Source organism: Halorubrum sp. Eb13, from assembly GCF_002252895.1.
Lineage (GTDB): Archaea > Halobacteriota > Halobacteria > Halobacteriales > Haloferacaceae > Halorubrum.
The window spans coordinates 1-51615 of the sequence record NZ_NHPE01000062.1 but is presented as its reverse complement, the minus strand read 5'-3'; the positions used below and the strand labels follow the sequence as shown (position 1 = coordinate 51615).

46 protein-coding genes, 1 tRNA gene and 1 pseudogene are annotated in these 51615 nt (G+C 69.3%); 29 read left to right on the top strand and 19 right to left on the bottom strand.

Annotation, left to right across the window (positions count from 1 at the left end; all coding sequences use genetic code 11):
• The 7 genes from DJ75_RS07075 to DJ75_RS07045 all read left to right on the top strand — a co-directional run.
• Positions 1 to 1257, top strand: a 1257-nt coding sequence (locus DJ75_RS07075) for a FlaD/FlaE family flagellar protein (RefSeq protein WP_094523813.1), incomplete at its 5' end; no start/stop codon positions are given.
• Positions 1247 to 1720, top strand: coding sequence for a flagellin (locus DJ75_RS07070; RefSeq protein ID WP_094523812.1), 474 nt, complete (start codon positions 1247 to 1249; stop codon positions 1718 to 1720). The genes DJ75_RS07075 and DJ75_RS07070, both read left to right, overlap by 11 nt.
• Entirely contained in the window at positions 1721 to 2218 is a 498-nt protein-coding gene (locus tag DJ75_RS07065) for a flagellar protein G (RefSeq protein ID WP_094523811.1), read from the top strand.
• A 1-nt stretch (position 2219) separates the two neighbouring features.
• Positions 2220 to 2972, top strand: a complete 753-nt coding sequence (locus DJ75_RS07060) for an ATPase domain-containing protein (protein WP_094523810.1) — start codon at positions 2220 to 2222, stop codon at positions 2970 to 2972.
• 110 nt (positions 2973 to 3082) lie between these two features.
• The gene (locus DJ75_RS07055; RefSeq protein ID WP_094523809.1) at positions 3083 to 4756 is read left to right on the top strand and encodes a type II/IV secretion system ATPase subunit; all 1674 of its coding nucleotides are present in this window, start codon (positions 3083 to 3085) and stop codon (positions 4754 to 4756) included.
• A gap of 28 nt (positions 4757 to 4784) precedes the next feature.
• A complete protein-coding gene (gene flaJ, locus DJ75_RS07050; protein ID WP_094523808.1) occupies positions 4785 to 6521 on the top strand; it encodes an archaellar assembly protein FlaJ in 1737 nt (578 codons plus the stop codon).
• A 135-nt stretch (positions 6522 to 6656) separates the two neighbouring features.
• Positions 6657 to 6866: a molybdopterin-binding protein gene (locus DJ75_RS07045; RefSeq protein WP_094523807.1), complete on the top strand. Its 210-nt coding sequence runs from the start codon at positions 6657 to 6659 to the stop codon at positions 6864 to 6866.
• Between the two features lie 131 nt (positions 6867 to 6997).
• Here the strand turns inward: DJ75_RS07045 and DJ75_RS07040 are convergent, their stop codons facing one another.
• On the bottom strand, positions 6998 to 7936 hold the full coding sequence (locus tag DJ75_RS07040) for an NAD(P)-dependent oxidoreductase (protein ID WP_094523806.1): 939 nt from the start codon (positions 7934 to 7936) through the stop codon (positions 6998 to 7000).
• A 115-nt stretch (positions 7937 to 8051) separates the two neighbouring features.
• Here DJ75_RS07040 and htpX point away from each other — a divergent pair, with 115 nt between their 5' ends.
• Positions 8052 to 8921, top strand: a complete 870-nt coding sequence (gene htpX / locus DJ75_RS07035; protein WP_094523805.1) for a zinc metalloprotease HtpX — start codon at positions 8052 to 8054, stop codon at positions 8919 to 8921.
• Positions 8922 to 9684: 763 nt separating this feature from the next.
• Here htpX and DJ75_RS07030 read toward each other — a convergent pair.
• A complete protein-coding gene (locus DJ75_RS07030) occupies positions 9685 to 10470 on the bottom strand; it encodes an IclR family transcriptional regulator (protein ID WP_094523804.1) in 786 nt (261 codons plus the stop codon).
• A gap of 150 nt (positions 10471 to 10620) precedes the next feature.
• Here DJ75_RS07030 and DJ75_RS07025 point away from each other — a divergent pair, with 150 nt between their 5' ends.
• Positions 10621 to 11874, top strand: coding sequence for an MFS transporter (locus tag DJ75_RS07025; RefSeq protein ID WP_094523803.1), 1254 nt, complete (start codon positions 10621 to 10623; stop codon positions 11872 to 11874).
• An 86-nt stretch (positions 11875 to 11960) separates the two neighbouring features.
• Complete coding sequence (locus DJ75_RS07020) at positions 11961 to 12920, top strand: D-2-hydroxyacid dehydrogenase (protein WP_094523802.1); 960 nt, start codon at positions 11961 to 11963, stop codon at positions 12918 to 12920.
• Between the two features lie 33 nt (positions 12921 to 12953).
• Here the strand turns inward: DJ75_RS07020 and DJ75_RS07015 are convergent, their stop codons facing one another.
• The 3 genes from DJ75_RS07015 to DJ75_RS07005 all read right to left on the bottom strand — a co-directional run bounded on the left by DJ75_RS07015 (position 12954) and on the right by DJ75_RS07005 (position 16598).
• Complete coding sequence (locus DJ75_RS07015; RefSeq protein ID WP_094523801.1) at positions 12954 to 14114, bottom strand: acyl-CoA dehydrogenase family protein; 1161 nt, start codon at positions 14112 to 14114, stop codon at positions 12954 to 12956.
• Positions 14115 to 14242: 128 nt separating this feature from the next.
• Positions 14243 to 15460, bottom strand: a complete 1218-nt coding sequence (locus DJ75_RS07010) for a mandelate racemase/muconate lactonizing enzyme family protein (RefSeq protein WP_094523800.1) — start codon at positions 15458 to 15460, stop codon at positions 14243 to 14245.
• 28 nt (positions 15461 to 15488) lie between these two features.
• Positions 15489 to 16598 (bottom strand): mandelate racemase/muconate lactonizing enzyme family protein, encoded by a 1110-nt coding sequence (locus tag DJ75_RS07005; RefSeq protein WP_094523799.1) that lies wholly within the window; start codon positions 16596 to 16598, stop codon positions 15489 to 15491.
• Between the two features lie 123 nt (positions 16599 to 16721).
• Between DJ75_RS07005 and DJ75_RS07000 the strand changes: the two genes are divergently transcribed.
• The 8 genes from DJ75_RS07000 to DJ75_RS06965 all read left to right on the top strand — a co-directional run bounded on the left by DJ75_RS07000 (position 16722) and on the right by DJ75_RS06965 (position 24251).
• Complete coding sequence (locus DJ75_RS07000) at positions 16722 to 18041, top strand: DUF362 domain-containing protein (RefSeq protein WP_094523798.1); 1320 nt, start codon at positions 16722 to 16724, stop codon at positions 18039 to 18041.
• Positions 18042 to 18177: 136 nt separating this feature from the next.
• Positions 18178 to 18966, top strand: a complete 789-nt coding sequence (locus DJ75_RS06995; protein WP_094523797.1) for an SDR family oxidoreductase — start codon at positions 18178 to 18180, stop codon at positions 18964 to 18966.
• Positions 18963 to 19310 carry a cupin domain-containing protein gene (locus tag DJ75_RS06990; protein WP_094523796.1) on the top strand — a complete coding sequence of 116 codons (348 nt, stop codon included), beginning with the start codon at positions 18963 to 18965 and terminating at the stop codon, positions 19308 to 19310. The genes DJ75_RS06995 and DJ75_RS06990 overlap by 4 nt, the downstream gene beginning before the upstream one ends.
• Before the next feature lie 21 nt (positions 19311 to 19331).
• Positions 19332 to 20153, top strand: coding sequence for a fumarylacetoacetate hydrolase family protein (locus DJ75_RS06985; protein ID WP_094523795.1), 822 nt, complete (start codon positions 19332 to 19334; stop codon positions 20151 to 20153).
• 104 nt (positions 20154 to 20257) lie between these two features.
• Complete coding sequence (locus DJ75_RS06980) at positions 20258 to 20686, top strand: universal stress protein (protein ID WP_094523794.1); 429 nt, start codon at positions 20258 to 20260, stop codon at positions 20684 to 20686.
• Positions 20687 to 20797: 111 nt separating this feature from the next.
• Positions 20798 to 21943, top strand: coding sequence for a TAXI family TRAP transporter solute-binding subunit (locus DJ75_RS06975; protein ID WP_094523793.1), 1146 nt, complete (start codon positions 20798 to 20800; stop codon positions 21941 to 21943).
• 77 nt (positions 21944 to 22020) lie between these two features.
• Positions 22021 to 24012: a TRAP transporter fused permease subunit gene (locus tag DJ75_RS06970; RefSeq protein WP_094523792.1), complete on the top strand. Its 1992-nt coding sequence runs from the start codon at positions 22021 to 22023 to the stop codon at positions 24010 to 24012.
• Positions 24009 to 24251 (top strand): hypothetical protein, encoded by a 243-nt coding sequence (locus DJ75_RS06965; protein ID WP_094523791.1) that lies wholly within the window; start codon positions 24009 to 24011, stop codon positions 24249 to 24251. The genes DJ75_RS06970 and DJ75_RS06965 overlap by 4 nt, the downstream gene beginning before the upstream one ends.
• Before the next feature lie 85 nt (positions 24252 to 24336).
• Here the strand turns inward: DJ75_RS06965 and DJ75_RS06960 are convergent, their stop codons facing one another.
• Together DJ75_RS06960 and lhgO are read right to left on the bottom strand one after the other, a co-directional pair.
• Complete coding sequence (locus DJ75_RS06960) at positions 24337 to 25809, bottom strand: acetyl-CoA hydrolase/transferase C-terminal domain-containing protein (RefSeq protein WP_094523790.1); 1473 nt, start codon at positions 25807 to 25809, stop codon at positions 24337 to 24339.
• Positions 25810 to 26018: 209 nt separating this feature from the next.
• Positions 26019 to 27227: an L-2-hydroxyglutarate oxidase gene (gene lhgO, locus DJ75_RS06955; RefSeq protein ID WP_094523789.1), complete on the bottom strand. Its 1209-nt coding sequence runs from the start codon at positions 27225 to 27227 to the stop codon at positions 26019 to 26021.
• Between the two features lie 150 nt (positions 27228 to 27377).
• On the opposite strand from lhgO, the gene rdfA reads away from it, so the two are divergent.
• The gene (rdfA, locus tag DJ75_RS06950) at positions 27378 to 28001 is read left to right on the top strand and encodes a rod-determining factor RdfA (RefSeq protein WP_094523788.1); all 624 of its coding nucleotides are present in this window, start codon (positions 27378 to 27380) and stop codon (positions 27999 to 28001) included.
• A 38-nt stretch (positions 28002 to 28039) separates the two neighbouring features.
• On the opposite strand, the gene DJ75_RS06945 is transcribed toward rdfA, so the two are convergent.
• The 5 genes from DJ75_RS06945 to DJ75_RS06925 form a co-directional block, all read right to left on the bottom strand.
• Positions 28040 to 29347: an acetamidase/formamidase family protein gene (locus tag DJ75_RS06945; RefSeq protein WP_094523787.1), complete on the bottom strand. Its 1308-nt coding sequence runs from the start codon at positions 29345 to 29347 to the stop codon at positions 28040 to 28042.
• Between the two features lie 401 nt (positions 29348 to 29748).
• Positions 29749 to 30168, bottom strand: coding sequence for a CTP synthetase (locus DJ75_RS06940; protein ID WP_241881368.1), 420 nt, complete (start codon positions 30166 to 30168; stop codon positions 29749 to 29751).
• The gene (gene guaA / locus DJ75_RS06935; protein ID WP_094523786.1) at positions 30168 to 31085 is read right to left on the bottom strand and encodes a glutamine-hydrolyzing GMP synthase; all 918 of its coding nucleotides are present in this window, start codon (positions 31083 to 31085) and stop codon (positions 30168 to 30170) included. Before guaA ends, DJ75_RS06940 begins: the two co-directional genes overlap by 1 nt.
• The gene (locus tag DJ75_RS06930; RefSeq protein ID WP_094523785.1) at positions 31086 to 32741 is read right to left on the bottom strand and encodes a CTP synthase; all 1656 of its coding nucleotides are present in this window, start codon (positions 32739 to 32741) and stop codon (positions 31086 to 31088) included. It lies immediately after the preceding gene.
• A 168-nt stretch (positions 32742 to 32909) separates the two neighbouring features.
• Entirely contained in the window at positions 32910 to 34181 is a 1272-nt protein-coding gene (locus DJ75_RS06925; protein ID WP_094523784.1) for a PQQ-binding-like beta-propeller repeat protein, read from the bottom strand.
• Between the two features lie 123 nt (positions 34182 to 34304).
• Between DJ75_RS06925 and DJ75_RS06920 the strand changes: the two genes are divergently transcribed.
• Positions 34305 to 34739 carry a hypothetical protein gene (locus DJ75_RS06920; protein ID WP_094523783.1) on the top strand — a complete coding sequence of 145 codons (435 nt, stop codon included), beginning with the start codon at positions 34305 to 34307 and terminating at the stop codon, positions 34737 to 34739.
• A gap of 208 nt (positions 34740 to 34947) precedes the next feature.
• On the opposite strand, the gene DJ75_RS06915 is transcribed toward DJ75_RS06920, so the two are convergent.
• From DJ75_RS06915 to DJ75_RS06905, 3 genes are all read right to left on the bottom strand, one after another.
• Positions 34948 to 35031 (bottom strand) — tRNA-Leu (locus DJ75_RS06915).
• Positions 35032 to 35116: 85 nt separating this feature from the next.
• Positions 35117 to 36322 (bottom strand): endonuclease/exonuclease/phosphatase family protein, encoded by a 1206-nt coding sequence (locus DJ75_RS06910; protein WP_094523782.1) that lies wholly within the window; start codon positions 36320 to 36322, stop codon positions 35117 to 35119.
• Positions 36323 to 36422: 100 nt separating this feature from the next.
• Entirely contained in the window at positions 36423 to 37340 is a 918-nt protein-coding gene (locus DJ75_RS06905; RefSeq protein WP_094523781.1) for an EamA family transporter, read from the bottom strand.
• Positions 37341 to 37458: 118 nt separating this feature from the next.
• Between DJ75_RS06905 and DJ75_RS06900 the strand changes: the two genes are divergently transcribed.
• Both DJ75_RS06900 and DJ75_RS06895 read left to right on the top strand, forming a co-directional pair.
• A complete protein-coding gene (locus tag DJ75_RS06900; RefSeq protein ID WP_094523780.1) occupies positions 37459 to 38019 on the top strand; it encodes a DUF309 domain-containing protein in 561 nt (186 codons plus the stop codon).
• A gap of 105 nt (positions 38020 to 38124) precedes the next feature.
• Positions 38125 to 38928, top strand: coding sequence for a succinylglutamate desuccinylase/aspartoacylase family protein (locus tag DJ75_RS06895; RefSeq protein WP_094523779.1), 804 nt, complete (start codon positions 38125 to 38127; stop codon positions 38926 to 38928).
• A 19-nt stretch (positions 38929 to 38947) separates the two neighbouring features.
• Here DJ75_RS06895 and DJ75_RS06890 read toward each other — a convergent pair whose 3' ends face one another.
• Complete coding sequence (locus DJ75_RS06890; RefSeq protein ID WP_094523778.1) at positions 38948 to 39343, bottom strand: cupin domain-containing protein; 396 nt, start codon at positions 39341 to 39343, stop codon at positions 38948 to 38950.
• 135 nt (positions 39344 to 39478) lie between these two features.
• Between DJ75_RS06890 and DJ75_RS06885 the strand changes: the two genes are divergently transcribed.
• Together DJ75_RS06885 and DJ75_RS06880 are read left to right on the top strand one after the other, a co-directional pair.
• Complete coding sequence (locus DJ75_RS06885; RefSeq protein WP_094523777.1) at positions 39479 to 40660, top strand: M50 family metallopeptidase; 1182 nt, start codon at positions 39479 to 39481, stop codon at positions 40658 to 40660.
• A 91-nt stretch (positions 40661 to 40751) separates the two neighbouring features.
• A complete protein-coding gene (locus tag DJ75_RS06880; protein WP_094523776.1) occupies positions 40752 to 41018 on the top strand; it encodes a glutaredoxin family protein in 267 nt (88 codons plus the stop codon).
• Between the two features lie 54 nt (positions 41019 to 41072).
• Here the strand turns inward: DJ75_RS06880 and DJ75_RS06875 are convergent.
• Positions 41073 to 42191: pseudogene (locus DJ75_RS06875) on the bottom strand (DUF1508 domain-containing protein); the annotation flags it as partial.
• A 116-nt stretch (positions 42192 to 42307) separates the two neighbouring features.
• Here DJ75_RS06875 and DJ75_RS06870 point away from each other — a divergent pair.
• Both DJ75_RS06870 and ligA read left to right on the top strand, forming a co-directional pair.
• Positions 42308 to 43471, top strand: a complete 1164-nt coding sequence (locus DJ75_RS06870) for an amidohydrolase family protein (RefSeq protein ID WP_094523774.1) — start codon at positions 42308 to 42310, stop codon at positions 43469 to 43471.
• 93 nt (positions 43472 to 43564) lie between these two features.
• Positions 43565 to 45742: an NAD-dependent DNA ligase LigA gene (gene ligA / locus DJ75_RS06865; RefSeq protein ID WP_094523773.1), complete on the top strand. Its 2178-nt coding sequence runs from the start codon at positions 43565 to 43567 to the stop codon at positions 45740 to 45742.
• A 55-nt stretch (positions 45743 to 45797) separates the two neighbouring features.
• On the opposite strand, the gene DJ75_RS06860 is transcribed toward ligA, so the two are convergent.
• Positions 45798 to 47213 carry a GntP family permease gene (locus tag DJ75_RS06860; protein WP_094523772.1) on the bottom strand — a complete coding sequence of 472 codons (1416 nt, stop codon included), beginning with the start codon at positions 47211 to 47213 and terminating at the stop codon, positions 45798 to 45800.
• Between the two features lie 307 nt (positions 47214 to 47520).
• Between DJ75_RS06860 and DJ75_RS06855 the strand changes: the two genes are divergently transcribed.
• Positions 47521 to 48549 (top strand): ABC transporter ATP-binding protein, encoded by a 1029-nt coding sequence (locus tag DJ75_RS06855; RefSeq protein WP_254921635.1) that lies wholly within the window; start codon positions 47521 to 47523, stop codon positions 48547 to 48549.
• Positions 48546 to 49376 carry an ABC transporter permease gene (locus DJ75_RS06850; RefSeq protein ID WP_094523771.1) on the top strand — a complete coding sequence of 277 codons (831 nt, stop codon included), beginning with the start codon at positions 48546 to 48548 and terminating at the stop codon, positions 49374 to 49376. The genes DJ75_RS06855 and DJ75_RS06850 overlap by 4 nt, the downstream gene beginning before the upstream one ends.
• A gap of 25 nt (positions 49377 to 49401) precedes the next feature.
• On the opposite strand, the gene DJ75_RS06845 is transcribed toward DJ75_RS06850, so the two are convergent.
• On the bottom strand, positions 49402 to 50706 hold the full coding sequence (locus tag DJ75_RS06845) for an O-acetylhomoserine aminocarboxypropyltransferase/cysteine synthase family protein (RefSeq protein WP_094523770.1): 1305 nt from the start codon (positions 50704 to 50706) through the stop codon (positions 49402 to 49404).
• A 143-nt stretch (positions 50707 to 50849) separates the two neighbouring features.
• Between DJ75_RS06845 and DJ75_RS06840 the strand changes: the two genes are divergently transcribed.
• Positions 50850 to 51615 (top strand): SPFH domain-containing protein (locus tag DJ75_RS06840; RefSeq protein WP_254921891.1); only part of this gene is annotated, 766 nt, incomplete at its 3' end.

Below are 51615 nucleotides of genomic sequence, written 5' to 3'. Positions count from 1 at the left end.
GACGAGGACGTCGCGAACGCGGACGCCGACGGGTTCTTCGACGACGAGATGCTCGACGACGACTTCGACGACGGCGGCGACGAGTTCGGCGAGCTGGACGGGGAACCGGACGACGACCACACGGACGACGGCGACTCCGCCGACGCCTCGTCCGAGACCGCGGCGGCGGACGAGGGAGACGACATGAACGACGACGGAAAGAGCTTCAGCGAACTGAAAGAGGAGTACGACGCCGGGGAGGCCGACTGGGCCGACGAAGAGGGGGGAGACGGCGACGCGGCCGCCCCCGCGGACGAGGACCCGTTCGACGACGGGGACGCCTCGTTCGACGACGACCTCGGCGACGAGACGGATCCCTTCGACGACGACCTCGGTGACGAGACGGACCCGTTCGACGACGGGGACGACTCGTTCGACGGGGAGCCGGCGACCGACGCAGACCCCGCGACGAACGGCCACGAGCCGGACCCCGAACCGGAGCCGGACCCCGAACCGGAGCCGGCGGCCGACCGCACGCGCGGCCGACAGCCCGGCGGCGATCCGGCCGAGGCGAACGGCGGCGGCTTCGAGTACGTCGGTGAGGACGACCTCTCCGGGAGCCGCGGGAAGCCGTACCTCACGGAGCTCCCCGGCGACTACGTCGGCGACCTCCTCGTGATGGAGTGGCTGGAGTTCCTCGTCTCGGAGAGCGACGTCACCGATGCGGTGCGCGCGATCAACTACTACGAGCGCATCGAGTGGGTCGGCCCGGAGGCCGCCGCGCGGCTCCGCGACTTCCTCTCCGGCTTCGGCACGATCGACCGCAACCTCGTCGACCGACCGGGGACCGATCGACTGGTCCGGGAGCACCACACTCGTAGCCTCCGGTACGTGACGCAGCTCAACGGGACGAGCGGACACCTGCTGCTGCTCGACCGGTGGGACGACCTCGCCGGGGGCTCGCTGGTCGGCGGCGGCGCGCCGCGGGTCGGCGGGCGAGACCACGGGCGGGACCGACGCGAGGAACGCGGCGGCCGGCGTCGAGACGGCTCCGAGGGGCGCCGGCACGACGGCTCCGAGGGGCGACGCGCGAACGGCCACGGCGACGCTGAACGGCGGGACGAGCGGTCGGGACGCGCAGAGGGGCGGACGGACCGCGGCGGCGAGCGACCCGACGGACGCGAGCGGAACGGCGGCTCCCCGCGTCCGATGAACGACCCGAACCCGCGTTCCGACCGCGCCGACCCGGCCGACGGAGGGTGGGGAGATGGGCGTTAGCGTCTCCGCGTCGACGGCCATCATCGTCGCGGGGCTGTTCTTCGCGTTCACCGCGTTCTACCCCGTCGCGGCCAACGGCTTCGACCGCGTCACCGACGCGCAACAGGGGATCCAAGAGCGCTCGCTGGAGCGGCAGAACACCGAGTTCGCCGTGACGAACGCGACGTACGACGACGGCGCGGACGAACTGGTCGTCAACGCCACCAACGACGGCTCGGTCGGGCTGGTCGCGAGCGACGCGACGCTGGTCGTCGGCAACGAGTACGTCGACGTGGGCGGACCGAACGCGACCACGACCGTCGACGGCGACGGCGACACCGAGCTCTGGCTCGGCGGCGAGACGCTGACGGTGACGGTCGACACGACGACCGTCGACACCGCGATTACGACCGGGAGCGACCCCACTCGTGTCGTCCTCGTCGTCGAGTCCGGCGTCCGCGACGCGGCGGAGGTGAGCGCGTAGATGGCCAGCGTACCGGTCTCTCACCTCATCCTGTTCATCGCGAGCCTCGTGATCGCCGCGGGCGTCGTGGGCACGATCACGACCGGCGTCGACCGGGTGAGCGCGGCCGTCGAGGACGCCGGGATCGACGCGACCGAGCAGCTCCGGACCGACGTGACCGTCATCTCCGACGCGAGCGCCGGGGTGTACAACGAGAGCGGGAACGAGAACGTGACGCTGCTGATAAAGAACACCGGGACACAGCGCCTCAACCCGGACGGCTCCGGCGTCGACGTCGTCTTCGACGGCGCCTACGTCCCGCCGAGCGCGACGGAGGGCGAGCTCGCCTCCGCCGGAACGGGCGCGGCGTGGAGCCGCGGGGACGTCCTGCGGCTCACGATCGACACCAACCGGCTGGGCGAAACGAGCGACGGTCTTGACCCCGGAACGGACCACCGCGTGTACCTCACGGTGAACGGCGACGAGGAGCTGTTCCAGTTCCGCACGGAGGCCAACTGACATGCCTCGCACAGACAATCTGCTTTCCATCGGACTCGGCGAACGCGACCGCTTGAATAAGGAGCTCGGTGGGGGGATCCCCCGCGGCAGCATCGTCCTCATGGAGGGCGACTACGGGGCCGGGAAGAGCGCCATCTCGCAGCGGTTCGCGTACGGACTCGTCGAGGAGGGAGCGTCTGTCACGATGATGTCGACGGAGCTCACCGTCCGCGGGTTCATCGATCAGATGCACTCGCTGGAGTACGACATGGTGAAGCCGCTCCTCCAAGAGGAGCTGCTGTTCCTCCACGCCGACTTCGACTCGGGGGGCGCGTTCTCCGACGGCGACGGCGAGCGGAAGGAACTGCTCAAGCGGCTGATGAACGCGGAGGCGATGTGGAACTCCGACGTCATCTTCCTCGACACGTTCGACGCCATCTTCCGGAACGACCCGACGTTCGAGGCGCTCGTCCGGAAGAACGAGGAGCGGCAGGCCGCCCTGGAGATCATCTCCTTCTTCCGCGAGATCATCTCGCAGGGGAAGGTCGTCGTGCTCACTGTCGACCCGTCGGCGGTCGACGACGAGGCCATCGGCCCGTTCCGCTCGATCGCCGACGTGTTCCTCGAGCTGGAGATGATCGAGGTCGGCAACGACATCCGCCGGCAGATCAACGTGAAGCGCTTCGCGGGGATGGGCGAACAGGTCGGGGACACGATCGGGTTCTCTGTCCGGTCGGGTACCGGAATCGTCATCGAGAGCCGCAGCGTGGCGTGATGACGCCGCCCGCCCGCGACGGACCCGCCGTCCCGCGCGGGCGGGACGCGAACGACGGACCGCTCGCGACGGCGCGCGCGGTCAGGACCCGCGGAGGCGGCGAGTAGACCATGACCGAACACGGAACCGCGAAACCGTCGGAAGAGCTCCGCAAGGCCGCCATGCGGCGGCCCCACCTCCGGGAACACCTCCGGGAGTTCAAGCAGATCACGGGGGAGTTCCCGCAGTTCATCGAGGAGCCGAAAGGCGAGTACGAGTCGAACCGCCCGAACGTCATCTACCCGGTCGGGGGGCCGATCTACAGTCACATCTACGGCGACCTCGGACAGGACACGAAGTACTACGCCATCGAGCCGGAGATCACCGGTACCCAGGCGGAGGTCCTCACAGAGGTCAAGAACCGCCTCCTCAGGACGAGCGGTCAGCACACCGCTCCCGACAGCGAGGCCGAGTACGACGACCTCATCGAGGAGCTGTTAGAGGAGGTCACTCACATCGACGGGCAGAACGAGGGCATCCGAGGGAACCTCTCGAAGGTGCTGAACATGGGGAAGCTCTCCGTCACCGAGGAGACGTACGAGAACATTCGCTACCGGCTCAACCGCGACATCGTCGGACTCGGACCGCTCGAGCCGATAATGCGCGACCCGGCCAACGAGGACATCCACGTCATCGGCCCGAAGGAGTGCCACGTCGATCACGGCACCTACGGGATGTTGGAGACGACCGTCGACTTCGGGACGCCCCAGGAGTTCGACAACTGGCTCCGCAACATGGGCGAACGGATGGGCGACCCGCTCTCCGACTCCGACCCCATCGTCGACTCGACGCTGCCGGACGGGTCGCGTATCAACATCATCTACTCCGACGACGTGTCGCTAAAAGGCTCCTCGCTCACGATCCGGCAGGGCGACGAAGTGCCCCTGTCGATCAACCAAATCACCCACTGGGGAACGCTCTCGCCGCAGCTGTCGGCGTACCTCTGGCTCTGTCTGGAGAACGAACAGACCGTGTTCGTCGTCGGGGAAACGGCGTCGGGCAAGACGACGACACTGAACGCGATCCTGTCGTACATCCCGGACGACTCGAAGATATACACCGCGGAGGACACCGCCGAGGTCATTCCCCCGCACAACACCTGGCAGCAGCTGCTGACCCGCGAGGGCGGCGACGAGGGCTCCTCCGACGTGGACATGTTCGACCTCGTCGCCGCCGCGCTGCGGTCGCGGCCCGACTACATCATCGTGGGCGAGGTCCGTGGCGCCGAGGGTCGTATGGCGTTCCAGGCGGCTCAGACGGGTCACCCGGTCATGCTGACGTTCCACGCGTCGGATATCGTCTCGATGATCCAGCGGTTCACCTCCGAACCGATCAACGTCCCCGAGACGTTCATGGACAACGCCGACGTGGCGCTGTTCCAGAACCGCGTGAAACAGGGCGACGACGTCCTCCGCCGCGTGACGAGCGTTCAGGAGATCGAGGGGTACTCCAAGGAGATGGAGGGGGTCGTCACCCGGGAGGTGTTCAGCTGGGACCCCGTCGAAGACGACATCGTGTTCCAAGGGATGAACAACTCCTACGTCCTCGAAGAGCAGATCGCGACGCTGCTCGGCTACGCCGACACCCGCGACATCTACGACGACTTGGACTTCCGCGCGGAGCTGATCGAGCGGATGATCCAGGAGGGGATCATGGGGTACCACGAGGTGAACGAGGCGATCAACTCCTTCCAGCGCGACGGCGTCGAGGGGCTTCCCTTCGACATGCACCGGAACGTCGGGTGAACCGACCGATGAGCGAGGCTGACGTGTAATGGCGGTGAAACAGGTCGGAAACGGGCTCGCGACCGCGGCCGAGCTGACCTCGGCCGTCATGGAGTCGTACGATAAACTCGACATCTCGAAGCGGAAGTACGTCGGGCTCGTGTTGATCCCGGCGCTGCTCGTCTTCGCCGCGAGCGTCGTCGGCCTGTTCGCGCTCCCGCTCCCGTTGGCGGCGCGGGTTCCCGTCCCGATGTTCGGGGGGCTGGTGTTGGTGGCGGCGGTGATCTACCCGAAGATCTACCTCTCCAGCCTGGAGAACCAGATCGACAACCAGCTCCACCTCGTGATGACGCACATGACCGTGCTGTCGACGACGAACATCGACCGCATGGAGGTGTTTCGGACGCTCGCAAAGGAGGAGGAGTACGGGGTCGCCGCCGAGGAGATCGGCCGCGTCGTCCACCTCGTCGACACGTGGAACCAGAGCCTCGACGACGCCTGTCGCCGGCGCGCCGAGGAGGTGCCCTCAGACGCGATGGCCGACTTCTTCGACCGCCTCGGCTACACGATGGGGGCGGGCCAGTCGTTAGAGGAGTTCCTCGTCTCAGAGCAGGACGTCATGCTCGCGAAGTACGAGACGGTGTACGAGTCCTCGCTGGCGAACTTAGAGGTGATGAAGGACCTGTACATGTCGATGATCCTCTCGATGACATTCGCCCTCGTCTTCGCGATCGTCCTCCCGATCCTCACCGGGAACAATCCGACCGCGACGGTGGCGGCCGTCATCGTCTTGTTCGTCTTCGTCCAGCTCGGCTTCTACGCGATGATCCGGGCGACCTCGCCGTACGACCCGATCTGGTTCCACCCGGACGAGCGCGCCCCGGGCGACCTGAAGCTGTGGGCGTCGCTCGGGGTCGGCGGCGGGCTCTCCTTCCTGATCATCGGGATCACCGCGGCCGGGATGTTCGGCTACGGCTCCGGGCTCCCCGGGCTGCTCTTCTTCGTCGACGACGTCCGGCTGCCGCTGTACCTCGCGGTCCCCATCTCGCCGCTCATCATCACGGGCGTCGTCCTCAGGCGAGAGGAACAGCAGATCACGGCCCGCGACGGCGAGTTCCCCTCCTTCGTGCGCGCGCTCGGCGCCACCGAGAGCGCCAAGCAGTCGACGACGACCGACGTGTTGACCACGCTGCGCGACAAGAACTTCGGCGACCTCTCGCCGGCGATCGAGCGGCTCTACCGCCGGCTCAACATGCGTATCAGCACCGAGGGGGCGTGGGAGCAGTTCACGTACGACACGCGGTCGTACCTCATCCAGAAGTTCTCCGAAATGTACCTCGTCGGCCGGCAGATGGGGGGAGACCCGAAGATGCTCGGCGAGCTGATATCGAAGAACATGAACGCCGTGAATCAGCTGCGCGAGCAGCGGCGACAGGCGGCGATGACGTTCATCGGCCTCCTGTACGGGATCACGGCGGCGGCGACGTTCGCTTTCTTCATCGGGCTGGAGATCGTCGCGATCCTGGCCGAGCTCACGGCCGACTTCGGGCTCGAGGAGATGGACATCGGCCAGATCGTTTACCCGGGCGCGTACGACATCCCGCTGATCGAGTACCTCCTCCTGACGGTCGTCCTCTTCAACGCCGCCCTCTCCTCGCAGATGATCCGGCGGATCGACGGCGGCAACCCCGCGAACGGCTACATCCACTTCGTGCTGCTGACGTGGCTCGGCGCGGCGACGGCGATCGCGACCCGGACGCTGGTGAACGCGATCCTGACGATTTAGGAGACGGGGCGGGCTGTCGTATATATATATACGTCGTTCTCGGCGGTACAGCGTGCGGCTCCGAGATCGCGGCCGTTCGTAGAGAAAGTTCGTTCTACCAACAGGTATTTTATGTACTGGTGATCTGGGAGCGATATGGCACTCAGTGCTCGCAACAGACTCACGGGAACAGTCAAGTCCATAAAAACGAACGACGTCATGGCAGAAGTGGTCATCGAACTGCCCGACGGACAGGCGATAGCGTCTACTATCACTCGGTCATCCGCCGATCGGCTCGATCTCGCCGAGGGCGACGAGGTTCAGGCTGTTATCAAGGCCAGCGAAGTGATGGTCAATAAGGATTGAAGCCGCACCCTCCGACTGAGAACCGTTCGAACTGCGGGCACCCACCAGTCAGTACGCGCTCCTCAGTAACCGGGGTTTCAGCGTTATCTCTGAAGACGGATTTCAACAGCGTCCAAGACTCCGTTCGGCGTCTATCGCTCGAACAGGACCGGCTCGGGGACGCCCTCGTCGGCCGCCTCGCGCCACGACCGACTCGGCGTCCACCCGAACAGCCGCTCGGCCGTCGCGACCGCGTAGGCGCCCCGCTCGTCGCCCTCGGCGAGCGCGCTCTCGTCGACGGCGCAGTCGTTCGGAATCGCACCGTACGACTCCCGCAGGAGGCCGAGTAGGGGCCGACCGAGCGCGTTGTCGGCGGCGACGCAGTTGACCGCCTCGTGGGTCCCCGGAGCCACCGCCGGGTCGGGCCCCGCGGTCTCCGCGAGCGCCGCCGCGACGAGGTCGGCGACGTCGCGGGCGTCGACGTACGACCAGAAGTTGCCGGCGCCGGCGTCCAGATCCCCGACGTACTCGTCGCTCCGACAGGCGTACGCGCCGGGGTACTGGATCCACGACGGCCGGATGGAGACCGCCGGGACGCCCTCGCGGCGCGCGACCGCGCCGGCGGCCGCCTCCGCCGTCACCTTCGAGAGCCCGTACGGGTCCTCCGGGCGGAGCGGGTGGTCCTCGGTGATCGGCAACTCCTCCGGAAACGGCGTCGGATCGGCGAAGAAGAAGCCGTACGCGCCGTCGCTCGACGCCTGCACGATCCGGGCGTCGACGCGACCGGCGGCGTCGAGGACGTTCTTCGCGGCGCGGACGTTCGTCTCGAACACGCGACCGTCGGGGTGGGTGCCCGCGACCGGGATCGCCGCCCAGTGGACGACCGCGTCGGGGTCGACCGCGTGGACGACGTCGAGCGCCTCGCCGCGATCGGCGAGGTCGGCCGCGCGGAACGAGACGTTCGGGACCGGGTCGGCGTCGAGGCCCGGGTGGTCGTAGTCGACGACGACGACCTCGTAGTCGCCGGCGAGTCGGTCGACGACCCAGCGCCCCGAGGCGCCGCGGCCGCCGGTGACGAGGACGGTCTCCATGCGGGCGGGTCGGCGCGGCGGCGGAAAAACGCACCGTCGTCCGGCGACCGAGCGGCCGCGGCGTCGCTCCGGGAACCCCGGCAGGCTTTAATCCGACGAACGGTAAAACTCGGGTATGGAATGGAAGACCGACTGGGGACTCCGTGGGCGGATGGCGTTCACGATGTTCCTCCTCTTCGCCCTCTACGTCGTCTTCGTCGGCGTGCTCACCGTATACTTCGGCGACTTCCTGTTCCCGCTGGTCATGCTCGGCGGGTTCGCGATCGCCCAGTACTTCTTCAGCGACAAGCTCGCCCTGCGGAGCATGGGCGCCCGCGAAGTGAGCCCCGACGAGTACCCCGACCTCCACCGGCGGGTCGAGCGACTGAGCCAGCAGGCCGACCTCCCGAAGCCGACGATCGCGGTCGCGGACACGCAGGTGCCGAACGCGTTCGCGACCGGCCGGAACAAGAAGAACGCGACCGTCGCGGTGACGACCGGGCTGCTCCGATCGTTAGACGAGGACGAGCTCGACGGCGTGCTCGCCCACGAGCTCGCGCACGTGAAGAACCGCGACGTGATGGTGATGACCATCGCCTCGTTCCTCTCGACGATCGCCTTCTTCATCGTCCGGTGGGGATGGCTGCTTGGCGGGAACAACCGTCAGGGCGCGCCCGTCATCGTCGCGGTGCTCGTCTCCATCGTCGTCTGGATCGTCTCGTTCCTGTTGATCCGCGCGCTCTCGCGGTACCGCGAGTACTCCGCCGACCGGGGCGCCGCGCTGATCACGGGGAAGCCCGGTGCGCTCGCGTCGGCGCTGATGACGATCGACGGGCGGATGGACCGCGTGCCCGAGGAGGACCTCCGCCAGGAGGCGGAGATGAACGCGTTCTTCATCATCCCGATCAAGGCGGGGTTCGTCGGCAAGATCGCCTCGACGCACCCGTCGACCGAGAACCGCATCGAGCGGCTCCGGGACCTCGAGCGCGAGATGGAGACGGCCTGATTCGGGCCCGGTCGCTCACCGCGGGACGGCGAGCCGGAAGCGATCCCCAAGGCCGCGGGCCGGAAGCGACCCTCCGCCGTTATCACTCGTCCGTCGGTCGACGAGACAGTCGAAGAGCCGGAGTCGCAACGCCGCCGTCGCGGCCGGAAATCCCTCCCGTCTCAGTTCGTATATGACAGACATTGGTATATCATTGTACTATTATGCGTTCGAATTCGTTGGGGCGTAAGTGACGGCGAAACAAAAAGATAGATCGGACGTGAGCGACACAGCTCGGATCGGTCCGTCGCGTTTTATAGGCCCGATACACGGTACTGAGACACTCACGGTGCGAACGGAGGCCGACGAGAGACGACTGGTGATCGCCGCCGGTCGTCGCTCTCCGTAGCGTTGCGAAGAGTGTTGAAAAGCGGCCGTTGGCGGTGAAGTCGTCGTTTGAGGTCTCAGAGCAGATCGAGGGCGTAAACACCGTCGCGAGCGGAGCGATTAATTTCATCTCCATAATGTTCACCCGATCGTGACACACTTATGAATCACGTGCTGAGGACCCGATTCGGTGTCGGGGGTCCGGTTCGGACGGGGCGGATCGACTATCCGGAGCCGAGTTAAGATAACAAAAGTACTCCTGTTATTTTGAGCCGCGACAAGAGATCGGGCGGTTCACGGATGACCGATAACGGCGTTCTATCATATCGAACGAACGGACGCCGCGAACGGACGGACGCCGCGTACGGACGAGCACCGCGAACGGCCGGGCGCGGCGCTACGTGTGCGCGATGTTGAGTTCGAGTTCGTTCGCCGCGCCGAGCAGGAGGTCCGGGATCTCGGACTCGAGTCGATCCCCGTTCAGGCGGTGCGAGGGGCCGGTGACGCTGAGCCCGCCGATCACCTCGCCGTCCGGGTCGCAGATCGAGACGCCGACGGCGTGGGTGCCGCGGAGCGACTCCTCCCTGTTGAAGAAGTAGCCGCGCTCGCGTCCCGCCTCGATCTCCGCGCGGAGCTCGTCCGGGTCGGTGACGCTGTGTTCCGTCACCGGCTCGAACGACATGCGTTCGAACATGTCGGACAGTTCGGGCTCCGGAAGCTCGGCGAGGATCGCCTTCCCGGCCGACGCCGCGTACAGCGGAATGCGGCTGCCGATCCCGGGGTCGGTGCGGACCGCCCGGTCCCCGACGGCCCGCGCGAGGTACACCGCCTTCCCGTGTTCCTCGACGAAGAACTGGGCGCGCTCCCCGGTGACCTCCGCGATCTCCTCGACCTTCTGGCGCACGAGGTCGTACCCGCGGTAGCCGCTCCGTGCGGTGACGCCGATCTCGAGGAACCGGAGGCCGACGTGGTACCCCCCGTCGCGCCGGACGACGTAGCCGAGGTCCGCTAGGGTGTGGAGGTGTCGGTGCACCGTGCTCTTCGCGTAGTCGAGTTCGGCCGCCAACTCGGCCAGAGACGCGCCGTCGTTCTCGACGAGGCGTTGCACGACGTCGAACATCGTTTCGGCGGTCCGTACCGCGTCTTTTTCCGGCGTATCGGCGTCCTTCGGCCCTCCGTTCATACTCACGCGTCGGACTCCAAACATAAAAGCGTTCGATTGCGTCGAACGTTTTTGACGGTCGTTGCCGCCTCTCGGCGACGGAGCGGGACCGCCGCGCGACCGCCTGCCCCTACGCGTAGGTTTAATCCGGACGACCGTCTGCGGCCATGCGTGGTATCCCGCTCGTCGATCGCCGGAGCCGACTCGGGGATCGTCCGAGAGCGACCCTTCCAGCTGCTGCTTCTCATCAACGTCCTCCCGCCGCTCGGCACCGCGCTCCTCTCGCCCGTGCTCGGATCGCTCGTCGAGCCGCTCGGGGCGTCGACGGCGAACATCGGGCTCATGATGTCGGCGTTCACCGCGCCGTCGATCGTCGTCATCCCGATCGCGGGCGTGATCTCCGACCGATACGGGCGGCGGCCGGTATTGCTCTTCGGACTCGTCTGGTTCGGGCTCACCGGCACCGCCATCGCCTTCGTCTCCACCTTCGCCGCGGCGCTCGCCCTGCGCGCGCTCCAAGGGATCGGGTTCGCCGCGCTCACGCCGATCATCATCACCAGCCTCGGCGACCTGTACGCGGGCACGAAGGAGGCGACCGCGCAGGGGCTCCGGTTCACCGGCTCCGGGCTGTCGCAGACGGCGTTCCCGCTGGCCGCCGGGGTGCTCGTCGGGATGGCGTGGCAGTACCCGTTCCTGCTGTACGCCGTCGCCTTCCCGATCGCGGCGGTCGTCTACCTGTACTTCGAGGAGCCGCTCGATAGCGAGGCGGCGGACGATGGTTCGGAGGCGGGGATCCGGGCGCAGATCGGAGACATGCGCGCGCTCGTCGCGCACCGCCGGGCGTGGACGATGGTCGTGGCGCGCGGGAGCGCGAACGTCGCGTGGTTCGGCTTCCTCACGTACAACTCGATCCTCGTCGTCGACGTGCTCGGCTACACGCCGGCGGAGGCGGGGGTCCTCGCGGCGGTCGCGAGCCTCACGTACGCGCTCGCCGCGACGCAGGCCGGGCGGATCGCCTCCCTGTTCGACGACCGGCTCTACCCGCTCGTCGCCACGAACCTGTCGATGGGCGCCGGGCTCGCGCTCGCGTTCCTCGCGCGATCGTTCGCGGTCGCCGCCGTCGGCGTCGTGTTCATGGGGATCGGGTTCGGGCTCGTGCTCTCCATCTACCGGAGCGTCATCACGACGCTCCCGCCGCCGGACCTCCGGGGCGGTCTGGTCAGCCTCGGCGAGGGGAGCGGGCGCGCGGCGGCGACGGCGACCCCGGTGGTCATGGGCGTCGCCGTCGCGGTCGCGACCCGCCCGCTCGGGTTCGAGGCGGCGGTCCGCGCGGTCGGCGCCGGCACCGGCCTCGTCGGCGCGGGCGTCGGGATCGGCTGCCTGCTCCTGATGAGCGCGTCGCCGCCGATCCGGATGGGGGAGTAGCTCCGGGGGACCGCGACGACCGCGGGCCGACGCCGCCGACGACCGCGACCCCGGGTACTTTGTCGGCCGACCGCGACGCGTGGAGCATGTCCACTATCGACGTCGCGGTGCTCGACCACGACGCGCACGGAATCCCGGCGGCCGACTACGCGGAGATTCTCGACCGACGCCTCCCCGACCGGGAGGTGCGCCTCGCCGCGACGCCCGACGACCACCGGCGCTACCTGCGGGAGGCCACCGTCGTTGCCGGGAAGTACATCGACGCCGAGGAGGTGGCGGCCGCCGAGAACCTGCGGCTGTTCGCGTGCAACGCCGCCGGCGTCGACCACCTCCCGCTGGACGCGCTCGCCGATCGCGGCGTCGCGGTGACGAACGCGTCGGGCGTCCACGGCCCGAACGTCGCCGAGCACGTGCTCGGCTGGGTGCTGACGTTCGCGCGGCGGCTCGACGAGGGGCGCCGCCGCCAGCGGCGCCGGGAGTGGCGCCGCTTCCAGTCGTTCACGGAGCTCGCGGGGAGCACCGTGACCGTCGTCGGCCTGGGTTCAATCGGTGAGACCGTGGTCGAGCGGTTCGAGGGGTTCGACGTCGACACGGTCGGCGTCCGCCACACCGTCGAGGACGGGGGGCCGACGGACGACGTGGTCGGCTACGACGGTCTCGCGGACGTCCTGCCGGGGACCGACGTGCTCGTCCTCGCGTGTCCGCTCACGGAGACGACAGAGGGGCTGATCGGCGAACCCGAGCTCGACGCGCTGCCGGCGGACGCGATCGTCGTCAACGTCGCGCGCGGCGGCGTGATCGACACGCCGGCGCTCGTGGACGCGCTGCGGGCGAACGCGCTCCACGGCGCCGCGCTCGACGTCACCGACCCCGAGCCGCTCCCGAGCGACCACGACCTGTGGGGGTTCGAGAACGTCTTCCTGACGCCCCACGTCGCGGGCCACACGCCGAAGTACTGGGAGCGCTGCGCCGACGTCCTCGTCGGGAACCTCGAGCGGGTCGCCGAGACCGGCGAGTACGAGGGACTGAGAAATCAGGTCGTTTAAAAAGGCGCCGTCGGAGACGGAGCGAGCGCCGGACTACTGGTACGCCTGTATCCCCGTGATGTCCTCGCCGAGGATCAGCGTGTGGATGTCGTGGGTGCCCTCGTAGGTGTAGACGGTCTCCATGTTCGCCATGTGACGCATCGGCGAGTAGTCGGCGGTGATCCCGTTGCCGCCGAGCATCTCGCGGGCGATCCGCGACTGGTCGCGCGCCATCCGGACGTTGTTGCGCTTGGCCATCGAGACGTGTTGCGGGCGCATCTCGCCCGCCTCCTTGAGGTCGGCGAGCCGGTGGGCGAGCAGCTGCGCGAGCGTGATCTGCGTCGCCATCTCCGCGAGCTTCTGCTGTTGCATCTGGAAGCCGCCGATCGGCTTCCCGAACTGCTCGCGGTCGGTGGCGTACCCCTTGGCGACCTCGAAGCAGTCCTGCGCGGCGCCGACCGCGCCCCACGCGATGCCGTAGCGGGCCTGCGTCAGGCACGACAGCGGCCCCTTCATCCCCTCGACGCCGGGGAGGCGGTTCTCGGCGGGGACGCGGACGTCCTGGAGGCTGATCTCGCCAGTGATCGACGCGCGCAGGCTGAGCTTCTCGTCGATCTTGTTGGTGGTGACGCCGTCGCGGTCGGTCTCGACGAGGAACCCGCGCACGGGGTTCCCGTCCTCGGTGCGGTCCTTCGCCCAGACGACGGCGACGTCCGAGATCGGGGAGTTCGTGATCCACGTCTTCGACCCGTTGAGCACGTAGCCGTCACCGTCGGCCTCGGCGCGCGTCTCCATCGCGGAGGGGTTCGAGCCGTGCTCGGGCTCGGTGAGCCCGAAGCAGCCGACCGCCTCGCCGGTGCCGAGCTTCGGCAGCCACTCGTCTTTCTGCTCGTCGCTTCCGAAGGCGTGGACCGGGTACATCACCAGCGCGCCCTGCACGCTCGCCATCGAGCGGAGCCCGGAGTCGCACGCCTCCAGCTCGCGCATCAGCAGGCCGTACGCCGTCTCGCTGACGCCGGGGAGACCGTACCCCTCAAGATTCGGCGCGTAGAATCCCATCTCGCCCATCTTCGGGATGAGCTCTTCCGGGAACGTGCCGTCGATCCAGTGCTGGCCGATGTCGTCGACCTCGCCGTCGATGAACGACCGGGCGGAGTCGACGAGCATCCGCTCCTCCTCGGACAGAGTCGACTCCATGTCGAAGTAATCGAGCATACGATCGCTTGCGATCCCAAGGATAAATAAGTATACTCTTGGCCGGCGAGCGGCTGGGATCGCGGGTCGCTTCGCGTGTCGATTCGCGGGTCGGGGCGAGTCGAGAGCGCGCCTGCGACGGGCGCGGCTCAGAACCCGTCGGTCCCCTCGAGAAGGTGCGCCTCGACGACGTCCATATCGAGCTCGATCCCGAGCCCGGGGGCCTCCGGCACCGCGATTCGCCCGTCCTCGATCAGCGGCTCGTCGCGCGCCAGCAGGTCGTCCCACCAGTCGACCTCCAGGGCGTGGTACTCCAGCAGGTCGAAGTTCGGCGTGGCCGCGCCGAGGTGGACGCAGGCCATCGTCCCCACCGGGCTACAGACGTTGTGCGGGGACATCGGCATGTAGTTCTCCTCGGCGCGGTCGGCGATCCGCGTCGTCTCCGTGAGCCCGCCGACCGTCGCCGGGTCGGGGGTGACGACGTCGACGCCGTGCTCGTAGATCAGGTCCGACAGCTCGAAGACGCGGAACCGGTTCTCGCCGGTCGCGACCGGCGTCCGCGTCGCCTTCGTCACCTCCTTCTGGGCGTCTATGTTCTCCGGCGGGATCAGGTCCTCCAGCCACATCAGGTCGAACTCCTCTAACTCGTGGGCGAGCCGCTTCGCGCTCTCGACGGAGTAGTCCCAGTGGCAGTCGAACGCGAGGTCGACGTCGTAGCCGATCTCCTCGCGCACGGCCGCGACGATTTCCTTCTTCTCTCGGATCGCCGCGTTCGTCAGGCGCCCGTTGTACGGATCGTTCTCGTTGTCGGCCGGCAGGTCGAGGTCGAACTTCAGCGCCGAAAAGCCCATGTCGGTGACGCGGCCGGCCTCGGCGGCGTACGCCTCGGGGGAGTACGCCTCGGCGTCGGCGTAGGCGGTCGCGCCGTCCTCGACCGCGTACGCCTCGCCGGCGTGGCAGTCGCAGTAGAGCCGGACCTCGTCGCGGTACTTCGAGCCGAGCAGCTGGTAGACGGGGAGGCCGAGGATCTTCCCGGCGGCGTCCAACAGCGCGATCTCGATGCCGGAGGCCGCGGTGACGACCTTCCCGGTCGTGCCGCCGTGGCCCGACATCTCTTGGAAGATGTACCGAACCAGGCGCTCGACGTCGAGGGGGTTCTCGCCGACGAGGAACCGGTTCGTGTACTCGACGAGCTCCGGGACGCCGCCGCCGCGGTACGCCTCGCCGATGCCGGTGACGCCGGCGTCGGTCTCCACTCTGATCAGGTTCCACTCGAAGTTCCCCTCGACGACGCAGGCGTCGAGGCCGGTGATCTGTACGTCTCGGTCCGGGTCGCGGGTGTCGATCTGGTCTGAGTAGTCTCGCATGTGTCTGGTTGAGTGATATTTGTCGGGGTCAGTCGTCTCTGAATCGCTCCAGCGCGTCCTCGTCGAGCGGCACGCCGTGGCCGGGGCGGTCGGGGAGGTCGATCATCCCGTCGTCGCCGGGCGTCACGGGGTCGGCGACGACGTCGTCGAACGCCTTCACGTCCATGTCGCGGTAGAAGTACTCCACCCAGAGGCCGTTCTCGATGGCCCCGAGCAGCGACGCGTGGATGTTCCAGTTGTAGTGGGGCGCGATGGGGATGTCGTACGCCGAGGCGTGGTTCGCGATCTTCAGCCACTCCGTGACCCCGCCGCAGACGGTGACGTCGGGCTGGAGGATCGTCGCCGCGCCCGTGTCGGCGAGGCGGGCGAAGTTGTGCCGCGTCCCCTCCAGTTCGCCTGTGGCGACGGGGTAGTCGATCCCGTCGTTCACCTCGGCCATCGTGTCGACGCGGTCGATCATCACGGGCTCCTCGATGAAGTACGGGTCGTACGGCTCGAACGCCCGACAGTTGCGGAGCGCCTCTGTGCTGGAGCCCCAGACGCCGTTGGCGTCGAGCAGGAGGGTACGCTCGTCGCCGATCTCGTCGCGCACCGCGGCGACGCGCTCGGCCTCCTCGTCGGCCGACAGGCGCCCGACCTTCATCTTCACGACGTCGTGGCCCTCGTCGAGGTAGCGCCGCATCTCGTCGCGGAGCGCCTCGTGGCCCTTGTCGTCGCGGTAGTAGCCGCCGCTGGCGTACGACGGGACCGACTCCGAGTGCCCGCCGAGCAGCTTGTGGAGGGGCATGTCGGCCGCCTTCGCCTTCGCGTCCCAGAGCGCGATGTCGACCGTGGAGATGGCGCGCAAGAAGAGACCGGTCCGACCGATCTGGACGTTCCCCTCGTACATCTCGTGCCACAGGCGCTCGGTGTCGCGGGGGTCCTCGCCGACGAGGATCGGTTCGAGCAGCGACTCGACCGCGTCGGCGATGAGGCCGGCCCCCTCGTACCCCAGCGAGTAGCCGACCCCCTCGTGACCGGTGTCCGTTCGCACGTACGTGATCGCGTGGTCCCGGTAGGTGAGCGTCCGGTTGGAGAAGGAGACGGGCGACTCCAGCGGCAGCTTGATCGGGAACGACTCGACTTCGGTTATCTGCATACGTGCAGCGGCGTCACACGGGTACAAGTAGACCCCCGTATCGGCAACACTCTCAGGCGCGGTGCCGACCGCAGCCGCGCCGACCACCCGCAGTTTTTGTATCGTCGCCACGAGGGGGCCCACATGGAGTTCCCCGACCGATCCGACGTCGACGGGCTCATCGACCCGCAGCCGCTCCCGGGGTTCGCGCGGGTGCGGTACGAGCCGGAGACCGAACGCCTCGACGACCCCGTCGGGGCGGCGCGCGAGGCGCTCGGCTCGCTCGACCTCGACGGCCTCCCCGCGGGCGCGACCGTGGCCGTCGGGGTCGGCAGCCGCGGGATCGACCGGATCGACGAGGTCGCGGCGGCGGTCGTCGACGAGGTCGCCGAGCGCGGGTTCGACCCCGTGGTCGTCCCCGCGATGGGCAGCCACGGCGGCGCGACCCCCGAGGGGCAGCGCGAGGTGCTGGAGGCGCTCGGGATCACGGAGGAGACGGTCGGCGCCCCGATCGACGCGCGGATGGCCGCCGAAGCGCTGGCGACGGCGCCCGTTGGCGACGTCGACATGCCGGTGTACTTCTCTGAGGCGGCGCTCGCGGCCGACGCCGCCCTCGTCGTGAACCGCGTGAAGGCCCACACCAACTTCACCGGGCCGATCGAGAGCGGGCTCGCGAAGATGACCGTCGTCGGGCTCGGCAAGCAGCGCGGCGCCAAGTCGTTCCACTCGACGGCGATCGCCGAGGGGTACGTCGAGACGCTGACCGCCGCGCTCGACGTTATCGAGCGCGAGACGCCGCTGATCGGCGGGATCGCGCTCGTCGAGAACTTCGAGGAGGAGGTCGGGCACCTAGAGGCCGTCCCCGCGGGGTCGTTCCTCGACCGCGAACCGGAGCTGTTGGAGCGCGCGTACGAGGAGATGCCGACGCTCCCGATCGACGACGTCGACCTCCTCGTCATCGACGAGATCGGCAAGGAGATATCCGGCGCCGGGATGGACACGAACGTCATCGGGCGCTACCGCGTCCTCAACGCGCCCGACCCCGAGACCCCCGACATCGACCTCATCTACGTGCGGGGGCTGACCGAGGCGACGAAGGGGAACGGCAACGGGATCGGCCTCGCCGACCTCACCCGGCGGGCCGCGGTCGACCAGCTCGACCTGAAGAAGACGTACGCGAACGCGCTCACGAGCGGGTCGCTCTCGAAGTCGAAGCTCCCCGTGGTGGCGCCCGACGATGAGTTCGCGCTCCGGACCGCGCTGGCGGCGCTCGGGGGGTACGACCCCGAGACCGTCCGGATCGTCTGGGTCCAGAACACGCAGGACCTCGGGGAGCTCCTGGTCTCCGACGCCGCCGTCGACGACCTCCCGGAGGCCGCGACGGTGGTCGGCCGCGAGACGGTGGGGTTCGACGACGGGACCGCGGGGTTCGAGGCCGATCCGCCGGGCGGTCCGGACGCATAGCGCCCCGACCGCGGTCGCCTCGTCCGACGGATTCCCGTCGCCCCACCCAATAGGCTTCTGCCCCAGCCTGTAGGGAAGCTTCTGCCCCATTGCCTGTAGGGAAACGTTTTCACGCCGCACTCGGGATGGGTGAGGCATGGACCTACAGATCGACGGGAACGCGGCCCTCGTCACGGCGTCGTCCAGCGGACTCGGCAAGGCATCGGCGAAGGCGTTGGCCCGCGAGGGCGTCGACGTCGTCATCAACGGCCGCGACGAGGAGCGGCTGGCGGCCGCGAAAGAGGAGGTCGAGGCGGTCGCGACCGGCGAGGTCGTCGCGCAGTCTGCCGACCTGACCGACGCCGACGAGGTCGCGGCGCTCGTGGAGACGACCGTCGACGAGTTCGGCACGATCGACCACCTGGTGACGAGCGCGGGCGGCCCGCCCTCGGGCGCATTCCTCGACACCGACGACGAGGACTGGCAGCACGCCTACGACCTGCTCGTGATGAGCGTCGTCCGGCTGGCGCGGGAGTCGTACCCGCACCTCAAGGAGGGCGACGGCGGCACGATCGTCAACATCACCTCCCGGAGCGTGAAGGAGGCAATCGACAGCCTCGTGCTGTCGAACGCCGTCCGGATGAGCGTCATCGGGTTGGAGAAGACGCTCTCGAAGGAGTTCGCGCCGGAGGTGCGCGCGAACGCCGTCCTGCCCGGCCCCCACGAGACGAGCCGCATCCGCGACCTCGTCGAGGCCGCCGTCGAGCGCGGCGACTACGACTCCTACGAGGAGGGGCTCGACGACTGGGCCGGGAACCCGCTGGAACGCATCGGCGACCCGATGGAGCTCGGCAACACCGTCGCGTTCCTCTCGTCGCCGAAGTCCGGCTACGTCAACGGCACCGCGCTCCCGATCGACGGCGGCTCGACCGGGGCGAACTTATGAACCCGGTCCCGTTCGACGAGGCGGAAACGTACGAGCCCGAGGAGGGCTGGCGGCGCGTGGCGATGGCGGGCAGCGACCAGTTCTCCTTCGAGTGGTTCGAGAAGCCGCCGGGCCACAGCTCGCCGATGCACGACCACGAGAACGAGCAGGTGTGCCTCTGTCTGGAGGGCGAGCTCACGGTCGCGACCGAGGACGACTCGGTCACGCTCCAGAAGAACGACTCCGTCCTGCTGGAGTCCAACGAGGCCCACCGGGTCGAGAACACCGGGGACGAGCGCGCCGTCGGCCTCGACGTGTTCGCGCCCGGGCGCTCGTTCGACTTCTGGACGGACCGCGAGGAGTGAGATGAACGGAGCGACCCCCCGATGAAGTACCTCGCGCGCACGGCGACCGGCGACCCCCTGCTCGGCGGCGACGAGGGGTACGTCCCTCTCGGCGCCGTCGAACCGGATCTGGAGAGCGTCCGCGACGCGCTCCCCCGGGCGGCCGCGGGGACGCTCGGCGACGTCGCCGACGCGACCGCCGACCCCGTCCCGGCGGCGGACGTGACGTTCGGCGCCCCCCTGGCGTCGTTCGGGAAGCTGTGGGGGATCGGGCTGAACTACGAGGAGCACGCCGGCGACCTCGACGAGGAGCGCCCGACGGAGCCGGCGAGCTTCATGAAGCCGTCGTCGGTCCTGACGGGGCCCGGCGGTCCGATCCGACTGCCGCCGGAGGCGCAGAGCGAGCGGGTGACCGCCGAGGCGGAGCTGGCCGTCGTCATGGGCCGAACGTGCCGGAACGTCGACGATGGCGACGTCGACGACGTGATCGCGGGGTTCCTGCCCGTGATCGACATGACCGCCGAGGACGTGCTCCAGCGGAACCCGCGCTTCCTCACGCGGGCGAAGAGCTACGACACGTTCCTCGTGCCCGGCGCCGCGCTCGCGGTGCCGGAGGAGCCGCTCGACCTGGAGCCGCTCTCGGTGCGGACCGAGGTCAACGGCGAGGTGCGGGCGGAAAACGAGATCCGGAACATGCTGTTCCCGCCCGCGGAGATCGTCTCGTTCCACTCCGACGTGATGACGTTAGAGCCGGGCGACCTGTTCAGCACGGGGACGCCCGGCGCGGCGCCCATCGACCCCGGCGACGAGGTGCGGGCGGTCGTCGAGTCGATCGGCGCGGTCGACGCGCCGGTGACGCGGTAGGCGGTCGGCGCGGTAGGCGGTCGGCGTGTCGACCGGGGGGCGGCGTCCGCCGACCGCGCCGCCGGCAGCCATCTTTATTACCCGCTGTTCGGTTAGGTGTCCGTATGTACCGCGTACTGCTCCCCGTCGGGGGGGACGTCGAGCACGTACTGGCCGCGGCTGACGCCGTCGCGTCGCTGCCGAACGCCGCCGACGAGGTCGAGGCGGTGATACTCAACGTCTACGAGGGGTTCGAAGTCAGCGGCGAGGCCGGCCGCGTCGACTCCGAGGACGTGTGGGACGAGGAGAACTACCCCGAGAGCGTCGACGCCGTCGAGGACCGGCTGGCGGCGGCCGGCGTCGAGACGGCCAGGCGGCGCGAGCACGGCGACCCCGCCGACACGATCGTCGAGGTCGCCGCGGAGCTCGACGTCGACAACGTCACGATGAGCGGGCGGCGACGGAGCCCGACCGGCAAGATGTTGTTCGGGAGCACGACGCAGTCGGTGTTGCTCGCGGCCGACCGTCCGGTGACGGTGATCCTCGAGGACTAAGTCGGCGGCCGCGACGTGTTCGACAGGGTTCACGACGTGGAGTATTCTCTCCGTTTAAACTGAAACAAACAGGTACATTGTTATTGATCGACCGAATGTACACGGTTGAGCATGGCAGATAACTCAGTCAATCGGCGCAAGTTCCTGTACGGCACGGGCGCGGTAGGTATCACCGGACTCGCGGGTTGTGCCGGCGGCGACGGCTCCGACGGCTCCGACGGCTCCGACGGCTCCGACGGTTCTGACGGCTCCGACGGCTCCGACGGTTCTGACGGCTCCGACGGGTCGGACGGCTCCGATGGCGACGACAGCGCGGAGCTCTCGCTCCGAGTCGGGACGTCCGCTGGCGGGACGCAGGACGTCGGGCTCGCCGTCGAGCGCGCGGTGAGCCAGGAGAGCGACACGCTCGACTACTCGACCATCGAGAGCCCCGGCTACATCGGGACCATCTATCGGATGGCACAGAACCAGTTCAACGCCGGCATCACCGACAACAACTCGCTCAACAAGGCGCTCGACGACCGCGGCCGGTTCGCCGAGCAGTCGGTGTCCCGAATCCCCCAGTACGGGTTCGCCGCGTTCCCGTACAGCATCTACATCGTCGCCCGCGACGGCACGGGCATCGAGACGTTCGACGACCTCGCCGGCGCGAACGTCTACCCCGCCGAGCCGGGGTACTCGACGCGCGCGACGACCCTCGACGTCTGGTCGCAGGACCCGACCGCGGACGTCTACGACCAGATGAACATCCAGGACATGGGCGTCGGTGACGCGCCCGGCGCGATGGAGGAGGGCACCATCGACGCGTCCATCGCGTACGGCTCGCCGGGCGTTCGGTACACCGGCTTCGTTCAGGAGATGGCCTCCCGGGTCGACCTCCACTACGTCGAACCGACGGACGCGCTCATCGAGTCCGCGGAGTCGTACTCCGGCGCCGGCACGACCCGGACGTCCTACAGCGACTGGGAGATCGCGGGCACGGACATCGGCACCGACGAGGTGTTCACCTGGGACCTCGAGGTCAACTACACGTTCAACCCCGAGGCCAATCCCGACGCCGTCTACGAGCTGTGCCGCGTCGTCGACGAACACAACGACGTCGTCAACGACGGCGAAGCGCAGTTCAACGACTTCGGCGGCACCGCGGACATGCTCGCCTACGCGCAGGAGCGCATCCCGGTCCACGCCGGTGCCGTCCAGTACTACAAGGACAACGACGCCTGGGACGACAGCCTCCAAGAGGGCGACACGGCGTAACCCCTCCCGAGGCGTAGCTCCGACTGGCGAACCGGGATCCAACTAATATTTTACTACAAACAAACGCATACCCAAACATGGCTACACAATCCGAACGGCAGACCGGTCCCGCGGGGTGGCTACGAGGCCTCGACATCGGCGTCACGCTCACGGCCGTCCTGTTCTGGGCGGTCGTCCTCTGGTGGGCGTCCACCCAGCAGTGGTCGCCGGTCAAGTACGCCGTGCTGTTCGTCGGCGGCATCATGACGGTGTACGCGCTCAACGAGACCCGCGAATCGATCGAAGAAGGCAGCCGGATAGACGCCTTGGTGTTGCTACCGGCGGCCGGCGTGCTCATCACGGCGTCGTTCTACTTCTTCCTGAACTTCGAGATGGTGTATCTCCTGCGTCAGGGGTTCGCCAGCGAACACGAGTACATGCTCGCGCGACTCATCATCATCTCGCTGCTGTACCTCACGTGGCGCGAGTTCGGGAACCTCTTCCTCGGGCTCGTTATCAGCGTGATGCTGTACGCGATGTTCGGCGACGCCGTTCCGGGCGTCCTCGGACACGCCGGGATGAACCAGCTGACGCTCCTCCAGGCGACGGTCACGGACCTGTACGGGTTCTACGGCTCGCTGACGCAGCTGACCGCGTCCTGGATCGCGCCGTTCCTCCTGTACGCCGGGCTGTTGTTCGCGTACGGCGCGTTCGACCTGATCCTCCGACTCGCCATCGTCGCGGCCGGCCGCATCCGCTCGGGCGTGGCCCAGACGGCCGTGCTCTCCTCGGCGGTCATCGGCTCTATCAACGGCTCGTACACGGCGAACGCCGCCATGACGGGGTCGTTCACGATCCCGACGATGAAAGAGAGCGGGATGTCCGGCCACCGCGCGGCCGGCATCGAGGCCGTCGCCTCGACTGCAGGACAGGTGCTCCCGCCGGTCATGGGCGCCTCCGCGTTCGTGATGGCGTCGTACCTCGGCGTGGCGTACCTCAACATCGTCGTCGCGGGGCTGGTCCCCGCGGCGATCCTGGTCACGTCGATCGCCATCGCGGTCCACTACACCGCGATCAGCGACTCCAGCGACCAAGACATGGAGTTCTCGGAGTTCTTCGACGAGACGCTATCGCGCAACGAGAAGATCGCCGAGGCGCTGCGGTTCGGCATCCCGTTCGGCGTCCTGATCTACTACCTCGGCTTCGCCCAGTACACGGTGATGACGTCGGCGATGTACACCGTGTTCGCGATGATGCTCACGGGCGTTCTGATGCCGCCGCTCCAGCGGCTCGTCGACAGCTCGGATGTCTCGCCGGTCTCGGAGTTCGTCACGCAGATCAAGAACACGATTCACGGCTTCCGGCGAGGGGCCATCATCCTCGCGCCCATCGCCATCATCCTCGTGGTCATCAGCGGCGTCGTGAACCTGTTCTCGACGACCGGCGTTCCCGCGAAGATCGCGCTGCTGATGATCAACCTCTCCGGCGGGGTCCTGCTGTTCGCGGTGCTGCTCGGGATGGCCGTCGCCATCGTGATGGGCGTCGGGATGCCGACGGTGGCCGCCTACGTCATCGTGGCTATCCTCATCGTCCCGACGTTCGTCTCCGAGTTCGGCGTCGCGGAGATCACCGCTCACTACACGATGTTCTACGCGGCCATCTTAGCGGGCATCACGCCGCCGGTGGCGACGGCGGCCGTCGTCGCGGCGGGCATCGCGGAGGCGAACTTCTGGCGGACCTGCGGGGCGGCGCTGAAGATCGCCGCGCCGCTGTTCGTCCTCCCCATCGCGTTCGTCTACAACCCCGCCCTGATCTCGATGTCGCCGGGCGTCAACACGCTCTTGACCGGCCTCCTCGTCGTGATGGGCGCCATCTCCATCATCTACGGGCTGAACTACCCGTTCGAGATGTCCGTCGGGCGCGTAGTCCTCACCCGGGGCGCGCTCGCGGTGCTCGGCGTCCTCGTCATGACGTACCCGATGATGCTCGCGAAGGTCGCGGGCATCGCCGTCTTCGTCGCCGTCTTCGTCGCGGAGAAGGTGATGGTCCGCGGTCTCAAGAGCCCGTTCACCAGGGAGGTGAAACAATGAGCCCGAGCAGAGAGGCCCCCGAAGACCAAGTCGACACGTCCGATGTGGGCGGCCTCGCGGAAGTCGTTCCGGATCCGCTGATGCCGGTCTGGCGGCGCATCGAGCTGATTCAGGAGTTCCGGAGAACCCACGGCGACACCTACGTCACGGGCTTAGAGATACTGACGGCGATCGCGCTGGCGGTCGGCTACGGCTGGTGGGTGTTACTTTACTTCACCGGCGGCGGCGTCAGCCTGTAGCCGCCGTCCGACCGGTCGACCGTTCGCCGCTCGCTCGCGGCGCTTCTCGCTGCGGGCTCGCCCGTAGAAACGGGCGAGGCCGCGCTCACTCGAACCACTCCGCGGCGCGCTCGACGTCCTGCGGGATGTGATACTCCCGCTCGCAGACGTCGTCGAGGTACGAGCGCAGCTCGGGCGCGAACTCGGGGTGCGCGCAGCGGTCGACGATCAGCTCCGCGCGCTCGACCGGCGAGAGCCCGCGCACGTCGGCGACGCCCTGCTCGGTGACGAAGACGTCGACGTCGTGTTCCGTGTGGTCGACGTGGAAGGTCTGCGGGACGACCCGCGAGACCGCGCCGTCGTTCAGCGCGGAGGGGAGCGCACACACCGTGATCAGCGAGTTCCGGTTGAAGTCGGCCGAGCCGCCGACGCCGTTTATCATGCGTTCGCCGCGGACGTGCGTGGAGTTAACGTTGCCGTAGAGGTCGAACTCGATGGCGCTGTTCACGCCGATCACGCCGAACTGGTCGATGAGCCCCGGGTGGTTGGAGACGTCGGCCGGCCGGAGCACCACGTCCTCGGCGTAGCGCTCGACGTCCTCGAAGAGCCGCGCCTGCCCCTCGTCGGTGAGCGCGAGCGACGTGGCGCTCGCGGCCGCCAGCCCGCCTTCGTCGAGCATGTCGAAGAGCCCGTCCTGGATGAGCTCGCCGAAGTAGACGACCTCGCGGTCGCCGAAGTCGAGCGCCTGGAGCTCGCCCATCAGGGCGTTGCCGAGCGATCCGACGCCGAACTGGAGGTGGACCGCGTCGTCGAAGACGGGGGAGCGATCCAGCTCCTCGCGGAGGAACGAACCGAGGTTGGCGGCGATCGCGAGGTCGTCGTCCGTCGGGTCCCGGAAGGTGTACGTCGAGTCGGGAATCTCCGTCTCGACGACGCCCGCGAGCTTCTCGGGGTCGAAGCCGACGTGTACGGTGCCGATTCGCTCGCCGGGGTCGGAGAGGGGGATCGGTCCGCGGTCCGGCGGCGCGTCGGGGCGGTAGACGTCGTGGAGCGCCTGCAGTTCGAGCGGCTGGTGGCGGTTCAGCTCGACGTACAGCTCGTCGGCGGCCTCGACGAAGGCGGGCACCTGCCCGAGCGACGTGGAGGGGACGAACCAGTCCTCGCCGACCGCGACCGCCTCGACGACGGCGACGTCGGGGTCGACGAGCCCGCCGTACTGGACCTCGTCGCCGATCGAGGAGGCGTTACGGTCGCTGAAAGCGATCTCGCGGGCGTCGGTCTTCTCGCGGGCGACCCGCGACGACTGGTAGGAGAACCGGCGCTCGACCTGCCCGGAGCCGACGAGGTCGACGTCGATCTCGTCCCCGACCTTCCCGCTGGCGACCAGCGTGAGCGACAGGTCGCGGGGCGACGACGCCAGCGCGAGCGGGATCGCCTTCGGGTAGCCGACGCTGCCGAAGCCGCTCGTGAGCACCGTCGCGTCGGCGTCGACCGCGGCGGCCGCCGCCTCGGCGTCGACGATCGGCACGTCGCCGTGGAGCCGGCGCTCGATCGGCCCCCGGTCGGGACCGCGGCTCATCGGTCCCCTCGGTCCGGACGCGTGGAGCGCTCGCGAGTGGCGTGGGGCTCGCGAGGAGCGGTGCGACCGTCGACGGCGGCCCGGGCGGGGCCGCCGCGAGTCGGGATGGGCGTGTGTGGTGTCATGGGTCCGACGCGGGGCGTGCGGTGGGGAGCCCGGGCTCCGGCGCCGCCCCGTGAGTGGCGGTCGCAACGTCGGCCGGCCGGGACTTAAACGGTCACCTTCGCCGCGAGCCGCTCCGCGATGTGCTCGCCGAACGGCAGCGAGGAGGTCAGTCCGGGGGAGACGGCGTTGAGGACGTGGACGGCGTCCTCGCGCTCGACGAACAGCGGCTCTTTCACCAGCTCGCCGTCGGCGCTCACGAGCTGCGCGCGGATCCCGGCGTAGCTCTTCCGGAGGTCCTCGGCGCGCACGTCGGGGACGAGCTTCTGGGAGGCCGCCGCGAACTTCTCCTTCCGGTACGACTTGTTCAGCTCCGCCCACGCGACCGAGAGCATCAGCGGCGAGGCGAGCAGCCGCCGGAAGCCGCCGTAGGTGAGCGTCTCCAGCAGTTCGCGGGGGTCGACGTCGGTGTTGTCGTACGCCTCGCGGCCGAACGCGAGGACCGCGTTCGGGCCGACGATCACCTTCCCGTCCGTGCGGCGGGTGTAGTGGACGCCGAGGAAAGGGAGCTCGGGGTTCGGCGTCGGGTAGATCATCGTCTCGCAGAGCTCGGCGCGCTCGGGCCGCACCTCGTAGTACTCGCCGCGGAACGGGACCACTTGGTACTCCTCGCCGACGCCGACCTGGTGGGCCAGCGTGTCGGCGTGGAGCCCGGCGGCGTTGACGAGGGAGGAGACCTCGAAACGGCCGTTGCTCGTGTCGAGCCGGTACCCCTCGGCCGCCTCCTCGATCCGCGAGACCTCGTAGCCCGTATAAATGGTAACCCCGAGGTCACGGGCCTCGCGGGCGAGCGCGTAGACGTACTGCTCGGAGTCGACGGAGGCGGCCTCCGGGGCGTGGAACGCGGCCTGGCCCTCCGCGTGCGGCTCGTGCTCGCGGATCGCCTCGCGGGAGTCGAGCAGCTCGTAGGCGACGCCGTTGGCCTCGGCCCGCTCGGCGAGGTCGTCAAGCCGCGCCTCCTCCTCGTCGTCCGTCGCGACGACGAGGACGCCCAGCTCCTCGCAGGGGACGTCGTGCTCCTCGCAGTACGCCTTCATCCGGGCGGTGCCCTCGGTGGCGAACCGCGCCTTCTTCGAGCCCGGCGGGTAGTTGAACCCGGGATGGAGCACGCCGGAGTTCCGACCGCTCTGGTGGGCGGCGAGGTGGTGTTCCTTCTCTAGGACGGCGACGTCGAGGTCGGTTCGCTCGGCGAGGTGTTTGGCGACCGACAGGCCGACGCAGCCGCCGCCGACGATGGCGACGTCGTGGCGCATCATTGCGTGTCCGACGGATCCGGGAGCGGTGGCATATAGGTGCCGTTCGGCGCGGGCCGGCGGGGGGTCGCGGCGCCGTCTCCGAGCGGTCCCGCCGCCGCCCCTCGGGGCCACGGTAACGCCTATATCGCTGCCCGACTGTGGTACTAACGAATGACCGATACGAGCGGCGGGCGCCGGAACAAGGTGGCGCGCCTCGTCGACGAGTACGACTTAGACGGCGTCGGCGACGAGCTGGAAGCGCGGTGGACGGCGACCGGCGACGACCACACGAGCCTGCGCGACCTCGCGTACGAGTTCAACCGCGCGCTCGTCGAGTCGCGGCTCGACGAGACCGGGGTGCGCCTGTCGGCGCGGGAGCTGGACGCGGTGGTGCGCTCGCTGACGGGCGACGACGTCGCCGCCGCCGACCGGACGCAGCTCCGCCGGCGGCTCGAACGCGAGGGGGTCGACGTCGACGCCCTCGACTGCGACGTGGTCACGTACCAAGCCGTCCGGAGCTACCTCCAAGACCACCGCGGCGCGGAGTACGAGCCCGACGACGGCGACCGCGCGACGACCGCGGCCCGGGCCATCGGGAAGCTCCGCGGTCGGCTGGTCTCGGTCGCGGAGTCGAAGCTCCGGGGACTCCGGAAGACCCCGGCGCTCACGCTCGGGGAGTTCCGGGTGCTGGTGGACGTGAGCGTGCTCTGTACGGACTGCGGCTCGCGGTACGGCGTCGCCGACCTGCTCTCGTCGGGGGGCTGTGACTGCGAGGCGACGGAACCGGAGGAGTAGGCCGACGGGGAAGACGGACGCGTAGCCCGACGGCGGCGTTACAGGTCGTACTGGTCGCGGACCGGCCCGTCGAGGCCGCGGTCTTCGAGGACGGCGAGCGGCGCCAGCATGTCAAGCTGGACGACGCCCGGGAGCCGCCCGACCTGGACGCCCCCGGTGAACGTGCAGCGCCCGCGGACCTCGCCCTCGCTCATGTCCAAGAGCTTCGTCGCGCGGTCGAAGGCGTTCTGCGTGGCGTCGTTGACGGTGGCGCCGGAGCCGACGACCTGAATCGGCGCCATCTCCGTCTCCGTCTCGACGCCGTGCTCGGCGCCGAGCTCGCGGCCCGCCTCGCGCTCGGCGTCGGTGTACGGCGCGCTGATGAACGGGAGGTCCTCCTCGTTCGGGAGCAGCACGGGGCCGTCGAGTTCGAGCCCCTCGATCACCTCCACGTCCATGGTGACGGTGCCGCTCACGTCGGTGGTGTGGAGGGAGAGCTCGCCGTCCCCCTGGTTCGCGTGGAGGTCGCCGACGTAGATCCCGGCGCCGTCGACGTCGACGGGGCAGATCAGCGTGGCGCCCGGCCGGACCTCCGGGATGTCCATGTGGCCGTCGGTGCGCTTCTCGAGGTCCGCCTCGGTCTCGACGCCGTAGTCGTGGTCGGCGCCGATGAGGCTCTGCCCGAAGTCGCCCGCGTTGTGCGAGTCGGGCATCGTCACCGACGGCGTCGTCCCGATGTTGCCGATAAACGGCCGGAGGCGACCGAGCGTGCCGGGCATGCCGTCCGGCTCGTACAGCAGGATCGGGTGTTGCCGGGAGTTCTCGGGGATGTCCATCACCTCGTCGGCGTCGAGCGCGAGCTCGTGGGCCCCCTCCTCGTCGAGCGTGACGCCGACCGCGTTCTCGTGGTCGAACGCGACGGTGTAGCCGTACTCGAAGCCGAACGACGAGGCGTTGGCGCCGCACTCGGCGCAACGGATCGCGTCCTCGCCGGTCCCCTCGACGTAGGAGTCGGGCCACGTCGTCCCGCACTCCGGACAGCGGTGGTCGACGAACGGGTCGTCGCGGAACGCCGCCTCGCGTTCGGCCATCGACCCCGTGCTCGTCGCCATGCTCGTCACCTCCACGTCGCGGATGCGGATCGCGACGGCGTCGCCCACCTCGGCGCCCTCGACGCGGATCGGTCGCGTCACCTCGTGACCGCCCCGGAACGAGGGGGTGACCATCGGCCCCCAACAGCCCGGCGGCGTGTACGTCGTCACCGTGCCGCCGTCGGCGACGGTGCCGGCCCACTCTTGATCGGGACCCACCAGCCCGAGCGTGTACTGGTCGACGTACAGCTCCTCTTCGATCTCTTGCTGTGACATAACACACCATAGTACGGTGCACACCGAAATAATGCTACTGCTCGCGGAACCGCGGCGGCGGTCGCGCAGAGAGAGGATGTTTCAAAACAAATAGTAAATGAGATACCAGTCATTTCGAGGTACAAAACGTCGACGAGCCGGGAACTGAACGCAGATCTGGGACTTATCGTCCGCTAAACGCCGTTTAAATGGATTTCAGAGGACTATTCTCGGTGAGTTCGACGGTGACCGGCGTGAGTCGGAGACACGAGCGTACGCGGGCAAAAACCCGCAGAAACGGCGTTCTCGCCGGACCGGCGACGACGACTGAAATTTCGATGTCGAACAACAGTCCAATTCGAAGAATACTCGCGTTTCTTATAAATGTCGGCTTCGGGGCCGGGGTCGGCGTGGTGACCCGACTACGCCGCGCGGTCGGCGGCGCCGTCGACCAGCTCCTCGGCGACGGTCGCGGCGTCCATCAGGGCCGGGTCGATCGCGAGGTCGGCGACGCCCGCGACGAACTCCGGCAGGGACCGCTCGGCATACGTCACGGCGAGGACGCCCGGGTGCAGCTCCTTAGCGATCGGGATCCCGGTCGCCTCCTCGACGTCGGTGAGGACGAAGTAGGCGGCGTCGGCGATGCCGGCGTCGGTGAGCGCGTCGGCGGTGACGAGCCCGTCGATCCGGCGGATTTCGACGCCGAGCGCGGCCAGCTCCTCGCCGAGGCCGTGCTCGTCGGGGCCGGCGACGACGGCGAGCGCGCCGCCGTCAGGGCCCGTCTCGCCGGCGCGGTCGCCCTCGGCCCGACCGCCGTCGGGGCGAGCGGATTCGCCCGCCATCACTCGTACTCGATCGTCGCGGGCGGCTTGTGAGTCACGTCGTAGACGACGCGGGCGACGCTCTCGTTCTCGCCGGTGATCCGGCTCTGGATCCGCTGGAGCGTGCTCCAGTCGAGCTCCTGCGCGCGGGCGGTCATCCCGTCGCGGCTCTCGACCGAGCGCACGGCGACGACCCAGCCGTGGACGCGGTTGTCGCCTTTCACCCCGGTCGCCTTCCCGAGGACCGCGGCGAACGCCTGCCACGGGTCGTACTCCTCCAGCTCCTCCTCGACGACGTGCGTCGCCTCGCGGGCGACCGCGGCCTTCTCCGGGGTCACCTCGCCGACGATGCGGACGGCGAGCCCGGGGCCGGGGAACGGCATGCGCTCGGAGATGATCTCCTCCAAGCCGAGTTCGCGGGCGACCTCGCGGACCTCGTCTTTGTACAGGTCGCGGACCGGTTCGACTATGCCCTCGAAGTCGACGACCTCGGGGAGCCCGCCGACGTTGTGGTGCGACTTGATGTTCCCCTCGGACTCGATGCGGTCGGGGTAGATCGTCCCCTGCACGAGGTAGTCGGCGTCGGCGTCGCGGGCGACGCTCTCGAACTCGTCGATGAACCCCTCGCCGATGACGTGGCGCTTCTCCTCGGGGTCGGTGACGCCCGCCAGCCGCTCGAAGAAGCGGTCCTGCGCCTCGATCACCCGCAGCGACTCCATGAACGAGAACGTGTCGCGGATCTCCGCCGTCTCGCCCTTCCGCATCAGCCCCGTGTCGACGTAGACGGGGGTGAGCTGGTCGCCGACCGCCTCGTACGCGAGCGTCGCCGCGACCGAGGAGTCGACCCCGCCGGAGAGGGCGATCACGGCGTTCGCGTCGCCGATCGCCTCCCGGATCTCGGTTATCGCCTCGTCGATGAATGCCTCCGTCTCGACCATCTATAGCCTCACGTCCGCGTTCCGCTCGGTTGTGTCCGTCGATCCCAGCGCCGCCTCGACGAGGGCGACGAACGGCGGGCTCGCGCGGTCCGGCCGCGACCGGAACTCGGGGTGCGCCTGCGTCCCGAAGAAGAACGGGTGGTCCGGGCGCTCTAAGATCTCCATCCGGTTGTCGGCGCGCCCGGAGAAGGTCAGCCCGTCGGCCTCCAGCTCCTCGATGTACTCGGGGTTCACCTCGTAGCGGTGGCGGTGACGCTCCGTGCAGGAGTCGGCGTCGTACACCCGCGCCGCGAGCGTGCCGGGCTCGATGGCGGTCTCGTGGGCCCCGAGCCGCATCGTCCCGCCCATGTCCTCCGTCTCGTACTGTTCCGGCAGCAGGTCGATGACCGGATAGGGCGTGTCCGGGTCGATCTCGGCGGAGTGCGCGCCCTCCAGCCCGAGCACGTGGCGCGCGTGCTCGACGACCGCCATCTGGAAGCCCAAGCAGAGCCCGAGGAAGGGGACGTCGTTCTCGCGGGCGTACCGCACGGCCTCGATCTTCCCGTCCGTGCCGCGGGAGCCGAACCCGCCGGGGACGACGACCGCGTCGGCGGACGCGAGCCGCTCCTCGTGGCGCTCGGTGGTCTCGTCGGCGTCGACCCAGAGCACGTTCACCTCGGTCCCGGTCTGGATCCCGGCGTGTTTCAGCGCCTCGTGGATCGACATGTACGCGTCTTCGAGGGCGTACTTGCCGACGAGGGCGACGTCGAGCTCCTCGTCGCGGTCGCGGGTGACCAGCTCGCGCCACTCCGTCGAGCGCTCCGCCTTCGGGAGCGCCTCCTCGGCGAGGCCGAGCCGCTCCATCACGTGCTCGTCTAACCCCTCGTCTTCCACCATCAGCGGGACGTGGTAGATGTCCTCGACGTCCGGGTTCGAGAAGACGGCGTCCGTGGGCACGTCGCAGAACAGGGCGATCTTCTCTTTCGTCTCCCGGTCCAGCCGGTCCTCGGAGCGGCCGACCAGGATGTCGGGCTGGAGCCCGATCGAGCGCAGCTCCTTCACCGAGTGCTGGGTCGGCTTCGTCTTCTGTTCGCCGTTCTTCGAGTAGGGGACGAGCGTGACGTGGGTGAAGAGGATGTCCTCGTCGTCCTCCTCGTGGGCGAACTGCCGGAGCGCCTCGAGGAAGGGCATCGACTCGATGTCGCCGACCGTGCCGCCGATCTCGACGAGACAGACGTCGGACCCCTCGGCGGCCTCCCGGATGCGGCGCTTGATGTCGTCGGTGACGTGCGGGATGATCTGGACGGTCTTGCCGAGGTAGTCGCCGGCGCGCTCGCGCTCGATGACGTGCTGGTACGTCTTCCCCGTGGTGACGTTGTGGTCGAACGTCATGTCGGTGCCGAGGAAGCGCTCGTAGTTGCCCAAGTCGAGGTCGACCTCGCCGCCGTCCTTGAGCACGTACACCTCGCCGTGCTCGTAGGGGTTCATCGTCCCGGCGTCGACGTTGAGATAGGGGTCCACCTTCACCGCGGTGACGTCGAAGCCCGCGTTCGCGAGGAGCCGCCCGGTGCTGGCGGCGGTGATCCCCTTCCCCAGCCCGGACATGACGCCGCCGGTGACGAACACGAACTTCCGACCCAGCGACGGGTCGTACCCTGTGTCGGGATCCGTTGGCATATCGACCGTCCGTCAGGGGCCGGCAAAACCGTTTCGGACCCTCCGTTTCAAGTGGACGTTCGTGACGTTACGCGGCACACCGCCGGTCGCCGTCGGAAGTCGGCGGCGAGTCCCAGACGGGTCGCCGTCGGAAGTCGACCGTGGAGCCGAGGCGGGGCGCCGACCGCGCTACTCCGGCGCGGCGAGCTTGTAGCACATCCCGGCCTCGTCGGAGTCCTCCGGGGCGCGCTCGGCGTAGTAGACCGCGTCGTCAGTGACGAGCGGTGCGCTGGTGACGTCGCCCTTCCCCTCGACGGCCCACGTCACCGAGCCGTCCGCGCGGTCGAGCGCGTAGAGGTGCGCGTCGTAGGAGCCGGCGAGCACGTGTTCGTTCGTCGCGGTCACGCTGCCCGTCGCCCAGCCGTTCACCGGGCTGGACCACTCCTCCTCGCCGGTCGCGAGGTCGATCGCGTACACGTTGCCGTCGTGGCTCCCCACGTAGACCGTCCCGTCGTGAACCGCGGGCGCGCACATGACCATGTCGTCGGTCTCGAACTCCCAGAGCCCCGTGCCGTCGGCGACGTCGACGGCGGTGACCGTCTCCGCCCACGACGGGACCACCGCGATCCCGCGACTGACCGCGATCGGCGCCTTGACGTCGCCGCCGGTGTCGTAGGTCCAGGCCCGCTCCCGGTCGGAGACCGACCACGCGTAGACGTGACCGTCGTTCGAGCCGAAGAGGAAGCGGTCGCGCTCCAAGTCGACGGCGACCGTCGAGTGCGGGTGGTCTGTCGGCCGGTCGTCGCGCCACTCCACGTCGCCGGTCTCGGCGTCCATGACGACGACCGTCCCGCTCGGCGTCGCGTACTCGACGGCGACGTACAGCCGCCCCTCGTGGTAGGTCGGGCTGGCGGCGGCCGCGTCGCCGACGTCGGTCTGCCACAGGATCTCGCCGTCCGCGACCGACACCGCGGAGACGACGCCGTCGTAGGTCCCCACGTACGCCGTGCCGTCCGCGATCGCGGGAGTGCCGTGGCTCCCGCGGGCGTCGTCGGAGATCGAGGTCGACCAGTTCGGCTCCCCGTCGGTCGCGATCGACTGGACGCGGCCCGTGTCGTCGGCGACGAGGACGTCGCCCGGCGGCGCCAGCATCGGGCTTCCCTTCGAGGCGGTGTGGTCGCCGCGGTTCGCCGGCACCGCCCACCGCACCTCCACGGTCTCCGGAACCGTCGCGTCGATGTGGCCGTGGTTCCGGAGCCCCTGTCGGAACTGCGAGGCGAGCCCGTCGGGCGACTGCCGCCGGTCGTCGAGGGCCAGCGGGAGGTCGACGCCCTCGAAGTCGGAGTCCCCGTCGTCGCCGTCGCCCGACGGGTCGCCGCCGAGCGCGCTACACCCCGCGAGGCCCGCGACGCCGACGCCGCCGGCGACGCGGAGCCAGTCGCGTCGCGTCCGTTCGGTCATGGGGTCCGGTTCGCGGGTGAGGATAAAAAGGCATGGCGCTCGGACGCGGGCGGCAGGGCGGCGCGCGGGAACCGATCCCGCGGCGAAAAGCACTCGTGGCTCGCGGCCGCACCGCTCGCCGTCATGAGCTTGTCCCCGATACCCCCCGCGGTCGCGGCGGTCGCCGCGGTCGCGACCGCCGTGACGCGTCGCCTCCCGCCCCTGCTCGTCGGGTCGTCGATACCGAGTCCGTCGGCGGAGCGCATCGCGCTGTACACGCTCGGCGGGCGCTTCGTCTCGTTCCTCTTGATCTACGGCCTCCTGCTCGGCGTCGCCGTCGCGGTCGGGAGTCGCCGGGCGTCGACCGACGGCGACGGGGCGACCGCGCTGGCGACGGGCGTCGTCGCCGCGGTCGCGTACCTCGTCGCGAGCGCCGCCCTGCTGGTCGTCCTCGATCCGAACCGCGTCCTCACGAACGCGGTCGCCGGGGTCGGCTCCGCCGTCGGCGTCGGCGTCCAGCTGGCCGTCGTCGTCTTCGCCGGGCTCGCGCTGGCGGACCGTCGGCAAACCGGTGCGTAAAGGGCATAAGACGACGAAGTGACCTTCCCGCGGCTCGTCGGTTCGAGTGTGAGATTTTGCGAGGGAAGAGCGCTCCGAGAGCGTCTTCCGCATCACGGGGGTGGACCCCGGCGATGCGGGGGGAGGGATTTGAACCACGGTCGCGCCAGAGGCGCTCCCTGATTCAAATCTTCCCCCCTTGTGCATTCGCGCGTTGTGGACGCGCTCATGCGAGGGGAGGGATTTGAACCCACGGACCTCTACAGGAGCGGATCTTGAGTCCGCCGCCGTTTCCGGGCTTGGCTACCCTCGCACGCAGGCGGACCGACGCCCCCGCGGAGATTTAAACCACCGATTTCCGCGCCGGCGACCCGCGGGGGACGCGCTCGCGGGACCCGTTACTCCGGAGCGACGTCCGCCCACACGAGACGGTGGTCGGAGGCGGCGGTCACGTCGTCCGAGAGCCCGCGCTTGTTCGCGTTCGCGCTCGGCCAGACGACAGAAGACGAACGCAGGGAGAGATCCGGCGAGGGAAGCACCCAGTCGACGTGGGCGATGCCGAACTCGCCGAAGTCCGCCGTCGCGTCCGGGTCGCCCTTCTGTGCCCCGCCGGGGCTGGTGGGAAGGCTGCGGCTGTCGAAGTCGTCGTTCTCGATGAAGTACTTCGTCGCCGGGTCGAGCGGCTCGTCGCCGGGGCCGGCGTTCATGTCGCCGAGGAGAACGTATGAGGCGTCGTCGCTAAGCCCGCCCTCCGTTCCGGAGTCGTCGTAGATGTAGTCCGCGCCGGAGACGTAGTCCGCCCAGAACCGGTTCTCGTCGTGGTTCCAGCGACCGTTGAAGTTGTTGGCTCCGTCGAAGCCGGTCGGCGTCGGGTGTGAGAACAGGCCGTGGACGGTGTCGCCGTCGACGTCGAACGGCACGTCGATGTGCGTCTTCGAGGAGAGCCGGAAGGCGCCAAGCTCCGCCTCGGTCAGGTAGATATTCCCTTCCGAGGTGTCGACACCGTCGTCGTCCGCGAGCGGGATCAGGTTGTCGGGCATGTCCGCCCACAGGAACTCCTGGAACGACCGGATCGCGTCCTCGTCGAACGGGTACCTGCTCGCGATGCCGAACGCGTACTGGCCGGGATAGACCCCGAATCCGAAGGCGTCGCCGGGACGCTCGCCGGCGACGCCGTCCTTGTTGAAGTCGTAGTCGTCCTCCGAGAGGAGTCCGGTGTTGCTCTCGGGCTGAAGGGTGTACTCGTACTTGATCCCCTCCAGGTTCTTCCTCTGCGGCTCGCTGAGGTAGTTGTCGACGAACGCCTCGACGTTGGTCTGATCCGTGGGGACGGAGTCGTCGACCGTCGCCTCCTGAACGTTGTTCGCGAGCTCGTTGACGACGAGCACGTCCGGGTCGATCTCCTGTATCACGCGGGCGGCGGCCGCCGCCTGTTCGTCGCCCTTCTCCTGTACCTGGCCCGTCTCGAAGTTTTCGACGTTGAACGCGGCGAACCGCGGGATGGGCGCGTTGCCCCGCCCCGCGGCGGTGCCGACGATGCCGAGCACGGTCGCGGCCCCCCCGATCGCTTTGAGCACGCTCCGCCGTGAGGTATCGTGTGGCATGCGACCGCTTATTTTATTTATCAGATATTAAATTTTTAAATATACCCCAATTATCTAATGATAATATATTCGGCGTCGGACGGGCGGACTCGCCGCGCCCTCACAGCGCGATCATCGAGACGCCGACGACCGCGAGGAGTGCGGCGACGAGGCGGACGCGGAAGTAACGCTCGCCGAGGAGGATCCCGCCGAGCACGACGGCGATAATCGCCTGCGTGTTGATCACGGGCGAGGCGACGCTCGCGGGGAGCGACGCGAACGCGACGGTGGTCAGGTGCTCGCCGAGCGCGACGAGCGCGCCGGCCGCGAGGAACTTCGGCGCGTCGCGGCGGGTCACGGCGGGCGGATTCCGGATCGCGGCGGGGAGCAGCACTAGCCCGGCCCCCGCGAGGAGCAGCGGCACCCACAGCGTCCCGGGGATCGCGAGCTCCTGGAGGGCCACGCGCTTCCCGAGGTCGGCGAGGGCGTAACACGCCGCGCTCACCAGGGCGAGCTGAGCGGGCCGAGAGTGGACGGCGCCGACCAGCGGCGCGAGCAGGCTCCCGGGCTCGTAGTTCGCCACGTAGACGGCCGCCGTGGCGACGACGACGCCCGCGACCTGGATCGGCGCGAGCACCTCGCCGAGCAGCAGCACCTCCAGCGGGAGCACGAACATCGGGACGACCTTGTTGATCGGGGTCACGTAGGAGACGTCGCCGAGAGCGATCGCCCGGAGGAAGAGCACGAACGCGGCCGCGGTCGCCGCCGCGGTCCCGGCGACGACGGCGACCGCCGCTGGGTCGACCGCCGCCATCGACCGGGCGATCCGCCCGGGCGCGGCGGGCGGGTCGCTCGCGATCGCCGCCCCGCCGAGGTCGTTCGTCGCGACGGTCACCGGGAGGAACCACGCGATCGCCGCCGCGTTTATCAGCACCGTGAGCCCGGCGGGCGGATACCCCGAAAACGAGCGCTTCAACACGAATATGTAGCTCCCCCACACGAATGCGGCCCCGATCGCGGAGAGGAGCCCGAAGTCCATCGACCGGTTCGACGTCGGCCGCAGGAAAGAGGCGTTCGATCCCGGCCGCGTCGCGCGCGCGGTCGGGCGCGGCCCGGGCCGCGAAACGGTTACGTCGTTGGGCCCGAGAGGCGTTCGCATGGACGAACACACCCGGGACCCCGGCGTCGCTCCGCCGCTCGGGAACCCGACCGGGTGGCACGCGGGCGGCGACGAGGCGGACCGGTCGGGCGACGGCGACGCGGACGCCGACCCCGCCGGCGACGCCCGGGTCGCCGGCGGCCACTGGGAGCATGCCACGCTCCGCCGGGCGACCGAACACGGCGTCAGACTGTTCAACGCCGGCGCGTACCACGAGTCGCACGACTGCTTCGAGGACGAGTGGTACAACTACGGGAGCGGGACGACGGAGAGCGCCTTCCTCCACGGGATGGTGCAGGTCGCCGCGGGCGCGTACAAGCACGTCGACTTCGAGAACGACGACGGGATGCGGTCGCTGTTCGAGACCGCCCTGCAGTACCTCCGCGGCGTCCCGGACGACTTCTACGGCGTCGACGTCGCCGAGGTGCGCGCGACGCTCCGGGCCGCGCTCGACGATCCGGCCGCGCTCGACGGCTGGAAGATCTCGCTGGACGACGCCCGCCCGGAGGCGTACCCGGCGGACTACGAGTACGCCGAGCGGGTCGACGAGGCGCACTGAGGGGCGCCGACGAGGGAGGCTGAGGGGCGTCGACGAGGGGTGACGAGCCGTCCGAGCGCGGCGGCGATCCGAACGCGACTTACCCGCCGAGCGCGTCCGACGGGTATGGACGTGTACGAACTGGGCGAGGGCGAGCCCGAGGTCGCGGTCGTCGGCGCGATCCACGGCGACGAGCCCTGCGGCGCCCGCGCGGTCCGACGGCTCCTCGACAGCGACGTCGACGTCGAGCGCCCCGTGCGCCTGATCGTCGCCAACGAGGCGGCGCTCGACGCCGGTGTGCGCTACCTCGACGCCGACCTCAACCGGGCGTTCCCCGGCGACCCGGAGTCGGCCGCCCACGAGGAGCGACTGGCCGCCGAGCTCCTCCCCGAGGTCGAGGGGTGTACCACCCTCGCGATCCACTCGACGCAGTCGTCCGCGGAGCCGTTCGCGGTGATCGACTCGATGGACGAGGTCACCCGCGCGGTCGCTCCGCACCTCCCTGTCGACGTCGTCATCGAGACCGACGCCTTCACCGAGGGCCGGCTCATCGAGCACCCGCACACGCTCGAGGTGGAGGCCGGCCTGCAGGGGTCCGACGGGGCCGCGGACAACGCCTACTGGCTGACGCGGGCGTTCCTGGCCGCCACCGGGGCGCTCCCGGCGCCGGGGGCCGAAGACGTGGTCGACGCGGGCGGCCGCGACGACGTCGAGGTGTTCCGGCTCCGCGACCGGATCCCGAAGCCGGACGCCGAGCGGTACGAGGTGTTCGCGCGCAACTTCGAGCGCGTCGAGGTCGGCGAGGCCTTCGCGGCCGCCGGCGACGAGCAGCTCCGCGCCGACGAGCCCTTCTATCCCGTGTTGCTGTCGCCGTACGGCTACCGCGACCAGTTCGGCTACGTCGCCGACCGGGTCGGGACGATCGAGTGAGCGGCGAGGGAGCGACGGGTCACTCGACGAGTTCGATCGCGTCGTCGCCGTTCGGCACCGCGCAGATGAACGCCCCCGTCTCGTCGCCGTCGTTCCGGTACCAGTGCTCGACGCCGGCCGGGATGAGGAGCGCGTCACCCGGAGAAACGGCGTGCTCCGTCTCGCCGATCCCGACCACGTACTCGCCGGCGAGCACGTACTGCTCGTGTTCGACCGCGTTCGTGTGACGCGGGACCGCGGCGCCGGGCGCGATCTCGAACCGCCGCATCGCGAAGTGCGGGGCGCCGTCCGACTCGTCTAAGAGCACGCCCTTCCGGAGCCCGTCCGCGGCGTCGACCGCCTCGTACCCGACCTCGTCGCCGCGTTTCAGGACCGCGTCCGATGCGCTCGCCGCTGCGTCAGTGGAGTCTCCCATACCGACCGATCGGCGGCAAGGTGTTTATAAACGACGGCGGCGCGCGTCGGCGTCGGTCGGGCCGAGTCACCGTCGCGGGTTCTCGGGAGCGTCGGCGTCAGGACGTTTAACCTCCCACCCGACGTATTCGGAGGCATGCGTGGACTCAAGATCGGGACGGCGCTGGGGATCCCGGTCAGGCTCAACTGGACGTTCCTGATCGTGTTGCCGCTGTTCGCCTACCTCATCGGCTCGCAGATCGAGATGATCGCCGACGTGATGAACGAGTCGCTCGGCGCCGGCATCGACCCGGCCGCGCTCGCCGGGGGGCTCACGCCGTGGGCCCTCGGGCTGGCGGCGGCGGTCGGGCTGTTCGCCGGCGTCCTCCTCCACGAGTTCGGCCACTCGATCGTCGCCATGCGGTACGGCTACGAGATCGAATCGATCACGCTGTGGCTGCTCGGCGGGCTCGCCAGCTTCAGCGAGTTCCCCGAGGACTGGAAACACGAGTTCTGGATCGCGATCGCGGGGCCGGTCGTCAGCATCGCGGTCGGCGCCGGCTGTTACGCCGTGTTCGTCCTGGCGCCGGTCGGGTCGAACGCGGTGTTGTTCGTGTTCGGCTACCTCGCGCTGTTGAACGTGGTGCTCGCCGTCTTCAACATGCTTCCGGCGTTCCCGATGGACGGCGGGCGCGTCCTCCGCGCGCTCCTGGCCCGGAACCAGCCGCACGCGCAGGCGACCCAGCGCGCCGCCGCGGTCGGAAAGGCGTTCGCGTTCGTCATGGGGCTCATCGGGCTGTTCAACTTCCAGCTGCTGTTGATCGTCCTCGCCTTCTTCATCTACATCGCCGCCTCCGGCGAGGCCCAGCAGACCACGCTGAAGGCCGCCTTCGAGGACGTCACCGTCGGCGACGTGATGACCGGCCGCGAGGACCTCCACACCGTGCGCGAGAACACCTCGGTCGCCGAGCTGATGAGCCGGATGTTCGAGGAGCGGCACACGGGGTACCCCGTGCTCCGCGGCGAGAGCCTCGTCGGGATGGTGACCCTGGAAGACGCGCGGTCGGTCCGGGAGGTGGAGCGCGACGCGTACACCGTCGGCGACGTGATGGCGACGAACGTCGTCGCCGTCGGCCCGGAGACCGACGCGATGACCGCCCTCCAGACGATGCAGGAGAACGGCGTCGGCCGTCTGCCCGTCGTCGACCGCCAGGAGCGGCTCGTCGGGATCATCTCCCGCTCGGACCTGATGACCGCGTTCAACATCATCCAGACGGGCGGCACCCCGAGCATCATCAGCGGGCGGCGACAGATCGGCGACGACCCCGACGTGTTCTGAGGCGGACCGAGTCCGCGTCGCGTCCACCGACGCGCGGCGGCGCCGATCGGCGACCGAAAGCGACTCGTCGTCGACGACACTACCGGCTCGCATGAGCGATACGGACGCGTCGGTCCCGGTCACGGTGTACACCCGCGAGGACTGCGCCCTTTGTGACGCCGCGCGGGAGACGATCGAGGAGACCGCCGCCGGGCTCGACGTGGCGATCGACCTCGAGATGGTCGACGTCGACGAGGACCCCGAACTCGCCGACGAGTACGGCGAACGCGTCCCCTACGTGATGGTCGACGGGCACCCGGCGTTCAAGTACGAAGTCGACGAGCGCGAGCTGCGGCTGAAGCTGCTCGCGGCGTCCTGAACGGCTGAAAAAAAACGGCTCGGCCGGCGACCGCTACGCGACCGTCTCCTCGCCGGCGCCCGGAGCGTTCGTCTTCAGGTTCGTGACGGCCTCGACCGCGTTCGACCGGGAGGCGTACCCCTGGCCGGAGTCGGCCACGATGTTCCCGTTGCGGTGCCGGAGCCGCCAGCGCCACTCCCCGCCCGCGTCCTCGAACAGCTCGAACGTCGCCGCGCTCTCGATCCCCTCGTCCTCGCTCGGAACCGCCACGGCCGGCTCGTCGGCGTCCTCGGGTTCCGGCCCGTCGTCGGCCGCGACGGCCTCCGCCTCCTCGACCGGCGTCTCGATCCGGAGGAGCCCGGCGCCGCGCGCGTTCCGCCGGACGCTGTGGAGCCCCTGCTGTGCCTTCCCGCGGCTGCTGTACCCCTGGCCCGACGTCGCGATCACGTTCCCGTTGCGGTGTCGGAGCCGCCAGCGCGGCTTCCCGCCCGCGTCCGTGAACAGCTCGAAGCGGGCCTTGCTCTCGCGGAGCGACGCCGCCTCGTCGCGCGCGACCGCGACCTCCGCGTCGAGGTCCTCCGCGCGCTCCTCGGCGGCGGCCAACTCCTCTCGCGTCGACGCCAGTTCGTCGCGGACCGACGCCAAGTCAGCCTCCGTCGACGAGAGCTCCTCGCGGGTGGCCTCCAGTTCGGCGCTCGTCTCGTCGCGCTCCGCCGTCGCGGCGGCCGTCTCGTCGCGCATCTGCTCGTAGTCCTCGTACACCGGATCGGAGAGCAGCGGGACGACCGTCCCCGCGAGCCCGATGAGGAGCAGCCCGACCCCGTACAGCGTGATCACGGTCGAATCGCCGGAGGCGGTGAACCACCCATCGGGGAAGATGTTCACGAACCACACGACGCCGAGGACGCTCACCGCCGTCCCGAGGTAGCCGAGGTACGTTCCGGTCCGGCGTAGCGGGAAGCGTATCACCGCCCCGAGCATGACGAACGGCGGCGCCAGCGCGGTCAGCGCGTACGCGATGCCGCGGGTCGTCGTCGCCGACTCGGTGACGAAGAACAGCGCGACGCCGGCGAGCCCGAGCAGCACGCCGACCCCGAACAGCCAGTAACCGTTCACCTCGTCGCTCGTGGTCGGCTCGCCGATCCGTCGCGCGTACAGTCCGCCGCCACGGTCCGGGTTGTCAGGAGTTGGCATGGGTGCGGAGACTTTGACCGTCGGTTTATTACTGATGGTGTGTGACACGATAACAAGTGTAAATTCCGGACTACCGCGACCCGAGCGTTTACCCGTCGAACGGTCCCCCATATGGTATGTACGTACTCCGAGGCGGACGGGTCGCCGACGCGGCGGGGAGTCGCGAGGCAGACGTGGCAATCGCGGACGGCGAGATCGTCGCGGTCGGCGACGACGTCGACGACGCGGGTGACGTCGACGAGGAGATCGACGCCGCCCGGAAGACCGTCGCGCCCGGGCTGATCGACGCGCACGTCCACGTGATGATGGACGGCCGCCCGGACGTCTCGACCGCGGTGTCGGAGAGCGACTACGCCGCGAGCTACCGCGCCGCGAGCAACCTGCGGGCGGCGGTCGAGGCCGGAGTCACGACGGTCCGCGACCTCGGGAGCAGAGGAACGCTCGCGCTCGACGCGGGCGAGGCGGTCGCCGAGGGCGAACTCGACGGCGCGCGGGTGCTCGCGTGCGGTCGCAACGTGATCATGACGGGCGGCCACGGCAACTGGTTCGGGCGCGAGGCCGACGGGCCGGCGGAGGTCCGGAAGGCGGCCCGCGAGCAGCTGAAGGCGGGCGCGGACGTGCTCAAGTGCATGGCGACCGGCGGCGTCCTCACCGAGGGCGCGGTGACGGGCGCCCCCGAGCTGACGCCCGAGGAGCTGGCGGCGTTCACCGACGCGGCCGCGCCGACCGACACGCCGACCGCGGCCCACGCCCACGGCGAAGCGGGGATCAAGAACGCCGTCGAGGCCGGGATCACGAGCGTCGAACACGGCACCTTCATGGACCGTGAGGCCGCCGAAATGATGGCCGACCGGGGCACCTACTGGGTGCCGACCGCGAGCGCGCTCCGCGGCATCGTCGACAACGGGATCGAGGCCGGGATCCCCGAGGACGCCGTGGCGAAGGCCGAGGACGCCGCCGACCGCTTCGACGACGCGTGGGACCACGCGCTCGACGCCGACGTGCCGATCGCGATGGGCACCGACGCGGGCACGCCGTTCAATTTCTTCGAGGACATTCCCCAAGAGCTGGCGTACATGGTCGACTACGGCCTCTCCCCGGAGGCGGCGCTGGAGGCCGCCACCGTCAACGCCGCCGACCTGCTCGGGCTCGACGACGTCGGCCGCGTCGAGGCCGGGTACCGCGCCGACCTCGTCCTCCTCGACGCGGACCCGACCGAAGACGTCGAGGCGTGGCGGGAGCCGGCGGCGGTGTTCGCCGCCGGCGACCGGGTCGCGTAGGGCGGGGACCGGACCGCGACCGGGGGCGATCGACTGGAGTCCGATCGCCCGCGAACGGTCGCTTTTAACCCGAGCCGCCGCAAGGATCGGTCGATGACGAGCGCGCAATCCGGGTCGTCGCCCCGGCACGCGGACCCGGACGAGAACCCCTACGTCGAGTCGCCGCCGACCGACTTCGAGCCGGTCGAGGAGCTCTCGACCGAGGACGCCGCCGAGCAGGCCTCCCTGCTCCGGGCGGCGGTCCGGGAGCACGACCACCGGTACTACGTCGAGGCGGACCCGCTGGTCTCCGACGAGACGTACGACCGGCTGTTCGCCCGGCTCAAAGAGCTGGAGGACGCGTTCGACCTCCCGACCGACGGCTCGCCTACCCGCCGCGTCGGCGGCGAGCCGCTCGACGAACTGGAGACCGTCGAGCACGTCGCGCCGATGCGCTCCATCGACAACGCGACGGAGGCGGAGGCGGTCCGCGAGTTCGACGAGCGCGTCCGGCGCGGGCTCGACGCCGAGGGGTTCGACCCCGACGACGTCGCGTACGTCTGCGAGCCGAAGTTCGACGGCCTCTCCGTCGAGGTGGTGTACGAGGACGGCGTCTACGCCCGCGCCGCGACTCGCGGCGACGGCCTCGAGGGCGACGACGTCACCGAGCAGGTGCGGACGATCCGCTCGGTTCCGGGCCGGCTCCGCGGTGACCCGCCGGGGACGCTGGCGGTCCGCGGCGAGGTGTACATGCCCCGCGACGCGTTCGACGCGTACAACGAGGAGCGGATCGAACGCGGCGAGGAACCGTTCGCGAACCCCCGCAACGCCGCGGCCGGGACCCTCCGACAGCTCGACCCCGCGGTCGTCGCCGAGCGCCCGCTCGACGTCTTCTTCTTCGACGTGTTGGCGTGGGAGGCCGGCGACGGGGCGGCGGAAGGGGCAGAGGGCGACGACGCCGAGCCGCCGGAGCGCCCCGACACCCATTGGGCCGAGTTCGACGCGTTCGACGCGTTCGGGCTCCGCCGCGCCGACCGGGTCGAGCGCGTCGGCGACATCGAGGGCGCGCTCGACTACCGCGAGCGCCTCATGGCCGAGCGCGACGACCTCGACTACGAGATCGACGGCGTCGTGATCGCGGCCGACGACCGGGCGCACCGCGAGGCGCTCGGGTCGACCTCGCGGGCGCCGCGCTGGGCGTTCGCGTACAAGTTCCCGCCCCGAACCGCGACGACGACGGTGGAGGGTATCACCGTGCAGGTCGGGCGGACGGGCCGGCTCACCCCCGTCGCCGAGCTCGCCCCCGTCGACGTCGGCGGCGTCACCGTCTCGCGGGCGACCCTCCACAACCCCGCCGAGATCGAGACGCTCGGCGTGAACGTCGGCGACCGCGTGCGGATCTACCGCGCCGGCGACGTGATCCCGTACGTCCCCGAGGTCGTCGAGAAGCGCTCCGAGGGCGCGTACGAGTTCCCCGAGGCGTGTCCGGTCTGCGAGGCCCCCGTCGAGCGCGACGGCCCGCTCGCCTTCTGCACCGGCGGGCTCGGCTGCCCGGCGCAGCTGGAGCGGGCGGTCGAACACTGGGCGCGGCGGGACGCGCTCGACGTCGAGGGGCTGGGTCCCGAGCGCGTCGAGCAGCTCCGCGAGGCCGGGCTCGTGGAGTCGCTGCCGGACCTCTACGACCTGACCGTCGAGGAGCTCGCCGCGCTGGAGGGGTGGGGGGAGACGAGCGCCGAGAACCTCGTCGCGGAGCTGGAGGCGACGAAGGAGCCGCCGCTCGGCGACTTCCTCGCCGGGCTCGGGATCCCGGACGTGGGCGCGACGACCGCCCGCGCGCTCGCGGCGGCGTTCGGCGACCTCGACGCGGTCCTCGACGCCGACGAGGCGGCGCTTCGCGAGGTCGACGACGTCGGTCCCGAGGTGGCCGAGTCGATCCGGGCGTTCCTCGACAGCGACGAGAATCGGGCGGCCATCGAGGGGCTCCGCGAGCGCGGCGTCGAGCCCGAGTCGGTCGAGGTCGAGGCCGGCGACGCGCTCGACGGGCTCACGTTCGTCTTCACCGGGTCGCTGTCGGCGACGCGGAGCGAGGCGCAGGCGCACGTGGAGGCGCACGGGGCGAACGCCACGTCGAGCGTGTCGGGCAACACAGACTACCTCGTCGCCGGCGAGAGCCCCGGGCGGTCGAAGCGAAGTGACGCCGACGCCGAGGGCGTCCCCGTGCTCGACGAGGACGCCTTCGCCGACCTCCTCGCCGAGCGCGGGGTCGCGTGGCCGCCCGAGGACGACGGGTAGCGCCGAGGGTCACCCGGTCGGCGTCGGCGGGAAAACGGACGCCGAGTCGACCGCGTCAGGCCAGCGGGAGGACCGCGGAGACGATCAGTACGGTGACGAGCCCCGTCACCGAGATGATCGTCGTCAGCGCGGTCCAAGTCTTCAGCGTCTCCGTCTTGGTGAGCCCCCCGATCTCGCTGACGAGCCAGAACCCGGAGTCGTTGAACCACGAGAAGATGTTCCCGCCGGCGCCGATGACCATCACGAGGTAGGCCGGGTGGACGGTCAGCTGCCCGGTAAGCGGCGCCATGATCCCGGCGGCGGTGAGCATCGCGGCCGTGGCCGACCCCTGTGCGATGCGCACGATCGCGGCGATGAGCCACGCCGTGACGAGCAGACCGACCCCCACCTCTTGGAGCGCGCCGGCCAGGTAGTCACCGATGCCGGAGGCCGCGAGCAGCGCGCCGAACGCGCCGCCGGCCGCCGTGATCGCGGCGATGTTCCCGCCGCTTTTCAGGGCCTCGGTGAGCTCGTCGCTCCACTCGCTCCGGCTCATGGTGTCGTAGCGGTAGAACGTGTACGCGGCCGCGAGCGCGGCGACCGTCAGCGCGACGTTCTTGTTTCCGATGAAGTCCGTGATCGGCTGTACCGAGGCCAGGGCCGGAATCGCCTCCTGGAACGTGTTAACGAACGTCGACGACGCTATCAGCAGGACCGCCAGTAGGATCGGCGCCAGCGATTCGAGCATTCCCGGAAGCTCGCTGGTCGGCCGGTCCGCGACCGCCTGTAACTCCTCCGTCGAGGTTGCCATCGTGTCACGCAGCGGGATGTCGAGTCGGCTGTTGATCCAGCGTCCGTACACGAGCCCGGAGACGATCGCCGCCGGAATGGCGGTCACCAGTCCGATGACGATCGTCGTGAACAGGTTGCTTCCGATCTGGTCGGCGACCGCGAGCGGGCCGGGCGTGGGCGGGACGAACACGTGCGTCGTCGCGGCCCCCGCGCCGACGACGACGATGAACAGGGTGTAGTCGCGGCCGACTCGGGCGCGCATCGACCGTGCGAGCGGCGCCATCAGGTAGAACACGCTGTCGAAGAAGACCGGAACCGCGAGCACCGAACTGCTCCCGAGCAGCGCGATATCGGAATTACTCTCGCCGAGTACGCCCTGGAACCCGCGAACGACCCGCTGTGCCGCGCCGCTCTCCAGCATTCCCTTCCCGATGACCGCCGCCATGAGGATCGGTATCCCGATCCCAGCCATTCCGTTCCCGAACGCCGTCGCGACCTCACTCCCGGCGTCCGCGGCGGTGAAGTCCGCGACGAAGATCGTGTTTACCACGCCGACTAGGAACGCCGAGATGATCAGCCCGATGAACGCCGGGAGGTCCAGCCACACGAGCAGCGCGACGACAAGTATCAAACTAATTATAAATGTTAATAATGGACTGTGAGCGAACTGAACAGTCGACTGGAGTGGTACGGGAAGCATCCCGATCGACCTCCCGAAGAGTATTAATTAAAATTTGTGGACTCTACCCGCCGAGTCGGCCTAAAAGTCTCAAATTCTAAATGCGTTCGATCCGTCGTCGAAGCGTCGACGGTGAGGTACGAGTAATAGTCATATTATGTAGGTTTATTTTTTTACTTCAACTGAGCAATCACTTTCGGTTTCCGAGTCCGAGCGTCGCGGGCGTTCGGCGCGTGCTGCACCGCTCGGCTTCGCGACGCCGCTACGCGCCGCTGCCTGGCCGACGAGACCCGCAACCCTTTATCGCGAGACGCGGGAACGGGAGTGTATGACCGCCATCGAGCTGCGTGGCGTGCGGAAGGAGTTCGGCGACGTCACGGCCGTCCGTGACCTCGACCTCACCGTACAGGAGGGCGAGGTGTACGGGTTTCTCGGCCCGAACGGCGCCGGCAAGTCGACGACGATCGACATGCTGCTCGACCTCGTCCGCCCGACCGCGGGGACGGTGCGCGTCCTCGGACGCGACGCCACCGGCGACGGGGTCGCGATCCGGCGGCGGACCGGGGTGCTCCCGGACGGGTTCGCCGTGTACGACCGGCTCTCCGGGCGGAAGCACGTCGAGTTCGCGGTCCGATCGAAGGAGGCCGACGACGACCCAGACGCCCTGTTAGAGCGCGTGGGGCTGCTCGACGACGCCGACCGGAAGGCCGGCGGCTACTCGAAGGGGATGCGCCAGCGGCTCGCGCTCGCGATGGCGCTCGTCGGCGAGCCCGACCTGCTCGTCCTCGACGAGCCCTCCTCCGGGCTCGACCCCGCGGGCGCGAAGGAGATGCGAGAGATCGTCCAGCGCGAGGCCGACCGCGGCGCGACCGTCTTCTTCTCCTCGCACATCCTTGAACAGGTCGACGCCGTCTGCGACCGCGTCGGGATCCTCCGCGACGGCGAGCTCGTCGCCGAGGACTCCGTCGAGGGCCTCCGCGAGGCCGTCGGCGGCGAGGAGACGCTGGAGATATCGGTCGGCGACGCGAGCGGGACGGGCGGTGCGAGCGACGCGGCAGTCGAGGCGGTCCACGCGGTCGACGGCGTCAGCCGCGTCGACCGCGACGGCGACGCGCTCGTCGTGAGCTGCGCCGACGGCGCGAAGACACGCGTCATCGCCGCGCTGGAGGACGCCGGCGTCGACGTCGCCGACTTCCACACCCGGGAGGCGTCGCTGGAAGACCTGTTCCTGGCGTACACGGAAGGCGACGCGGCGGAAGGCGACGCGGCGGAGGGCGACGCGGCTGAGGGCGACGCGGCGGGATCCGACGGCGGACGGCCCGGCTCGGTCGCTCCGGACGAGGAGGTGGCCGAATGACCCTCGCCGCCATCGCGGAGAAGGACTTCCAGGACGCGGTGCGCTCGCGGGGGATGATCGCTCTCGTGGCGCTGTTCTCGCTACTCGTCGCCGTCTTCGCGTTCGTGATCAGGCCGACGGGACAGGGCGAGCAGTTCGCGACGGAGCTCCTCCTCCGCTTCTTCGTCAGACCGTTCCTCGTGACGACGCTCGTCCCCCTCGTCGCGGTCGTGATCGGCTACAACGCCGTGAGCGGCGAGCGCGAGTCCGGCTCCCTGAAGCTGCTCCTCTCGCTGCCGCACTCGCGGGCCGACGTCGTCTTCGGGAAGGTCGTCGGCCGCGGCGCCGCGCTGTCGGTCGCGGTGTTCGTCGGGTTCCTGCTCCCCGCCGCCGTGCTGGCCGTGCTCGCGCAGACCGGGGGGATCGCGGCGTTCAACGTCGGCTCGTACTTCGGGTTCACCGTCTTCGCCGCGGTGCTCGGGGTCGTCTTCGTCGCGATCGCGGTCGGCTGCTCGGCCGCCGCGTCGACCCAGCGGCGCGCCCTGATCGGCGGCGTCTCGATCTACGTCCTGTTCGTGCTGCTGTGGGGTGCCGTCACCGGCCAGTTCCTCGGCGCCGCCGGCGGGATCGTCGACCCGCTCCCGGTGTCGACGGAGCAGGTCCGGACGTTCCTCCGGGTGTCGAACCCGACGACCGGCGTCGAGATCCTGTCGAACGCGTTCCTCGGCGGGCAGCTGTTCGCGGGCGAGACCGTCAACCGACAGATATCGGCGGCGTCGATGCTCGTGTTCTGGACGGTCGCGCCGCCGCTGGTCGGGCTCTGGAAGTTCGACGCCGACGACTTATAAACGAAGGCGGCCGTCTCGCGGCCGGTTACGCCGTCGCGCGCTCGATCGCCGCTTCGAGGTCGGCGACGATGTCGGCGGGGTCCTCGATGCCGACGGAGAGCCGCACCATGTCACCGGTGACGCCGGCGTCCTCCTGTTCTGCTTCGGTCAACTGCTGGTGAGTCGTCGACGCCGGGTGGATGACGAGCGTCTTCGCGTCGCCCACGTTCGCCAGCAGCGACGCGAGGTCGGCGTTCTCGACGGTGCCCTTCGCGGCCTCGTAGCCGCCCTCCAGCCCGAAGGTGATCATGCCGCCGTAGCCGCCCTCCAAGTACTCGCTCGCCTCCGCGTGGGTCTCGTGGCTCTCCAGTCCGGGGTAGTTCACCCACGCCACGTCCCCGTGCTCGTCGAGGTACTCCGCGACGATGCCGGCGTTCTCGCAGTGGCGGTCCATTCGGAGGGGAAGCGACTCCGTCTGCTGGAGCGTGTTCCACGCGTCGAACGGCGACTGCTGGTTCCCCAAGTCGCGCAGCCCGCGGGTGACCGCCGCGAAGGTGAACGCCGCCTCGCCGAACGCGTCGACGTAGTTGATCCCGTGGTACGCGGGGTTGTCCTGCGCGATCTCCGGGAACTTCTCGGGGTACTCGCCCCACGGGAAGGAGCCGCCGTCGACGAGGACGCCGCCGACGGTGGTGCCGTTGCCGGTGAGCCACTTCGTCGTCGACTCCCAGACGAGGTCAGCGCCGTGGTCGAGCGGGCGGCAGAGGGACGGCGTCGCGAACGTGTTGTCGACGAACAGCGGGGCGCCGTGCTCGTGGGCGATGTCGGCGATCCGCTGGATGTCCGGCGTGACGAGGGCGGGGTTCCCGATGGTTTCGATGTGGACGTAGGCGGTGTCCTCGTCGATGGCGTCGGCGTATCCCTCGTAGTCGAGCGGGTCGACGAACCGCGTCGAGACCCCGCGCCGCTCGACGGAGTGGGTGAGGTAGGTGTAGGTGCCGCCGTACAGCGCCGACGAGGAGACGATGTTGTCGCCCGCGGACGCGAGCATGAACGTCGCCAGGTCGAGCGACGCCATCCCGGAAGCGGTGGCGATCGCGCCGACGCCGTTCTCCAGGGAGGCGAGCCGCTCTTCGAGGGCGCCGTTCGTCGGGTTCATGATCCGGGAGTAGACGTTGCCGGCCTCCTCCAGCGCGAACAGCCGGGCGGCGTGGTCGGCGTCCTCGAACTCGTAGGACGTCGTCTGGTAGATGGGCGTGGCCCGGGCGCCGGTCGCCGGGTCCGGGTCGGAGCCGGCGTGGACGCTTCGGGTGCGGAACTCGCGGTCGGGCTGGTCCTCGTCGGATGGCATGGATCGACGTGGGCCCGCCACGTATTTAACTGCGCCCGCAGTTGCCGGCGTTACCGGTTTCTCGGAGACGGCATCGTGGCGTGGCACCGCTGCCGCGCCCGACTCGTGCGAACCGTTAACAGCGTCGAACCGTAACTCAAGTTATGGGAACCCAAGGTCCGCGCGGCGAGACCCTCGAGCTAGAGGACGCGGTCGGCGGTATCCCGGACGCCGTCTGGCAGTACACGGCGCTCGGCGCCGCCCTCCTCGTCGGTTTCGCCCTCCTCAGCCAGAGCCTCGTCTTCGGCGTCGGAGCGCTCGCGGTGTTGCTGGCGGCGGTCACGGTCGTCAGCGCGGTCGAGATCGTCGACGCCTACGAAAAGGAGGCGCTCACGGTGTTCGGCGAGTACCGGAAGCTCCTCCAGCCGGGCGTCCACCTCATTCCGCCGTTCGTCTCCCGGACGTACGCGTTCGACATGCGGACGCAGACGCTCGACGTCCCGCAGCAGGAGGCGATCACGCGGGACAACTCGCCGGTGACGGCGGACGCGGTCGTCTACATCAAAGTGATGGACGCGAAGAAGGCGTTCCTCGAGGTGGACGACTACAAGAAGGCGGTCTCGAACCTCGCGCAGACCACGCTCCGGGCCGTCCTCGGCGACATGGAGCTCGACGACACGCTCTCCCGTCGCGACCAGATCAACGACCGCATCAACGAGGAGTTAGACGAGCCGACCGACGAGTGGGGGATCCGCGTCGAGGCCGTCGAGGTCCGCGAAGTGAGCCCCTCGCAGGAGGTCCAGCGGGCGATGGAACAACAGACCGGTGAGAGGTCGAGCAGGTCCCGCCCGTCGAACCGGACGCTCCCTCGGCGGACCTCGCCGTTGTCGTCGAGCAGCCCGAGGACGGACTTCGCGAGCGTCGACTTCC

Excerpts from the sequence above, each read along its gene's own strand:
- DJ75_RS07070 (WP_094523812.1), top strand. The coding sequence starts at position 1,247 with ATGGGCGTTAGCGTCTCCGCGTCGACGGCCATCATCGTCGCGGGGCTG.
- DJ75_RS07065 (WP_094523811.1), top strand. The coding sequence starts at position 1,721 with ATGGCCAGCGTACCGGTCTCTCACCTCATCCTGTTCATCGCGAGCCTC.
- DJ75_RS07060 (WP_094523810.1), top strand. The coding sequence starts at position 2,220 with ATGCCTCGCACAGACAATCTGCTTTCCATCGGACTCGGCGAACGCGAC.
- DJ75_RS07055 (WP_094523809.1), top strand. The coding sequence starts at position 3,083 with ATGACCGAACACGGAACCGCGAAACCGTCGGAAGAGCTCCGCAAGGCC.
- flaJ (WP_094523808.1), top strand. The coding sequence starts at position 4,785 with ATGGCGGTGAAACAGGTCGGAAACGGGCTCGCGACCGCGGCCGAGCTG.
- DJ75_RS07045 (WP_094523807.1), top strand. The coding sequence starts at position 6,657 with ATGGCACTCAGTGCTCGCAACAGACTCACGGGAACAGTCAAGTCCATA.
- DJ75_RS07040 (WP_094523806.1), bottom strand. The coding sequence starts at position 7,936 with ATGGAGACCGTCCTCGTCACCGGCGGCCGCGGCGCCTCGGGGCGCTGG.
- htpX (WP_094523805.1), top strand. The coding sequence starts at position 8,052 with ATGGAATGGAAGACCGACTGGGGACTCCGTGGGCGGATGGCGTTCACG.
- DJ75_RS07030 (WP_094523804.1), bottom strand. The coding sequence starts at position 10,470 with ATGAACGGAGGGCCGAAGGACGCCGATACGCCGGAAAAAGACGCGGTA.
- DJ75_RS07020 (WP_094523802.1), top strand. The coding sequence starts at position 11,961 with ATGTCCACTATCGACGTCGCGGTGCTCGACCACGACGCGCACGGAATC.
- DJ75_RS07015 (WP_094523801.1), bottom strand. The coding sequence starts at position 14,114 with ATGCTCGATTACTTCGACATGGAGTCGACTCTGTCCGAGGAGGAGCGG.
- DJ75_RS07010 (WP_094523800.1), bottom strand. The coding sequence starts at position 15,460 with ATGCGAGACTACTCAGACCAGATCGACACCCGCGACCCGGACCGAGAC.
- DJ75_RS07005 (WP_094523799.1), bottom strand. The coding sequence starts at position 16,598 with ATGCAGATAACCGAAGTCGAGTCGTTCCCGATCAAGCTGCCGCTGGAG.
- DJ75_RS07000 (WP_094523798.1), top strand. The coding sequence starts at position 16,722 with ATGGAGTTCCCCGACCGATCCGACGTCGACGGGCTCATCGACCCGCAG.
- DJ75_RS06995 (WP_094523797.1), top strand. The coding sequence starts at position 18,178 with ATGGACCTACAGATCGACGGGAACGCGGCCCTCGTCACGGCGTCGTCC.
- DJ75_RS06990 (WP_094523796.1), top strand. The coding sequence starts at position 18,963 with ATGAACCCGGTCCCGTTCGACGAGGCGGAAACGTACGAGCCCGAGGAG.
- DJ75_RS06985 (WP_094523795.1), top strand. The coding sequence starts at position 19,332 with ATGAAGTACCTCGCGCGCACGGCGACCGGCGACCCCCTGCTCGGCGGC.
- DJ75_RS06980 (WP_094523794.1), top strand. The coding sequence starts at position 20,258 with ATGTACCGCGTACTGCTCCCCGTCGGGGGGGACGTCGAGCACGTACTG.
- DJ75_RS06975 (WP_094523793.1), top strand. The coding sequence starts at position 20,798 with ATGGCAGATAACTCAGTCAATCGGCGCAAGTTCCTGTACGGCACGGGC.
- DJ75_RS06970 (WP_094523792.1), top strand. The coding sequence starts at position 22,021 with ATGGCTACACAATCCGAACGGCAGACCGGTCCCGCGGGGTGGCTACGA.
- DJ75_RS06965 (WP_094523791.1), top strand. The coding sequence starts at position 24,009 with ATGAGCCCGAGCAGAGAGGCCCCCGAAGACCAAGTCGACACGTCCGAT.
- DJ75_RS06960 (WP_094523790.1), bottom strand. The coding sequence starts at position 25,809 with ATGAGCCGCGGTCCCGACCGGGGGCCGATCGAGCGCCGGCTCCACGGC.
- lhgO (WP_094523789.1), bottom strand. The coding sequence starts at position 27,227 with ATGATGCGCCACGACGTCGCCATCGTCGGCGGCGGCTGCGTCGGCCTG.
- rdfA (WP_094523788.1), top strand. The coding sequence starts at position 27,378 with ATGACCGATACGAGCGGCGGGCGCCGGAACAAGGTGGCGCGCCTCGTC.
- DJ75_RS06945 (WP_094523787.1), bottom strand. The coding sequence starts at position 29,347 with ATGTCACAGCAAGAGATCGAAGAGGAGCTGTACGTCGACCAGTACACG.
- DJ75_RS06940 (WP_241881368.1), bottom strand. The coding sequence starts at position 30,168 with ATGGCGGGCGAATCCGCTCGCCCCGACGGCGGTCGGGCCGAGGGCGAC.
- guaA (WP_094523786.1), bottom strand. The coding sequence starts at position 31,085 with ATGGTCGAGACGGAGGCATTCATCGACGAGGCGATAACCGAGATCCGG.
- DJ75_RS06930 (WP_094523785.1), bottom strand. The coding sequence starts at position 32,741 with ATGCCAACGGATCCCGACACAGGGTACGACCCGTCGCTGGGTCGGAAG.
- DJ75_RS06925 (WP_094523784.1), bottom strand. The coding sequence starts at position 34,181 with ATGACCGAACGGACGCGACGCGACTGGCTCCGCGTCGCCGGCGGCGTC.
- DJ75_RS06920 (WP_094523783.1), top strand. The coding sequence starts at position 34,305 with ATGAGCTTGTCCCCGATACCCCCCGCGGTCGCGGCGGTCGCCGCGGTC.
- DJ75_RS06910 (WP_094523782.1), bottom strand. The coding sequence starts at position 36,322 with ATGCCACACGATACCTCACGGCGGAGCGTGCTCAAAGCGATCGGGGGG.
- DJ75_RS06905 (WP_094523781.1), bottom strand. The coding sequence starts at position 37,340 with ATGGACTTCGGGCTCCTCTCCGCGATCGGGGCCGCATTCGTGTGGGGG.
- DJ75_RS06900 (WP_094523780.1), top strand. The coding sequence starts at position 37,459 with ATGGACGAACACACCCGGGACCCCGGCGTCGCTCCGCCGCTCGGGAAC.
- DJ75_RS06895 (WP_094523779.1), top strand. The coding sequence starts at position 38,125 with ATGGACGTGTACGAACTGGGCGAGGGCGAGCCCGAGGTCGCGGTCGTC.
- DJ75_RS06890 (WP_094523778.1), bottom strand. The coding sequence starts at position 39,343 with ATGGGAGACTCCACTGACGCAGCGGCGAGCGCATCGGACGCGGTCCTG.
- DJ75_RS06885 (WP_094523777.1), top strand. The coding sequence starts at position 39,479 with ATGCGTGGACTCAAGATCGGGACGGCGCTGGGGATCCCGGTCAGGCTC.
- DJ75_RS06880 (WP_094523776.1), top strand. The coding sequence starts at position 40,752 with ATGAGCGATACGGACGCGTCGGTCCCGGTCACGGTGTACACCCGCGAG.
- DJ75_RS06870 (WP_094523774.1), top strand. The coding sequence starts at position 42,308 with ATGTACGTACTCCGAGGCGGACGGGTCGCCGACGCGGCGGGGAGTCGC.
- ligA (WP_094523773.1), top strand. The coding sequence starts at position 43,565 with ATGACGAGCGCGCAATCCGGGTCGTCGCCCCGGCACGCGGACCCGGAC.
- DJ75_RS06860 (WP_094523772.1), bottom strand. The coding sequence starts at position 47,213 with ATGCTTCCCGTACCACTCCAGTCGACTGTTCAGTTCGCTCACAGTCCA.
- DJ75_RS06855 (WP_254921635.1), top strand. The coding sequence starts at position 47,521 with ATGACCGCCATCGAGCTGCGTGGCGTGCGGAAGGAGTTCGGCGACGTC.
- DJ75_RS06850 (WP_094523771.1), top strand. The coding sequence starts at position 48,546 with ATGACCCTCGCCGCCATCGCGGAGAAGGACTTCCAGGACGCGGTGCGC.
- DJ75_RS06845 (WP_094523770.1), bottom strand. The coding sequence starts at position 50,706 with ATGCCATCCGACGAGGACCAGCCCGACCGCGAGTTCCGCACCCGAAGC.